44 protein-coding genes, 1 pseudogene and 6 riboswitches (1 of these 51 running past the window's edge) are annotated in these 57671 nt (G+C 28.1%); of the genes and pseudogenes, 7 read left to right on the top strand and 38 right to left on the bottom strand.

Annotated features, from left to right (window positions below; genetic code table 4):
• Positions 1-94, bottom strand: partial view of a TatD family hydrolase gene (locus MTABA_RS00225; protein ID WP_100679220.1) — the 5' portion only. The gene continues 707 nt to the left of window position 1, outside the view; only the first 94 of its 801 coding nucleotides appear in the window; the start codon lies at positions 92-94; its stop codon lies beyond the left edge, outside the window.
• 86 nt (positions 95-180) lie between these two features.
• Here MTABA_RS00225 and MTABA_RS00220 point away from each other — a divergent pair, with 86 nt between their 5' ends.
• Positions 181-780, top strand: a complete 600-nt coding sequence (locus tag MTABA_RS00220) for an FMN-dependent NADH-azoreductase (RefSeq protein WP_100679219.1) — start codon at positions 181-183, stop codon at positions 778-780.
• 27 nt (positions 781-807) lie between these two features.
• On the opposite strand, the gene MTABA_RS00215 is transcribed toward MTABA_RS00220, so the two are convergent.
• The 10 genes from MTABA_RS00215 to metG all read right to left on the bottom strand — a co-directional run bounded on the left by MTABA_RS00215 (position 808) and on the right by metG (position 13163).
• Positions 808-1608 carry a pyrroline-5-carboxylate reductase family protein gene (locus MTABA_RS00215; RefSeq protein WP_100679218.1) on the bottom strand — a complete coding sequence of 267 codons (801 nt, stop codon included), beginning with the start codon at positions 1606-1608 and terminating at the stop codon, positions 808-810.
• A gap of 72 nt (positions 1609-1680) precedes the next feature.
• Positions 1681-2871: an acetate kinase gene (locus MTABA_RS00210; RefSeq protein WP_100679217.1), complete on the bottom strand. Its 1191-nt coding sequence runs from the start codon at positions 2869-2871 to the stop codon at positions 1681-1683.
• A gap of 1 nt (position 2872) precedes the next feature.
• Entirely contained in the window at positions 2873-3841 is a 969-nt protein-coding gene (gene pta / locus MTABA_RS00205; protein ID WP_100679216.1) for a phosphate acetyltransferase, read from the bottom strand.
• A 1-nt stretch (position 3842) separates the two neighbouring features.
• Positions 3843-5651 carry a dihydrolipoyl dehydrogenase gene (lpdA, locus tag MTABA_RS00200; protein WP_100679215.1) on the bottom strand — a complete coding sequence of 603 codons (1809 nt, stop codon included), beginning with the start codon at positions 5649-5651 and terminating at the stop codon, positions 3843-3845.
• Positions 5652-5666: 15 nt separating this feature from the next.
• Positions 5667-6938 carry a dihydrolipoamide acetyltransferase family protein gene (locus tag MTABA_RS00195; protein ID WP_100679214.1) on the bottom strand — a complete coding sequence of 424 codons (1272 nt, stop codon included), beginning with the start codon at positions 6936-6938 and terminating at the stop codon, positions 5667-5669.
• A 20-nt stretch (positions 6939-6958) separates the two neighbouring features.
• Positions 6959-7948, bottom strand: coding sequence for an alpha-ketoacid dehydrogenase subunit beta (locus MTABA_RS00190; protein WP_100679213.1), 990 nt, complete (start codon positions 7946-7948; stop codon positions 6959-6961).
• Positions 7948-9060, bottom strand: coding sequence for a pyruvate dehydrogenase (acetyl-transferring) E1 component subunit alpha (gene pdhA / locus MTABA_RS00185; protein ID WP_100679212.1), 1113 nt, complete (start codon positions 9058-9060; stop codon positions 7948-7950). The genes MTABA_RS00190 and pdhA overlap by 1 nt, the downstream gene beginning before the upstream one ends.
• Before the next feature lie 13 nt (positions 9061-9073).
• Positions 9074-10078, bottom strand: a complete 1005-nt coding sequence (lplA, locus tag MTABA_RS00180) for a lipoate--protein ligase (protein WP_100679211.1) — start codon at positions 10076-10078, stop codon at positions 9074-9076.
• The gene (locus tag MTABA_RS00175) at positions 10079-11437 is read right to left on the bottom strand and encodes an FAD-dependent oxidoreductase (protein WP_100679210.1); all 1359 of its coding nucleotides are present in this window, start codon (positions 11435-11437) and stop codon (positions 10079-10081) included.
• Between the two features lie 196 nt (positions 11438-11633).
• Positions 11634-13163 carry a methionine--tRNA ligase gene (metG, locus tag MTABA_RS00170; RefSeq protein WP_100679209.1) on the bottom strand — a complete coding sequence of 510 codons (1530 nt, stop codon included), beginning with the start codon at positions 13161-13163 and terminating at the stop codon, positions 11634-11636.
• Between the two features lie 100 nt (positions 13164-13263).
• A riboswitch (TPP riboswitch) is annotated at positions 13264-13352 on the top strand.
• A 28-nt stretch (positions 13353-13380) separates the two neighbouring features.
• On the opposite strand from metG, the gene MTABA_RS00165 reads away from it, so the two are divergent.
• A complete protein-coding gene (locus MTABA_RS00165) occupies positions 13381-14049 on the top strand; it encodes an energy-coupled thiamine transporter ThiT (protein ID WP_100679208.1) in 669 nt (222 codons plus the stop codon).
• A gap of 51 nt (positions 14050-14100) precedes the next feature.
• Here MTABA_RS00165 and MTABA_RS00160 read toward each other — a convergent pair whose 3' ends face one another.
• From MTABA_RS00160 to MTABA_RS00075, 18 genes and pseudogenes are all read right to left on the bottom strand, one after another.
• The gene (locus MTABA_RS00160) at positions 14101-15066 is read right to left on the bottom strand and encodes an IS30 family transposase (protein WP_100679207.1); all 966 of its coding nucleotides are present in this window, start codon (positions 15064-15066) and stop codon (positions 14101-14103) included.
• A 129-nt stretch (positions 15067-15195) separates the two neighbouring features.
• Positions 15196-16662 carry an NCS2 family permease gene (locus tag MTABA_RS00155; protein ID WP_100679206.1) on the bottom strand — a complete coding sequence of 489 codons (1467 nt, stop codon included), beginning with the start codon at positions 16660-16662 and terminating at the stop codon, positions 15196-15198.
• A gap of 8 nt (positions 16663-16670) precedes the next feature.
• The gene (locus tag MTABA_RS00150; RefSeq protein ID WP_100679205.1) at positions 16671-17201 is read right to left on the bottom strand and encodes a phosphoribosyltransferase; all 531 of its coding nucleotides are present in this window, start codon (positions 17199-17201) and stop codon (positions 16671-16673) included.
• Between the two features lie 62 nt (positions 17202-17263).
• A riboswitch (purine riboswitch) is annotated at positions 17264-17360 on the bottom strand.
• Between the two features lie 88 nt (positions 17361-17448).
• Positions 17449-18948, bottom strand: a complete 1500-nt coding sequence (lysS, locus tag MTABA_RS00145; protein ID WP_100679204.1) for a lysine--tRNA ligase — start codon at positions 18946-18948, stop codon at positions 17449-17451.
• 1 nt (position 18949) lies between these two features.
• Positions 18950-19927 (bottom strand): tRNA dihydrouridine synthase DusB, encoded by a 978-nt coding sequence (gene dusB, locus MTABA_RS00140; RefSeq protein WP_100679203.1) that lies wholly within the window; start codon positions 19925-19927, stop codon positions 18950-18952.
• A 2-nt stretch (positions 19928-19929) separates the two neighbouring features.
• Entirely contained in the window at positions 19930-20247 is a 318-nt protein-coding gene (locus tag MTABA_RS00135; protein ID WP_100679202.1) for a DUF1904 family protein, read from the bottom strand.
• A 129-nt stretch (positions 20248-20376) separates the two neighbouring features.
• Positions 20377-20439: riboswitch (nucleoside riboswitch) on the bottom strand.
• A gap of 17 nt (positions 20440-20456) precedes the next feature.
• Positions 20457-21566, bottom strand: coding sequence for a ComEC/Rec2 family competence protein (locus tag MTABA_RS00130; protein WP_100679201.1), 1110 nt, complete (start codon positions 21564-21566; stop codon positions 20457-20459).
• Entirely contained in the window at positions 21566-22882 is a 1317-nt protein-coding gene (locus MTABA_RS00125; protein WP_100679200.1) for a carbohydrate ABC transporter permease, read from the bottom strand. The genes MTABA_RS00130 and MTABA_RS00125 overlap by 1 nt, the downstream gene beginning before the upstream one ends.
• An 8-nt stretch (positions 22883-22890) precedes the next feature.
• The gene (locus MTABA_RS00120) at positions 22891-23880 is read right to left on the bottom strand and encodes a carbohydrate ABC transporter permease (RefSeq protein WP_100679199.1); all 990 of its coding nucleotides are present in this window, start codon (positions 23878-23880) and stop codon (positions 22891-22893) included.
• The gene (locus MTABA_RS00115; RefSeq protein ID WP_100679198.1) at positions 23873-26260 is read right to left on the bottom strand and encodes an ATP-binding cassette domain-containing protein; all 2388 of its coding nucleotides are present in this window, start codon (positions 26258-26260) and stop codon (positions 23873-23875) included. The genes MTABA_RS00120 and MTABA_RS00115 overlap by 8 nt, the downstream gene beginning before the upstream one ends.
• Before the next feature lie 33 nt (positions 26261-26293).
• Positions 26294-28417 carry a hypothetical protein gene (locus MTABA_RS00110; RefSeq protein ID WP_100679197.1) on the bottom strand — a complete coding sequence of 708 codons (2124 nt, stop codon included), beginning with the start codon at positions 28415-28417 and terminating at the stop codon, positions 26294-26296.
• A gap of 78 nt (positions 28418-28495) precedes the next feature.
• Positions 28496-28558, bottom strand: a riboswitch (nucleoside riboswitch).
• Between the two features lie 166 nt (positions 28559-28724).
• Positions 28725-29452 (bottom strand): annotated as a pseudogene (locus tag MTABA_RS00105) (IS30 family transposase); the annotation flags it as partial.
• 179 nt (positions 29453-29631) lie between these two features.
• Positions 29632-30429: a lipoprotein gene (locus MTABA_RS00100; protein ID WP_100679195.1), complete on the bottom strand. Its 798-nt coding sequence runs from the start codon at positions 30427-30429 to the stop codon at positions 29632-29634.
• Between the two features lie 88 nt (positions 30430-30517).
• Positions 30518-30580, bottom strand: a riboswitch (nucleoside riboswitch).
• 42 nt (positions 30581-30622) lie between these two features.
• Positions 30623-31147 (bottom strand): lipoprotein, encoded by a 525-nt coding sequence (locus tag MTABA_RS00095; RefSeq protein ID WP_100679194.1) that lies wholly within the window; start codon positions 31145-31147, stop codon positions 30623-30625.
• 59 nt (positions 31148-31206) lie between these two features.
• Positions 31207-31270: riboswitch (nucleoside riboswitch) on the bottom strand.
• Between the two features lie 198 nt (positions 31271-31468).
• Positions 31469-32434 carry an IS30 family transposase gene (locus MTABA_RS00090; protein ID WP_100679193.1) on the bottom strand — a complete coding sequence of 322 codons (966 nt, stop codon included), beginning with the start codon at positions 32432-32434 and terminating at the stop codon, positions 31469-31471.
• Positions 32435-32576: 142 nt separating this feature from the next.
• On the bottom strand, positions 32577-34697 hold the full coding sequence (locus MTABA_RS00085; RefSeq protein WP_100679192.1) for a hypothetical protein: 2121 nt from the start codon (positions 34695-34697) through the stop codon (positions 32577-32579).
• 90 nt (positions 34698-34787) lie between these two features.
• Positions 34788-35654 (bottom strand): ABC transporter ATP-binding protein, encoded by an 867-nt coding sequence (locus MTABA_RS04010; protein WP_425270568.1) that lies wholly within the window; start codon positions 35652-35654, stop codon positions 34788-34790.
• Between the two features lie 915 nt (positions 35655-36569).
• Positions 36570-37433, bottom strand: a complete 864-nt coding sequence (locus MTABA_RS00075; RefSeq protein ID WP_100679190.1) for an Hsp33 family molecular chaperone HslO — start codon at positions 37431-37433, stop codon at positions 36570-36572.
• Positions 37434-37580: 147 nt separating this feature from the next.
• Here MTABA_RS00075 and serS point away from each other — a divergent pair, with 147 nt between their 5' ends.
• The 4 genes from serS (at position 37581) to mnmE (ending at position 43672) form a co-directional block, all read left to right on the top strand.
• Positions 37581-38849, top strand: a complete 1269-nt coding sequence (gene serS / locus MTABA_RS00070) for a serine--tRNA ligase (RefSeq protein WP_100679189.1) — start codon at positions 37581-37583, stop codon at positions 38847-38849.
• Between the two features lie 86 nt (positions 38850-38935).
• Complete coding sequence (locus MTABA_RS00065) at positions 38936-40546, top strand: APC family permease (RefSeq protein WP_100679188.1); 1611 nt, start codon at positions 38936-38938, stop codon at positions 40544-40546.
• Positions 40547-40630: 84 nt separating this feature from the next.
• Positions 40631-42241, top strand: coding sequence for a YfcC family protein (locus MTABA_RS00060; protein ID WP_100679187.1), 1611 nt, complete (start codon positions 40631-40633; stop codon positions 42239-42241).
• A gap of 72 nt (positions 42242-42313) precedes the next feature.
• The gene (gene mnmE / locus MTABA_RS00055) at positions 42314-43672 is read left to right on the top strand and encodes a tRNA uridine-5-carboxymethylaminomethyl(34) synthesis GTPase MnmE (protein ID WP_100679186.1); all 1359 of its coding nucleotides are present in this window, start codon (positions 42314-42316) and stop codon (positions 43670-43672) included.
• 47 nt (positions 43673-43719) lie between these two features.
• Here mnmE and gyrA read toward each other — a convergent pair whose 3' ends face one another.
• The 7 genes from gyrA to rnmV form a co-directional block, all read right to left on the bottom strand.
• Complete coding sequence (gene gyrA, locus MTABA_RS00050) at positions 43720-46197, bottom strand: DNA gyrase subunit A (RefSeq protein WP_100679185.1); 2478 nt, start codon at positions 46195-46197, stop codon at positions 43720-43722.
• 26 nt (positions 46198-46223) lie between these two features.
• Positions 46224-48131 (bottom strand): DNA topoisomerase (ATP-hydrolyzing) subunit B, encoded by a 1908-nt coding sequence (gyrB, locus tag MTABA_RS00045; RefSeq protein ID WP_100679184.1) that lies wholly within the window; start codon positions 48129-48131, stop codon positions 46224-46226.
• A gap of 214 nt (positions 48132-48345) precedes the next feature.
• Positions 48346-49218 (bottom strand): hypothetical protein, encoded by an 873-nt coding sequence (locus tag MTABA_RS00040; protein WP_100679183.1) that lies wholly within the window; start codon positions 49216-49218, stop codon positions 48346-48348.
• Positions 49219-49251: 33 nt separating this feature from the next.
• Positions 49252-49911 (bottom strand): ABC transporter ATP-binding protein, encoded by a 660-nt coding sequence (locus MTABA_RS00035; protein WP_157799979.1) that lies wholly within the window; start codon positions 49909-49911, stop codon positions 49252-49254.
• A 10-nt stretch (positions 49912-49921) separates the two neighbouring features.
• Complete coding sequence (locus MTABA_RS00030; RefSeq protein WP_100679182.1) at positions 49922-52543, bottom strand: endo-beta-N-acetylglucosaminidase; 2622 nt, start codon at positions 52541-52543, stop codon at positions 49922-49924.
• A 48-nt stretch (positions 52544-52591) separates the two neighbouring features.
• Entirely contained in the window at positions 52592-53395 is an 804-nt protein-coding gene (rsmA, locus tag MTABA_RS00025) for a 16S rRNA (adenine(1518)-N(6)/adenine(1519)-N(6))-dimethyltransferase RsmA (RefSeq protein ID WP_100679181.1), read from the bottom strand.
• A gap of 1 nt (position 53396) precedes the next feature.
• Positions 53397-53924, bottom strand: coding sequence for a ribonuclease M5 (gene rnmV / locus MTABA_RS00020; RefSeq protein ID WP_100679180.1), 528 nt, complete (start codon positions 53922-53924; stop codon positions 53397-53399).
• Positions 53925-53992: 68 nt separating this feature from the next.
• Between rnmV and MTABA_RS00015 the strand changes: the two genes are divergently transcribed.
• Positions 53993-54967 carry a rod shape-determining protein gene (locus MTABA_RS00015; protein ID WP_100679179.1) on the top strand — a complete coding sequence of 325 codons (975 nt, stop codon included), beginning with the start codon at positions 53993-53995 and terminating at the stop codon, positions 54965-54967.
• A gap of 23 nt (positions 54968-54990) precedes the next feature.
• Here the strand turns inward: MTABA_RS00015 and MTABA_RS00010 are convergent, their stop codons facing one another.
• Positions 54991-56112, bottom strand: a complete 1122-nt coding sequence (locus MTABA_RS00010) for a DNA polymerase III subunit beta (RefSeq protein ID WP_100679178.1) — start codon at positions 56110-56112, stop codon at positions 54991-54993.
• A 227-nt stretch (positions 56113-56339) separates the two neighbouring features.
• The gene (gene dnaA, locus MTABA_RS00005; protein ID WP_100679177.1) at positions 56340-57671 is read right to left on the bottom strand and encodes a chromosomal replication initiator protein DnaA; all 1332 of its coding nucleotides are present in this window, start codon (positions 57669-57671) and stop codon (positions 56340-56342) included.

Genomic DNA, 57671 nt, shown 5'->3' with positions numbered 1-57671 from the left:
CTTCTTTTATCATAGGATCTATCATTTCTTCTGTATATTTATAATCATCATTAAAATGAATATGTGCATCAAAAATTTTATTGTCTTTTAACATTTTTATGTTACCTCTCAGTGGTTTTGATAATATTGATTATAAACTTTTAGTGATATAATTAAAATAACAAAAAGGAGATTATTTTTATGAGTAAATTATTAGTTATAAATGGTTCTGTTATACCGAGTGATAAATCAAATTCACATGAGATGGCAAGAATATTTTTAGAAGAATATAAAAAAGTTAATCCGAGTGATGAAATTATTGAATTAGATTTAAATAAAATTGTTGTTGGAACAAATGTTTTAACAACTGAAACATTTTCATCATATTGAAGTGAAGAAGAAGGAATGAAATATATTAATCAATTAAAAAACATTGATAAACTATTAGTTATTGCGCCAATGTATAACTTTCATGTTTCTGGAATGTTAAAAAATTATATTGACCACGTAGCATTAGCAAATCAAACTTTTTCTTATAAATATGCAACAAAAGGCGCAAGCATTGGTTTGTTAGATAAATTAAAAGTTCAAATTCTTGCAACTCAAGGCGCACCTAAGGGTTGATACCCATGGGGTGATCACGTAGCTTACTTAAAAGGTACATGAGAATTCATGGGAGCAACAGTTGCTGAACCTATTTTATTAGCTGGAGTTAAGGTTGAACCACTAAGTACTCAATCTCCAAAAGAAATTGTTTCTACAATAACAAAAGATTTAATTGATGCTGCAAAAAAATTTTAAATTAAAACGGTTTAAGCCGTTTTTTTATTAATTTGTCGCTTTTTTGTCTGCTGCAAGAAGTGCTTCTTGAACAATTTGTTCAAAGTTTTTGTTATCTAATATTTTTTGTCCTTCAATAGTTGAACCATTTGGAACACAAATTTGATCAACTACAGTTCTTAATGGGACTTCAGATTTAGAAGCATTCATAGCACTTCCAATTATCACTTGTTCTATTATTCTAAATGCTTGTTCCTTTTCAAAACCACTTTTAATTGCATAATCAGTCATTGCTTTAAAAAAAGAAATAACATATGATGGAGAACATCCTGAAATTGCTGTTAAAGTTCCAAACTTATCTTCACTTACATTTTCAACTAAGCCACAAAGTTGAAACATTTCAGTAACAAATTTCATAACTTCAATAGATGCATTTTTAGATGCTAGTGCTGTTACAGATTTTTGTATCGATGCATTCATATTAGGCATCATTCTAATCACTGCCACATCTTTATTATTTATAAAGCAGTTTTGTATATTATCTATTGTTACGGCATTTGCCATACATATAATGGTTTTTTTATTAATATCTAACTCATCTATTTCTTTACATAAAGGTTCAACATCAATTGGTCTAGTTCCAATAACAATAAAGTCAATATTTTTGTCTTGAATTTCACTAAGTTTTTTTAAGGATTTTAAACCTTCCATATTTTTAATTGCTTTTTGTTGTGTTTCTTTTATTGCATCATATCCAAATATTTCTACATTGTTATTTGAATTTTTCAAAATGCCTTTAATTAATGCTGATCCCATATGACCTAAACCAATAAATAATACTTTTTTCACTTTATACCTCTTAATTATTATTAATTATAATGAAAAGGTTAAAAAAAATAACCTTATCGGTTACTTTTTAATTTATTTTGTTAAGTTGATTGTATCTTTGCAAATCATTAATTCTTCATTAGTTCTAACAGCTAAAACTTTTATTTTTGAATCTGGTAAAGATATATACTTATAATCTTTATAGCTTTCTTCATTTTTTTCAGCATCAATTTCAATATTTAATAAAGGCAATTTTTCTAAAATAAACTGTCTTGTATGAATTGAATTTTCACCAACACCAGCTGTAAAAATAATGCCATCAATACTGTCTCCTAATAAGTTTGCAAATCTAATAATATAATCTGCTGCAACTTGAGTGTATTTATTAAGTGCTCTTGTGTAATCTTCATCACCCTTAAAGTACCCTCCAGTTACATCACGCATATCGCTTGATTTTCCGCTTAAACCTAATAGGCCAGATTCTTTATTTAATATATTTGTTATTTTTGAAACATCCATTTGTAATTCTTTACACATGTATTCAATAATTGATGGATCAATATCACCACTTCTTGTACCCATCATTACACCAGCGAGAGGAGTTAATCCCATTGTTGTATCGAATGATTTACCATTTTTAATACATGTTATACTTGCACCGTTTCCCAAGTGGCAAACGATAAGATTTAGTTGATCTTTAGGTTTATTTAAAACTTCTGCCATTTTTTCAGTTATATATTGATAGCTAATTCCGTGAAATCCATATTTTCTTACACCATGTTCTTTATACCAAGAATATGGAACCGCATATAAATATTGTTCTTCAGCTAAAGTTTGATGATAGGCTGTATCAAAACAAGCAACTAACTTAGCTTTAGGCATAACTTTTTTAATAGCTTCAATTGCTGTAATAGCTCCTGGATTATGTAAAGGTGCTAATTTAACAGCAGCTTTAATAGTATCAAAAACTTTTTTATCAATAACTGAAGATTTACTAATTGTTCCACCGTGAACAACTCTAAATCCCACAGCATTTATGCCATCAACATTGCTAATAATTTTCAATTCAATTAACTTATCTAAAATAAATTTAATTGCCACTTCGTGATTAGGTAATTTAACATCATACTCATATTTTTTACCTTCATGTTTGAATGAAACAACACCATCAACAGTTATTCTTTCTGCTAAGCCATCAAGAATATCAATTGGATTGTTTTTATCTGCATCATTAAATAATCTAAACTTAATTGAACTACTTCCTGCGTTAACTACTAAAATCATATTACGCCTCCAATGCTTGATAAATTGTAATAATAGCTGTATTCATAATATCTGTTAATGTAGCCCCACGACTTAAATCATTAACAGGTTTGTTAAACCCAAGAATAAATGGGCCAATTGCTTCATATCCACCCATTCTTTGAGCAATTTTGTAACCTATATTTCCTGCGTTAATGTCAGGGAATACAAACACGTCAGGTGTTTGTTTAGATAACTTACAATCTTTAAATTTCTTATCTCTAATTTCTTTATCTCATGCTGCATCAAATTGAATTTCTCCAGCATAATTAAAATCAACAGTTTGAGAATCTAATAGTTCAACTGCTTCTTTCACACGAACTACGTCTTCTCCAGCTCCAGAACCTGCTGTTGAATAACTTAATAAAGCAACTTCAGGGTCTTTTACATCAAATGATTGAGCAAACTTAGCTGTCATTTTTGCTATATCTGCTAATTGTTGACTTGTTGGTTTTAAGTTTAATGCACAGTCAGTGAAGAAATAATTTTCTTCGCCTTTGTTCATAATAAACACACTAGCTGCTAATGCAACATTTGGTGATGTTTTTATTATTTGTAATGCTGGTCTAATAGTATCAGCAGTTGTATATGTTATTCCACATAACATACAATCAGCTTTTTCCATTTTAACTAACATAGCACCAATATAGTTTGCTTGCCCCATTAATTTTGTAGCTTGCTCTAAATTAGTTTTATCTTTTCTCAAATCCATAAATTTTTGGATTAAAGGTTCTTTATCCATTTTATCAATTGCAATAACTTCAATTTTTGAATCTAAAGTTGTTGGAATTGATTCGGCTTTTTGAAATAACATAATAACTTTAGAAATGTTTTCTCTAACAAGTGTATTAGCTACTTCTTGAATTTTAGGTTCTTCACCTTCAGGTAATACAATAGTTTTTTTATGATCTGAATCTACTAGAATTTTTTTAATTTGTTCTACTGAATACATATTATAGATTTAATGATTTTCCTGACTCTAATGCTTCAGCTGCTTCACCAATTGCTTCACTCATAGTTGGGTGAGGGTGGATCGCTCTTGCTAATTCTGTAATAGTTCCTTCACATTCAATTAATGTTGTGAATTCTGAGATCATGTCTGTTGCTCTATTTCCAATAATATGTGCACCTAATAAAGTTTTATACTTTGGTTCACAAATAATTTTTACAAATCCTGTTGTATCATCATCAGCTAATGCTTTACCAATTGCAGCAAATGGGAATTTAAAAGTTTTGTATTCAACACCTTCTGCTTTTAATTGTTGTTCTGTTTTTCCAATCATTGCAATTTCTGGGTGTGAATAAATACAACTTGGAATTTTTGAATAATCCATTTTAATATCTTCAGCACCTGGTTTATTTGCTTTTAATGCAATTCTATTTGCTGTAACAATACCTGCATGAGAAGCAACGTGTGCTAACATGATTTTACTTGTTACATCACCAATAGCATAAACACCATCTAAGTTTGTTTCACCATAATCATTTGCAAGAATTGATTTACGTTCTGAAAGTTCTAGACCTATTCCGTCAAATCCTTTTGTAACTGTTTTTCTACCAATTGATTCTAAGCAGTAATCTGATTTAACAGTTTGTTCTTTACCATCAATTTCAAATACAACTGATTTACCTTTAACTTCTTTAACTTTTGCGTTAGTAAATATTTCAATTTTGTATTTTTCTTTTAATGTTTTTGTCATTAGTGCTGTAACATCTTGATCTAACATTGGAAGAATTTTTGGTGCTCCTTCAATAACTGTAACTTTTGTTCCTAAAGCTGCGAATAAACAACCAAATTCAATTCCAATAACCCCTCCACCAATAACAGTTAATGTTTTTGGTATTTTTGGTAATGAAAGAATTTTTGTTGAATCAATTAAGAAACCGCTGTCTCTTCCTTCTGCAAATCCTGGTAATGGTAATTCGTTTGGAACTGATCCACTAGCAATAATTAGATTATCACAGTGATATTTTTTACCATTTACAGAAATTGTATTTTTATCTAATGCTGATGCTTCACCAATAATTTGTTTTACACCATTTTTAGTTAGTAATACTTTAACTCCACCAGTTAATTTGTTAACAACACCATCTTTACGTTCAAGTGCTTTATCTCAATTAATGCTTGGAGTATCTTTTGTTTTCATATCAATTCCTAAGTTTGCTGCTTTATGAACTATATCTTCAAAAACCTTAGCTGTTCTTAGTAATGATTTTGTTGGTATACATCCAACATTTAAACAAACACCACCATAGTATTGTTTTTCAATAATTAAAGTTTTTAATCCTAATTGAGCTGTTTTAATAGCTGAAACATAACCACCAATACCAGCTCCTATAACAATAACATCAAAGCTTTCTTCAATGTCTGTATGTTTTGTTGCAACTGGTGCAGGTGAAGCTTGCGCAGCAACTGATTGAGTTGGTGCTGGTCCTCTACTTGGAATTAAATCATTTGATACAGGTGTTGAACCTACAACACTTGCGTTTTCGTCTTCAGCAGCTGGTGCTGCTTCAAATGTAACACTTCCATCATCAATTTCAATAACTACATCTCCAACCTTAATTTCTTGTCCTTCAGAAATTAAGACTTTAGCAACCTTTCCACCAACAGGTGCTGGAATTTCAGAGTTAACTTTATCTGTTTCAACAAAAAATAAAGCATCTCCTTCTTTTATTTCTTGCCCTAATTTAACAAGAACCTCTGCTACTTTTCCTTCAGTAAGTCCTTCTCCAATATCAGCAAATTTTACTTTAAACATTTTGCTTCTCCTCTTTTACATTAACAGTAATGCTGGATTACTTAAATAATTTTCTATTTTCATTAAGAATCTTCCGGCATCCCCACCATCAATTATTCTATGATCACATGTCATTGAGAATGGCATGATTCAACCCGCTTTAATTTCATCTTTTACAAAAATAGGTGTTTTTGTCATTGTTCCTACTCCTAAAATAGCTGATTCAGGCGAATTAATAATTGGTGTAGCGTAATCTAGACCAACTGATCCAAAGTTTGAAACTGTGAAAGTTGCATCTTTCATTTCATTCATTGCTAATTTACCATCTCTAGCTTTTTTAGCTAACTCACCAATTTTGCTTGCAATTTCAAATATTGATAAATGATTAGCTCCTTTAATAACAGGAACCATTAATCCTTTTTCAGTATCAACAGCAATACCTATATTGATATTGTGTACTTGTAAGATTGCATTATTTTCAGCATCTATACGAACATTAATATTTGGCATTTCTTCTAATACTTTAGCAGCTGCCTTTACGATGAATGCTAAGTAAGTTAGTTTAATTCCTTTTGATTCACATCCATCTTTCAACATTGCACGCATGTCATATGTTGGAGTAATATTAATATTTTTCATTCCTGTAAATGCTGCGTTTTCTGAATGAGATTTAACCATTGCTTTAACAGTTGCTTTTCTGATTCCATTCATTGGAATTGAATCTCATGATAATGGTGCATCTATATCAACAATAGATTTCATAGCTGCTTTAGGAACTGAACTTGTGCTTGAAGCAGCAACAGATGCTGAACCTAAGTCTGATACTAAAATTCTTCCATGTGGGCCTGTTCCTTTAATTGTTGATAAATCAATTTTTTTATCTGCTGCAATTTTTCTTGCTAGTGGTGTTGCTTTAACTCCACTATTTGAAATCACAACTGCATCATTTGTTGTTGCTCTTGATGCAATAACGTCATTTGAAACTGGTGTTGAACCTACAACTGAAGCATTTTCTTCAATTGGTTCACTTTTAGTTTTAACTTCAGCAACAGGTGTTACTTCAGCTAATCCAGATCCATCATCGATTTCAATAACTACGTCTCCGACTTTTATTTCTTGTCCTTCAGAAATTAAAATGTTTGCAATCTTTCCACCAACAGGTGCTGGAATTTCAGAGTTAACTTTATCTGTTTCAACAAAGAATAAAGCATCTCCTTCTTTTATTTCTTGTCCCATTTTAACAAGAACCTCTGCTACTTTTCCTTCAGTAAGTCCTTCTCCAATATCAGCAAATTTTACTTTAAACATATTATTCTAATTCCTCTCTACTAAAATTTGTAGTCAAGCACTTTTTTAATTGCTTCTACAACTTTCTGTGGGTTCACTTGGTGGAATCCTTCCCCTCTGTCATAAGGAATAACAACATCATATCCAGTACATCTTGCTAAAGGTGCTTTTAATGAATCAAAACAATTTTCATTAACTGTTGTAATAATTTCTGCAGGTACACCAAATGATCTAACTGCTTCACTAACTACTAATAATCTCCCTGTTTTTTTAACTGATTCAATAACCATTTTTTTATCTCATGGTTGAATTGAACGTAAATCAATTAATTCAATTGATGCAGATGGATGAGATGATTTAATCATTTCAACAGCTTTCATACAGTCAACTGTTTGTGCTCCATAAGTGACAATTGTTAAATCACTTCCTTCTTGGATTTTGTAAGCTTCACCAATTGGAACTGTATAGTATCCTTCTGGTACTTCTTGTTTGAATGCACGATATAACTTAGTTGGTTCTAAAACAATAACTGGATCTGGTGATTCAATTGCTGCTAGTAATAAACCTTTTGTGTCATAAGGTGTTGAAGGCATAACTGTTTTAATACCCGGGATATGTGCAAAGATAGCTTCTAAAGCTTCTGAGTGATGTTCTAGGGCTCTAATTCCTCCACCCATTGGCATTCTAATAACCATAGGTGCTGTTCATTTACCACGACTTCTATTTCTCATACGTGAAATATTAGCAATAACGTTTTGTAACGCTGGTAATCCTAGTCCTTGGAATTGCAATTCAACAACAGGTTTCATACCATTCATTGCCATCCCTAATCCAACACCAGCAAACATTGCTTCTGAAATTGGAGCATTGAAACTTCTTTCAATTCCGTATTTTTGTTGCAGTCCTTGAGTAGCTCTGAAAACTCCACCTTCTAAACCAACGTCTTCACCGAAAACAACAACGTTTTTATCACGGTCCATTGCAATGTCAAGTGCTTCTGTAACTGCTTTAATATTATTAATAACTGCCATTAGTGGTGTCCTCCGTCTTTAGTTTCTGGGTATTTAGCAAAGAATTCTTTTGCTTCTGCTAATTGATCTTTTAAATCATTTGTTAATTCAGCATATTGGTAATTGAATATATCTTCGACTGGGTAGTTTTTGTTTTGTTCTACTCAAGCAAATTCTGCCGCAATATGTTTATCTTGTTCATCATTTAAGGTTGTTTGTTTTTCTTCACTTCAAATTCCTTTTTGAATCATATAAGCTTTTAATCTTATTAATGGTTCATAAGGAACTCTATCCTCAAATTCACCTTTTGGACGGTAAACATCTGGTGCATCTGATGAAGAGTGGGCTCCAAGTCTATATGTATCAAATTCAATTAATACTGGACCATTTCCACTTCTTGCAAATTCAACTGCTTCTTTTGCTACAGCATAACTTGCTAAGAAATCATTCCCATCAACTTTAATTGATGGAGTCCCTGTTGCAATTGCTTTAACTGCAATATTTAGTGATTTTGTTTGTTGAACAGTTGGAGTTGAAATAGCTCACTTATTATTTTCACAAACGAATACAACTGGTAATTCATGTAACTTAGCAAAGTTCATCGCTTCATAAGTTTCACCTTCACTCATTCCACCATCTCCAGTTGTAGTAACTGCAACACCTTTTTTACCTTGGTATTTTTCTGCAAAAGCAATACCTGTTGCTTGAGAGTATTGTGAACCAATAATGATGTTTGGTGGTAATGAATTAACACCTTCTGGTGCTTTTGCTCCAGCTTCATTTCCAGCTCAATATAACATAATGTTTCTAACTGTTTGGCCCATTGTTAATCAAGCTGCATTATTTCTATATCCTGAAACAAAGAAATCGTTTTTTGGATCAATAACCATTGTATAAGCAACTTCACAAGCTTCTTGTCCTGTTGAACTTAAGAAAGATAACAATCTTCCTTGTCTTTGCATTTTATTTTGGTAATCATCTTGTCTTCTTGAAAGATTCATAATTGAGTATGCTTTAATTAATTCTTCATCAGAAATTGATGGAACTAATTTTGGATTAATGATTTTACCATCTTTGTCCATTACACGAACTATTTCATCTTTTTGAGGATCAAATTTTCCTATATATTTCATATTTATACCTTTCTTAATTGAATATTAAATTCAAAATGTCTTCTGCTTCAAAGTTATCACCAAATATTTCTTTTAAAGCAAATTTATTTAATACATCTTTAACTGAATGATAATCATAATCTACATTTAATAATGCAAATTCTAATGCTTCAGTTCCAATGTAACCTAAAAAGTCACCATAAATTTTAATATTTTTGATTTTTCCTTTATCAACGTTAATTTTAATTTCTGTTAAACCTTTTGATTCTAAATATTTTTTGTTACTAATTTCAAAATCCTCATTCTTCGCAAATGTTCAATCACGAGATTGATATTTTTCTTCAAAGCATTTATGAATAATTGCTTGATCAACATCATTGAATTCAATTCATTTAGTTTCTTCATTTTTAGTGTAGCTATTAATAACATTATTAATAAAATCAATTAGTTCAATAGTTTTATTGATACCTTCTAAAAGTGCTTTTATATTAGCAACTCTTGCTGGTTTTGATTTAACTTTTTGATGTTTAATTTTTTCAGGATCAACATTCAAGTATTTTAAAATTCTTGGTAATTCAACATTAAACAATAGTGTACCATGTTGAAGAATTTTATTTGATGTTTTTAATTGTGCATTTCCTGATATTTTATATCCATCAATTTCAATATCATTTCTTCCTGAGAAATTAGCATTTAAACCTTCACTTCTTAAATATTGAATAATTGGTTGTAGTGCAATTTCAAAGTTAGATTGAGAGTCTTTATCATTATTGACAATTAGTGAATAACATACATTTCCCATATCTTGGAAAACTGTTCCCCCACCTGTATTTCTTCTTATAATTTTTACTTCATCTTTTATTGCTTCAGCAATGTTAATTTCAGCATAAGTATTTTGATTTCTACCAACAACAATTGTATTACTATTTTGTCAAATGAACAAAATAGGATCTTTTGCTTGATAGTGATATGTTAAATACTCTTCAACAGCTAGGTTATAAGCTGGATCATGTGATTTTGAAATAAGTAGATTAATCATTTATTTTTTAAAGTAGTTTAATCCTAAAACTTCTAAACCTGCTAATGTAACAAAGTTATATGGTTTGTTGAAGTGAGGTAAGAAGAATATATCAACTAATGGTAACTCATCAATAGTTAATTCTTTTTGAATTCCTAATGAAAGCATGTACATAATTTCTGTATGATTATTTTCACTAGCTACTTGAGCTCCAATAATTTTTCTTGTTTTTTTGTCTCATACTAATTTAATTCAAGCTTCTTTATAAGTTGACATAAATTCTGGACGATCTGAATCAGATAATAAAATTGCTTCATAATCTAATCCCATTTTTTTAGCACTTGTTTCACTTACACCAGCTGAAGCCATTTTGAAACCAAATACTTCAATACCATTTGCTCCTGTGAAACCTGGTGATGCTAATTTATTTCCATTAACAATATTTGCTGCTGCAAGAATACCAGTTCTAACTGCAGTTGTTGCTAATTGAATTGGCATTTCCATGTTTAATGCTTTGTTGAAAACTGTTGAACAGTCACCAATTGCATAAATATCTGGGTTTGATGATTGACAGTATTCATTTGTTAAAATTGCTTTTCTGTCATTTAAATCAACAACACCTTCTAATTGTTTAGTTTGAGCAACTACTCCAACTGAGAATATTACATAATCAGCTGCAATTTCTTCTTTATCAGTAACAACATGTGTAACTTTTCCATTAACACCTTTGAATTCTTTAACTCCTTGGCTTAAAGCTAATTTAACTCCAGCTTTTTCCATTCTTTCTTCAACGTGTTTTGTAAATTCAGCATCATAGTAAACTGGCATAATTCTGTCAGCAAAGTCAACTAATGTAACTTCTTTTCCGTGAGCCACGAAAGCATCAACTAATTCTACTCCGATATATCCAGCTCCTACAACAGTAACTTTTTTGATTGAATCATCTAAATTAGCTTGTTGAATTTTTTTAGCATGGTCGTAGTTCTTACAAATTTGTACACCTTTTAAATCTAATCCTGGGATTGATGGTAATAAAGGTCATGTACCTGTTGCAACAATAACTTTATCGTAGTTATCTTCAAATGTTTCACCTGTTTCTAAATTTTTAATTAGAACAGTTTTTTTATCAGCATCAATTGAAACTCATTCATGTTTCATTTTCACATTGATTCCTTCTGCTTCTAAAATTTCTGGTGTTGCATAAAATAATCCGTTAGGATCTTTAACTTCACCTTTAACCCATAGTGCAATACCACATCCTAAAAATGAAATAACATCATTTCTATCATAAGTAGTAACTTCAATTTCTGGGTTAAGTCTTTTTAATGTTCTAACAGCAGTTGTACCTGCATGGTTAGTACCTAAAACAATAACTTTCATATTTATAACTCCTTTTATTTGTCTTTTAAAATTGGAATAAATATCCAATATTTAATGTAAATATTTACAATTATGGAAAATTTTTCAAAAATAACATAAAAAAATAAAAAATATTCCTATATTTATTATACTCTAATGATTAAAATAAAAAATAGTTCATTGAACTTTAAGTAATAAAAAAATGACTTTAAAGTCATTAATTTACTCTTTTAAAAATAATTTTTTTATCTCCTAATTTATTAAAACTAATTTCATTTCAGTTAATTATTTTTTCAAATGTTAATTCAACATCTTTTAAACCTATCTGCTCGATCATATCTTGATAGTTCTCAACTAAAATTGGTTTTAATAAATAAGTCATAATTGCAATATTTCTTTGAATCGTTGCAATAACATTTTTTAGTTCTGAAAAATTTTCTTCCTTTGCTAAATTTCATGGTGTTTTCTCTTCAATATATTTATTACATGCGTTCCCTAAGTCTAAAATATTTCTAATTGCATCACTAATTTTATATTCATCCATGTTTTTAATATATTCACTAACTGTTTGAATACCTTTTTCTGTTAGTTCTTTATCATAATGAATATTTGTCATATCCACAAATCCATCAAAATATTTTGTGATCATTTGGTTAGTTCTTGATATTAAATTACCTATATTATTTGCCAAGTGTGCATTAAATGATTCGATAAACAACTCATCAGTAAAGTTACCGTCTTTTTCTGTTGGTAATTCATAACCTATATAAAATCTTAGTGCATCAGCTCCGTAATTATTAATCATTTCAATTGGGTCAATTACATTTCCCAATGATTTGCTCATTTTTGTATCTTTGCTTAAAATTCATCCATGTCCTAGTAAATGTGTTGGTTGACGTAGATTTAAAGATTTTAAAATTATTGGTCAATAGATTGAGTGAAAACGAATAATTTCTTTTCCTGCTAATTGTAAAATTTCAGTGTTTTCATCTTTTCAGAATTTTTTAAAATTAGAATCATCACTTTGTAAATATCCTAAAGCAGTTATATAGTTTGTAAGCGCATCTAGTCAAACATAAACAACATGCTTTGGGTTTTGACTAATTGGGATCCCTCATGAAAATGAAGTTCTTGTTACTGATAGATCTTTAAGTTCTGGTTTAACAAATGAATTTAACATTTCATTTCTTCTGTACGCAGGAATAAGAAATTCACTAGCTAAAACTTCATTTTCCATAAACTTTTGAAATAATGACGTTTTCAAAAAATAAGTTTCTTCTTTAACTAACTCTAATTTTGTATTAGAAATCTTACACATATTATTTTCATCAATTTGATCAGCGTTTAAGAATTCTTCACAACTTACACAATAAAGCCCTTCATAGTTTCCTTCATAAATATATCCTTGATCTAGCAATATAGTAAATATTTTTTGCACAGTCTCTTCATGATATGAATCAGTAGTTCTTATAAATTTTGAATAATCAATTTTTAAAGCTTTTCAAAGTATTTTAAAGCTTTCAACTTTTTCTTCAAGATATTCCATTGGTGAAAGTCCAGCTTCATTAGCTTTTTGTTCTATTTTTTGACCATGTTCATCGCTTCCTGTTAAAAAGAATGTTTCATAACCTTGCATGTCTTTATATCTTTTTAAAATATCTGCAAGTGTTGTAGTGTAGGCATGACCAATGTGCAAGTTACCACTTGGATAATATATTGGTGTTGTTACATAAAATTTTTTAGGCATATATGATACCTCTTTCTATAATCTTAATTAATTATAATTTTACCAAAAACATAGTTAAATAAAATTGCTTTTTATTTTATTTAAATGATACTATTAACTTGTAAGAAGGCAGAGGTAGCGAAAGCTTGAGAAATACTCTTAGAACCTGATCTAGTTAATACTAGCGTAGGAAGTCCTAAAATATTTTTTCTGTCTTTTTATGTAGGAGGTTTTTTACATGAAAAGATATTTTTATTTACGAGTTAAAAGGATAAATACTAAAGACATTGTTGTAATGGGATTAATGTTAGCTTTATATTTAATTTTAAATTTAATGACTGCTTATTCTTTTACTCAGTTTTATTTGTCGCTAAACATAAAATTAATTCCTATATTTGTTTTAGCAGCTTATACTGATTGACTTAGAACATTAATTGTTGCAATACTTGGGGGAATTATTGGTTTTTTTCTTCCAACTAATGCAGATGCTGGTATTCCATTAGCATATGTATTTGATTATTGAATCCCTTTACTTTTAGTAGCAATCTGCAGTATTTTTTTACCAAGAGAGTTTAAAAGCAAAAAAGTTAAAGTTTCTAAAAAAAGCAAATTAATGATGTCTAAAACTGAAAGATTTAATTTATGATTTAAAGAAAAAAATGATTGATTTAAGTGAACGGGTGTTTGAATTCTTATTATTTCAATTTATGCATTGTTAGGATTTTGATCAAAAACTTTTGCAGGAGTTTTATTCTACTCTGCTGGTGCTGTTGAAAAAAATCAAAATGTTTGAATATTTTCAATGAGTGTTAATAGTGTAAATTCAGTTTTTGACTGAGCAATCTATTTAGCAACAATACCTGTTGTTTGTTACACTATTTATCCTGTTGCAAAAAACATTTACTAAAAGCAAAAAATCAGCTGAGCTGTATAAATTAAAATTGGAAGTGCAACACTTCTAACCGAATGTCTCATAAAATTCCTGAGCTGATTTGTAGTTCAGAATTTTACGAGGCATTTTATTTATTTCATTTAATATTTCAATTATATTATCATCTGTTAAATTTGTAAAATTAGTTTTCTTAGGTAAATATCTTCTGATTAATCCATTAAAGTTTTCATTAGTGCCTTTTTCACAAGAAGCATACGTATTACATGTATAAAGTGGCACGCTTAATTCTTGTGTGACTTCATGTAAAAGATTAAATTCCATACCGTTATCTTTAGTGATAGATTTAATATTTAAATTTTCTTTTCCAATTAATTCTTTTAATTTTTCATTTGTATGTTTCATAGTTTTATTTTCTAGTTTAATTGCAAAACCCTTTCGGGTAACTCTTTCGACAAGTGTAATTATTGCTTTTGAAGTGTTACCTGAACCCACAACTAAATCTATTTCAAAATGACCTACTTCTTTTCTTTTATTAATATTTTTAGGTCTATAAGTAATTGGAATAGAGTTCATTTTTGAAATTTCTCATAGATATTTCTTATATTTACTAGACTTTTTTCATCAAAACCTAGGTCTAAGCAAGTCTTTTGATTTTATTTTTATTTGTTTATTTTTAATTCAATTGTAAACAGTTTGAGTTGTTGGGGTTTTGATTCCAAGTTCTTTGGCCTTAAAAACGCAAACATCAATACTAAAGCTTTTTGGATTAAAATTTGCATAAAGAAATCTTAAGAATTCCTTATATTTATTTATTTCATTTTGATGAGATAAGGTGTTATTAATGTCTCTAGTAAATTGCGCATCTTTAGCTTTATAAATTACAGCTGCTTTATTTCTTTTGATTTCTCTGTAAATCGTTGATCTATTTCTATTTAGTTCTTTAGCTATGAAAGAAACTGATTTATTTTGAACATTTAATAGATATTCAATTAATGTTCTTTCTTTTAAAGATATTTGTTTATAATTATTCATGGTAACTCCTTTGGGCTTTAGTCGGTCAAGGGGTTGCTTTTTTGTATCAAAAAAACTGCAATGCCTATGAGATTATTTTCTCATAAGTGTTGCAGTTCCAATTTTAATTCGTACAGCTGAGCTGATTTTTTATTGAATAAATGCAGTTGCAATAAAGTATAGTATGAATAAAACATCTAATGCTCAAATTACAGGTTTTACTTCTTTTGTTTTTCCTACTCCTATAGATGTGACTGTATATGCAATTATTCCAACAGCAATACCATTAGCAATATTGTAAGTTATAACCATAAATAAAATACTAAAAAATGCTGATACTCCAATTTCTGGTTTTTTTCACTCTATTTCTGTAATTGAAGATATCATTATAGTTCCTATAAAAGCAGTTGCTGCCCCAGAAATACAATTTGGCATCATTTTGAATAACGGGAATAAAGGAATGCTTAGTAAGAATAATGACCCAGTTATAATGTTTGCAAAGCCTGATCTTGCACCTTGAGAAATACCTACACAACTTTCACTATAACATGCCATATGAGATACCCCTAAGCCTGATCCTATAATTGTTGCCCCAGCATCAATTATTAAAGCTTTTTGAGGTATTTGTTTGTCTTCTCCAACAGCTTTATTTAATTCAATGTTTATTGAAGTTAAAGTACCTGTTGCATCAAAGAAATTTAAAATTACTAAAACAAAAATTGAAACATACATTGTGGGCTTATTTCAAATTTCTGAATTACCAATTTCTGAAAATGAATTTTTGATATTCGAAGCAAATCCGTTAAATAAATGTCCAAAGTTTCATTCACTATCAGATCATTTAGCATTTCCTAATGAATGTTTTATTGCTTCATTATCAACTGTATTTGCTAAAATCAATGCAACAATAAATCCTCCAATCATCATGACCGCAACTGGAGCAAAGAATTTTTTATAAAATAATATAATTGAACCAAATAAAACAATTGAACCAATTATCATTCCTGGATAGTTTAATTTAAAATTTGATAAATCCGCTATTGGTAAATTAGAATCTGTTTTTGAAACAAAACCTATATTTGATATACCTACATAAGCAATAAAAAACCCAATTGACACACCAATAATCAAGTGTAGTGAATGTGGTAGAGCATTAATCATTAATGCTCTCAATTTTGTTATAGATATAATGCAGAAAATTATTGATGAAATCATTGCTGCAATTAATGCACCTTCATACCCAATTTTTCCTGTTTTAGCTATATTAAACGCAAAAAGCGCATTTAAGCCCATACTTGGTGCTAGTGCAATAGGAACATTTGCGCTCATACCCATAACAATCGTTGCAATAGCTGCAACTAGAGCTGTTGCTAAAAACACACCATTGCTGTCCATTGTGCCATTTCCATTAATGCTTGGTGCACTTCCTAATATTGCTGGCTCTACTGATAAAATGTACATCATTGAAAGGAAAGTACTTATACCACCTATGATTTCTTTTTTGAATGTTGTATTTAAATTACTAAAGTTAAAATATTTAGCAATTACATTTGTTGATTTTAAATAATTAAGTTTTTTATCTTTAACTTTAAAATCATCAGTTCTTGATCTTTTCATTCTAAACCCTATTCTTCCTCTAAAGTATAAATTTCTGGAAGTTGTCTATAAAGGTCATCAATTTCGAAACCATAACCTAAAACATATATATCGGGAACCTCAAATAATGATGTATACTTATATTTAAAATTTTTATGGTTAGATTTTTTTGATGCTAAAGTTAATATTTCTAAAGACTTTGGCTTTAAAGATAAAATATATTCATAAACTTTTTCTAAAGTTAAGCCTGAATCAATAATATCTTCAATAATTAAAACGTGTTGGTTTTCAATAATGGGTTTTGTTATTTTTTTATGAAAAACTAATTCTCTATTTGATTTAGTTCCTGAATAACTTGACGCGGTTATTGTATCCATTTTTATCGGCATTTCTAACATTCTTGCAAAATCGGCAAAAAAGAATACAGAGCCATTCAAAATTGTTACTAAAGAAAGTGTTTTTCCTTTATATTTTTCATTATAAATAGCGCCATATTCTGCAACTTTTTTTGCAATTTCTTCTCTAGAAATTAATAATTTTAAATTGTGTTTAAATTCCATTATAAACCCCTTCGATAAATTTACCTAGGTGTAATTAACAGAATTGGGATTTAAGATCCAAATAAGTTTAAACAGTAACTTATAGAGACTAAATAGGTTTAGTCGTAGAGACACCAATCCATTATATTGGTTTATACAAATACTGTTAATTACATATATAAATTATACATAAAAAATTAATATTAAAAAATAAAAAGTTAAATACAATTATTTTTAAAATGTTTTTTATTTTATAACTTATAGCATACTAATCTCTTGGTTTTAATTGTGGAAATAGCAATACATCTTTGATTGATTCAGAATTTGTTAATAACATAACAAGTCTATCAATTCCAAATCCAATACCCGCAGTTGGAGGCATTGCATGCTCTAATGCTTCAATAAAATCAATATCCATTTCAGTTGCTTCATCGTTTCCAGCAGCAGCTTCTTTGATTTGCTCATTAAATCTTTCATATTGATCAATTGGATCATTTAGTTCGCTAAATGCATTTGCATATTCTCTTCCAACAATAAACAATTCAAAGCGATCTGTAAATCTTGGGTCTTTAGCATTTGATTTTGATAATGGTGATATTTCTTTAGGGTGACCATAGATAAATGTTGGTTCAATTATTGTAGCTTCAACAAATTCTTCATAGAACAAGTTAATAATGTGTCCAACTGTATAATTATGTTTTTCAACATACACATTATGTTTTTTTGCTAATTCTAAAGCTTCATTAACTGACATTTCTTTTCAAAAATCAACTCCAGTTACTTGCTTAATTCCGTCAACCATGTGTAAGCGTTTAAATGGTTTTGATAAGTCTAATTTATGTCCACCATATTCAATAATTGGTGAATCATTAACTGCTGAATTACATTTTCTAAATACTTCTTCTGTTAAATCCATTAAAAAAAACATATCTTCATAGGCAACATACAATTCTAAAGAAGTAAACTCAGGGTTGTGTCTTGTACTCATTCCTTCATTTCTAAAGATTCTTCCAATTTCATAAACTCCATCAAATCCACCAACAATTAATCTTTTTAAATGTAGTTCAGTTGCGATTCTCAAATATACATCGACATCAAGTGCATTATAATGTGTAATAAATGGTTTAGCAGCAGCCCCACCTTTTACGCTATGTAAAATTGGTGTTTCAACTTCCATGTAACCTTTTTCATCAAGAATTTGTTGCATAGTTCTAATAATTTTAGTTCTAGCTTGGAATACTCTTTTTGATTCTGGATTAGTAATTAAGTCAACATATCTTCTTCTGTATTTTTCCTCAATGTCCTGAATCCCAGCATGTTTGTCAGGTAAAGGTCTTAATGCTTTAGATAATAAAGCATATTCTTTCGCTCTTAATGAAAGTTCACCATGGTTTGTTTTCATCATGATTCCTTTAAATCCAACAATATCTCCAAGGTCTAATTCTCTGAAGTTAGCAAATGCTGCATCACCAATTTCGTCTTGCCTTACATAAATTTGAATATCTGAATCTTGATCTTCAATATTTAAAAATGCTGCTTTGTTTCCAGCTTCACGGTAAAGTTTAATTCTTCCTGCAATACTAATTTCTGGTTGTTTTAAAGTTGATAACTCATCTTTTTCATAACTATTGTATAAATCAAGCAATTGTTTCAATGAGTGAGTTCTTACATATTTGCTTACTTCATAAGGATTAGAATTATTTTCAATTAATTTTTTAAGTTTAACTCTACGAACTAATTCTTGTTCACTAAATTTTCTTTCTGACATTTTATACCTCTTTATACTTTTCTATAATTTCTTCTAAATCATTAAATGTATTAATTTTATTTGCTTCTTCTTTTAACTGATTTAAAGTTTCTGTTTTTGGTAATACCGCAAAATATCAAGTTAAGTGCTTTCTAAATTCTCTAATTGCACTACCTTGGTCATGCTTATAATCTATTAACATTTTAGCATGCTTTAATACTGTTTCTTTTCATTCTTCAAAACTTGGCTTAGGTAATTCTTCACCAGTTTCCAAATAATGAGCAATTTCGCTAAATATTCAAGGATTACCTTGGCACCCTCTTGAAATCATAACTCCATCACAACCAGTTAAATCCAGCATTGCTTTCGCACTTGGTCCATCAATAACATCACCATTACCAATAACTGGAATATTTACAGCTTCTTTAACCTCTTTTATTTTTTCTCAATCAGCATGTCCTGAATAAAATTCGCTTCTTGTTCTACCATGAACAGTAATTCCACTAGCCCCTGCTTTTTCAATTAACTTAGACACTTCAACTGCATTAACGCTTTCTTTATCTCAACCTAATCTAATTTTTGCTGTTACTGGTTTTTTTGTATTTTCTACAACAGCCTTTACAATGTCATAAATTAATTCTGGCGTTTTTAATAAACTTGATCCACTTGCTGATCTAACTGCAACCTTCGGTGCTGGACAACCAATATTTAAATCAATAATGTCACAATCAACATTTTCATCAATTCACTTAGTCGCAACGATAAATGATTCAACATCATTACCAAAAATTTGCATGCTCATTGGGTGTTCTTGTTTTTCAACAGTTAACATACTAAAAGTTTTTTTATTATTATGTGTCATTCCTTCAACAGAAACCATTTCTGCACAAACTAGATCAGCACCTTTTAACTTTGATATTAGTCTGAAGGGCGGGTTAGAAACACCCGCCATTGGTCCTTGAACTAATTTTCCTTTTATTTCAATATTTCCTATTTTCATTATTAACCCATTCTATTATTATTTACATATAAATCTTTATTAATTTCTGTAAACTTAGCAGAAACTGTGATTCCTTGCCCACCAAAAAAATCTGTTAAGTGTTTAACTAGTGCTACTCTAGCTTCTTCTGGTCTTGCTAATCAATCAACTTCAACATAAATTCTCTTATTTGTATTTTCAGCTACATAAATATTTTTGTCATTGTTTATCATCAAAATAGCTTCTGGCTTTGCAACAATTAAATCAACAAGCTCATTTATTTTTTTTGAATACTCTTTTATTTGTTCTTCAGATATTCCATTAAATTTTAAGATTGGCATAAAATCACTCTTTTCTTTTATTTATTTTAACAAAATATATTTCTAACAACAAAGATTATTAAACATATTATTACTAAAAGTTTAGAAAGTAAAAGGATTCATTACTATGAATGAATCCTTTGATAATTTTCTTACAATCTTGAAATAGGTCCCAATGCAGGTCAGTAGCCCATTATGCTACCCTGTATAAGTTTATTTAATTTATTATTTTATTTTACTCTAAAGCCATTTGCAATATTTTCTTCATGAACAACAAAATTTCATATACCTTCAGAAAATTTATATTCAAATGTTGATTCAGTATTTTCTTTATCAACATGATCGCCAAATTCATTAAGAACATTATAATTAACTGCTCCCGTAATATGAATATACTCTCTTTTATCTTTTGAATATGTGTTTAATAACATTCCAATAGGTCCTTGAGCATTAGTAATAGCATTACGTTTTGCTGCCCAAGGTTCAAATCCATTTAAATTATCAGTTCCAGAAATGATTACATGTTTAGGCGATTTTTCTTTATTCCCAATTAATGGAATTAAATCAGTTGCACCATTTTGTGATCCATGATGTGGTAACAAAAACACATCTACTTTTTGAGAAGCTGCCGCTTTTCTAAATTTTGAATCTCTAATTACTGCTGTATTATCTTCCATATCACCTGGAAGCATGAATACTTCACCATTTACTTTGAATCGTAAAACCATACTTACAGCATTTGGGTCTGTATTTGTATATAAACTTTTAACAACTTTTTTTGAAGAATAAGCTGTTAAATTTTCAAATGTTCCACCTAAAAAATCATAAGTTTTTGAAAAAATAGTATCAACAATCGTATTACCTGATGGTTTTCATTGTTTTACAGCAGTTTCCAATCCTTTGCTATCAGTAGGAGCAACAATCGTTCCTACCTCAAATGACTCAACTAGATATTTTAAAGTATTATAATGATCAGTATGTTTATGAGAAATAAATATAGCATCAATAACTTTAACATTTGCTGTATTTTTCATAAAATTTATTATATTATCAGCATCAGTTTTATTTGCATAATTGCCTCAATAGCCTGTGTTTAATGCATCAGTTTCAGTTTCTAATGAATCTCCTCCGCTATTTAAACCAGTTCCGCAATCCATAACAACCGCATGGCCGTCTTTTTCTAAAAATGTAAAGTTACCACTACCTATAGATAGAACATAAAATGATACGTTTCCTGTTATCTCTTTAATTTTTGACGCACAAGAAACTGTAATAATTGATAAAAACCCAACTAGAGCTAATATAAGACTTAAAAATACTAAATTTATTTTTTTCTTCATTATCCTTTTGTGCCTCCAACACTTCTTTTTGTTAGACCATTAATAATTCATTTATTGAATACAATAAACACAACAATCATTGGTAAAATTGCTAGAATTGAAGCTGCCATTTTTACGTTAATTGGGTCTGCGATTGGGAATTCTTCAGATGTCATACCACTAACATTCATTAGTGAATAAAGCAACATAGGAATTGTTCTTCATTGACCTGTTTGATTATCGATAACTGTGATTGGTCATAAAACTGAGTTTCATGATTCGATAAATGAAATAATGAATGATGTTAATATTGTTGCACTCACAGCAGGTAAAGCAATTTTCATGAAGTATTGGAAACTTGACAATCCATCTACTTTAGCTGCTCTTTTTAAATCTCTATTTAGTCCATAGAAAGCATTACTCATAAGATATATAGTGAATACATTACCAATAAATGGAACAATTAATGCAAATAAAGTATCTCTTCATTGCATTTGAACTGATATTCAGTATCTACCTAATAACATGGCTTCTCCAGGAACCATCATTATTGAGAACATAATTATCATAAATAGCGAGTTAAATTTTGTTCTTCAGTTATAAATAGCAAAACCACCAATAACTGAAACAGTTAATTGCACTAATGTAGAAATCAATGCAATAAATAGTGAGTTAAAGAAAAATCTTTCGAATGGAATTGAATCTTTGGCACCTGAACTGTTTACATAAGAGAACATGTCTTTATATGCTTGTAAAGTTCAATGCTTAGGTCAAAGAGATTCCATTACACCAGTATCAACTTCTGAGTATGGCTTAAATGATGTTATTAACATTCAATAAAAAGGGAAAATCATAACAATAAGCATAATAATTAATACAGTATAGTTAGAAATATTTGATCCTATTTGTCTATATCAAACATCACCTGCCATTTTAATTGTTTTATCTTTTCTTCTATTTACTGTTCTAATGTAAAAAGCATGTTTAAACTTAAATTGTTTTTTATTTCAAAACATAAATCAAGAAAGACAAATTTTTAATCAAGATCTTTTAAAGAAATTAGACTGAATAACAATTTCAGATTCTCTTCTTGAAATTTCAGTTTCCTGTTTTACTAGATCTTTTTCATATTTTTCTTTTTTTGTTAATTTAATTTCTGCTGTTTGAATTTCAGTATCTGAAATTACAGCAACATTTGTTTTTACTACAGTACTTTCAATAATAGGTTCAGATTGAATTAAGGGTTTTTCTTTAACTGAAATCCTCTTAAAAGAATTAGTTCTGTTTCACTCTTCAGTTCTATTTTTTTTACTTCATTCACTTGTTCTTTTTTCCATGCTGACTCCTATCTATATTTTTTATTTAAGAATTTACTTAATTGTCTATTTGCTAATGTCATTACTAAAATAATAACCATCAATACTATAGAAGCGGCACCACCAGTACTGTATGATGGTAAACTTCCTGATCCAGAGTTTATTCTTGAGAATATAAAGAATACTGCTGTTTGTGCTTGTGATTTAACAGCTTCTTCATAGTTTGCAAATAATCCAAATGGCATAAATTTAAATGAACCAATAATTCCTGTTGTAATCATATAAATGATAACTGGCATAATTTGTGGAACAGATATTTTTCAAAATTGTTGTCATTTTGGAACACCATCAATTGATGCGGCTTGGTACAAGCGTTTATCAACTCTTAAAAATGCTGCTGTAAACATAATAATTTTAAATGGAAGCATTTTTCAAACCCCATAAATAATTAACATAATCATTGCATTTTTAGGTTCCTTTCAGTCAACTCTTGATAATCCTAATTTAGTTAGTAATTGAGTTAAAAGAGATGTATTACTTGTTGAAAATAATATTGAGAATGCCATAGCAACAGCTAAAGCTGATGTTACATATGGTAAGAAAAATGCTGATTGGAAGAAAGCAAATGCTCTCTTACTTAAAACATTACTTAAAGCTTTAGCTGTTCAAAGTGCGATTAATAAAGAAATTGGCACAGATACTAAAACATAAATCAATGTATTTCTTAACGCTATTGGGAATTCATGAGTTGGTTCAGTAAATAAGTTACCAATATTTTTAATACTTAAAATAAAAACTCCATTTGCCCCATTTGCACTTAACCCATATTTAAAAACAATAAATATTGAGAAATATGAGAATATACATACAAAAAATAGACCTGGTAAAACTCAAATCAATTGGTTTATAAGATCAAATCTACCCTTTTCCATGTTTTTGGGCTTTGTCTTTTTACCCTTAGAATTTATAACTCTGTCATCAATTAAGACAAAGCCTTCATCTTTCTTATTTCTACGCATATTTTACCTCTACTAAGTTTGTTTCTGCATCAAATAAGTATAAATCTTCTTTTCTTGCGTATAGCTTTAATGTTGATGAATCTTTTAAATTATTTCATTCATGTGGTTCTAAAATTAAAGTGATTTCTAATTCATTTTCTAAACGAACCTTAATGTGGTTTTGTTTTCCTAATTGTTCAACTAATGAAACTTCGCCTTCACCAATGAATATTTTTCCTTTTGTACCTGAAATACTGATTCTTTCAGGTCTGATACCTAATGTTCACTGTTCTTTTTCTATTTTTTCACCTTTAATAGTTAATTTATCACCTGATGGCAATTCAAATGTTGATTTTTTAACTTTAACATCAATGAAGTTTATGTTTGGCGTACCAATAAAGTTTGCAACAAATTTATTTTTAGGTTTATTATAAATTTCTAGTGGTGTCCCACTTTGTTGTAAAACACCTTTATTCATAACAAAGATTGAATCTGACATACTCATTGCTTCTTCTTGATCATGAGTAACAAATACAGTTGTAATACCAACTTTTTGCTGGAATCTCTTAATTCATTCTCTAGTTGTTAAACGTAATTTTGCATCTAAGTTAGATAAAGGTTCGTCCATTAATAAAATACTTGGTTTTTTAACTACAGCTCTAGCAATAGCTACCCTTTGTTGTTGTCCACCAGATAATTCACTTGGTTTTTTATTTAATTGAGACTCAATTTCAACTTGTTTAGCCGCTTCTAAAACCAATGTTCTAATTTTTCTCTTTTTAGAATAAATATTTTTTCTAATTTCTTGTTCAATTTCTTTAGTATCAATTTTAACTGAATTTTTTTCTAATTCTGTTGCAACCAATAAAGGCAATTTAACAAATGTTTCAGAAATAAAACTTTCAGTTTTTTCTGCATATACTATTAATAAACTTTCAGTTAAAGCTTCTCTTTCATTCATAAAGTTTGCAAAATCGGCATTTTGAATATTTAAAATATCAACTCCGTCAGCATTTTTACCTTCTTGTAGTGAAACGATTTTTTCAATTTCTTTGTTAATTTTTAAAAGTTGTTCACTTGATTCAGAATTATTTAAGTGTTCATTCATATTAACTGAGTAATAATTTGTTAATTGTGTGAATTCACTTTGTTCCGCTGAATTAACAAAATTTTGCATGCTAATGAAAACTAATTCATTTAATTTTCTCTCAATATTGTTAAATTCCATTTTTGAAATATTCATAAAGTATTTTGTTAAATCATTTTGAATATTAATTTCACTTGGAAGTTTCTTTAAAACTTTTTTAACAAACTTTTCATTTAATTTTGCATGTTTGTTTAAATATGCGACTCTGAAAGTTTCAATTTTTTTACTTATTAAAATCACTGCTGCTTCAATTTTACTATTTTCAATAATTGGTGTTTTAGTTTTAATTAAAACTTCTGCAAAATAAACGTCGATTTCTCTTTCAAGCTCTGAAACTTGTAGGTCAATAAAATCATTTGTTATAGCCGTTTTAGTTTGATTATATGTTTCATAACCATTTTGGCTTGATGAACCATTAAAAATATCTAATTCTGAGCTGACTTTTTTTTGTTCTTTTCTAATTTGCTTTTTAGAAGTTTTGCTTGTTTTAATTAATTCAACTAAGTGTTTTTGGTTATCCTTAACATTTTTTTCATTTAATCATGCATAGTACCCAATTGTACCAGCAAAGCGAACATCTAATTTTTGAACTAACAACGCTTTATAATTTCTTAAAATTACTGATTCTAATCTAGCTTTAATTTCATTAAATTTAATTTTTAATTTGTCATATAAATAACTAACTAAATGGTTTTTTAACACTTCCGCATTTTCAAAATCAGCAAACAATTGATCTGTATACTCAACTATTGAATTTTTATGATTTTTTAAAAACTCTGTTTCAAGTAATTTAAATTTATAATTAGTTTCTTTTAAAAATGATTTTAAGTCATTTAAAAAATCATTTTGTTGTTTAATCACTAACTCAAATGCTTTAGTTTGTTTTAAATCATTCAATCTGTTTTTGTATTTAAAATTATCTCTTGCTAATTCTTTTTTAAAATCTTTTGAGTGATATAAAGGGTATGCAATATTTTTAAAAACACTCATATGTGAATAAAGCGCATAACTTTGAAAAACTAATCCTATATTTCTTTGTTGAGGTGTTTTATGTGTCACATCAACACCGTCAAATAGAATTTGCCCTGATGTTGTGTTAATTAAACCTGCTATCGCATTCAATGCTGTTGTTTTTCCACAACCAGAAGGTCCTAAAAGGGAAACTAGTTCCCCTTTATTAATATTTACACTTAGGTCATTTACCGCCAAGAAATTTCCATAGTCAATTGTTATATTTTTTAATTTAATACTCATGTTTTTAAAAACTTTCTATTTTAATTTTTTTCTCTATTTGTTTTGTGTTTTTTTGAAAGTCATGTTAATTTTACTAAACATGTCTGTGTTATTTTTTTTCATTACATATGTATTTAAGTTGTAAACATAGTTTGCTTTATTCAGTAAGTCTGTGAATTTAACTTCTTTTGCTTTGTTTAAATCTGTTATTGTTCCTGTTCCTGTCATAGCTGTTGCTATTCCATCGCGAACTGTTGAACCAATTGGTGCTGGTGTAGATGTAACTAAAATTGTTTTACTTGGTTGAACGTTTGTTCCTAAGTTTAAGTAATTTTCAATAAATCCTGAATTAACCGCATTAGGTGCTGCTTGTGAACTTAATCTATTTTTTGAAGTTGAACGAACTGGTGTAAATGTGTTTTCAACAGTAAATGCAGTTCCATTATTTGTTTCGTTTTTTTCATTAAGTTTTTTAACTACTCCACTTAATATTTGGTTACTTGCATCCCCAACTTTTCCTTTTGTATTATTAAAGTCACCATTTACATAATTTTGGTAAATTAACATTCCTGATTTTGTTGGTGGCATGTAATTTGATTTTAAAGCAAAATCAGCTGCTTGTTTTGGTTGCATCATGTAGTTTAAGAATGCTGTAACTGTTTTTTCTTTATCAGCTGCATTTGAACCTGTTGATTTAAAACCTGCAATTCCTGGACCTTGTGACATGAAAACAGATTTTTTTCCTTGAGCTGTCGAAGTTGATGCTGTTAATACATCAGCATTAGTAACTGGTTGGTATGTTTCATCTTTAGATACTGATCTATCTTTAACAAAATTATAAGCTCCTGCTGTTGATCCACTTGACATAAATGATGACCCAACTAAGAAACTATCACTTGTATAATATTTAGTTGTTCCTTCTTGTCTGCTTAAATTTAATGTTCCATTTCATTGTTCTTTATAAGTTAATTGTTGACTTGCATTATCATTTGATAATGCAATGTCTTTAAAATCTTGTAAAAATTTTGAAGTATCTTGGAAAGAATCAGAAGTTTGATCGAATTCAACGTTTGCAACTCTAGTTGCTTTATCATAAGTTGCATTGTAGAAAAAACCATTATCTTTATTTGTTATATCAATTGATGCTATTCCACTTCTAGCTGCTTGATCCATAAAATATTTATTTGCTAATGAATCAATACCAAATGAGAAATGACTATCTGCTGATTTATTAACATTATGAAGATCTCCTTTTTTATCTGCATATCTTAAATCAAAGTTTGATTTAACTGCATTATAAACTGTTGCCATATCAATGATTGTTTCATTTTTTGAGAATATTTCTCTTATTTTTTCATCAATATTTTGTGCGTTTGCAGTTCCTAATTCATTGAATAAATTAACCAATCTAGCTAGTGATTCCTTAGCATTTTGATTGTTTCCTAAGTTTGCTTCATTAATTACTAAATCATCTTTATAAACTTTAGTTCCTGACAATTTACCTTCACCAGTTAAATTTTTTCTTTCGCTATTATTAAATTCCTCAAAAGCTGTTCTTGCTTTAGTTGCAACAATAGAACCATCGAATGCACTAATTTCATCTGATCCATTTCCTTCAGTTAAAGCACCCGTTTTAATTTTTGAAACAAATTCTAAGAAAAAGTTTACGTTAATAACTGATAATTCAACTGATTTTCCGAAAGGTAAAACTATTTGAGTAGCTTTCTCGCTTCCATCCATTTTGTATTGCCCTTCTTTTAAGAAAGAATCATCAACTATATCACCTGTTAATTTACTGTAACCAGCTTCACCTATTGAAGATTCCATATCTCTAACTTGATCTCCAACTTTTGTATTTGCGTACAGTGAAACTGCATCAGCATAACTTACATATAAGTCAGGTAAGTTATCCCCTGTTAAAATAGCGTCGTTAATTGTTCCTGACTTTGCTCATCTTACTTCAACTGGAACAAATCCAGTTTCGTCTTTATGAATAGCGTTAAATTCTTCAGCCATATCCATATATGCATCTTTTTTGTCAATAGAAGCTGTACCAACCGCTTCACCTGGAAGCATAAATATTACAGATTTTTCTGGTTTCACTCCACATGATACAACACTCATTCCAGCTGTACTAACTAGTGTTACAGATGATAATGTTAATAATAATTTTTTCATTTAAAAATAATCCCCCTAATTTTTTTATACAAATTATTACTTAATAAAGAAACAACTTAATTAAATAAAATATTTTTATCTTATAGTCTTAAGATAGGTCTTAAGGCGGGTCAGTAGCCCATTATGCTACCCTGTATAAGTTAATTTTTATTAAGTTAAAGATATTATAATATAATATTTTATATATATAGATATTAAATATAATGATAAGTGTTATATTTTATGATATTATTAAATATAAATCAAAGAAACAAATAATATAAAAAATAGACTTAAGTTATAAATTGTAAATGGAAGTGCAACACTTCTAACCGAATGCCTTGAATAACTGATTAGCAGTTTTATAGCTAAGCAGTTATTCAAGGCATTTTATTTATTTTTGATAGTAATGAGTTAATCTTATCATCGTTTAAATTAGAAAAGTTTGTTGATTTTGGATATTCTCTTCTCATTAGCCCATTGAAATTTTCATTTGTTCCACGTTCACAAGAAGCATAAGTATTAAACGTATATAATTTGACATTAATTTTATTAGTAATTTCATGTAATAAATTGAATTCCATACCATTATCTTTTGCGATACTTTTTAGCATAATATTTTCTTTATTAATAAGTTTTAAAAATTTTTCATTTGTATGCTTCATTGTTCTATTTTCTAATTTAATCGCAAAAGCTTTTCTAGTTAATCTTTCAACTAAAGTTAAAATATAACCACTGTTTTTTTCACCAACAATTAGATTAATTTCATAGTGATCAAACTCTGAACGATTGTTTATTCATTTAGGTCTAAACGAAATAGGTATTGAATTTAAGTTAGCTCATTTTTCTAAAGAGTTCATTGTATTTACTTGATTTTTCTCATCATAATCTAGGTCTCAACAAATGTTTAGGTTTAATCTTTAACTGATTTATATTGATTCAATTGTAAACAGTTTTTGTTGTTGGCGTGTTTATACCAAGTTGCTTCGCTTTAAAAACACAAATATCAATACTTGAATATTTTTTACTAAAATTGGAGTATAAATATTCAATCAAATATCTATCTTTTTTATTTAGATGTTAATAATTATTCATGTGAATACTCCTTTGTGCTTTGAACGGTTATTGAGGTATTCACTTTTTTTATGCAAAAAAGGAAGTGACTCATGAGAATATTTTCTCACAAGTGTTGCACTTCCAATTACAATTGATAACTTAAGTCTATTTTATTTTTGCTAATTTAAATTTTCAGTTTTTATTGTGAATTCAAATGACTTAAATGAAGCTGCCTTAATTGTTAATTTTTGATCTGCTTGTAAAATCGATTCTTGTTTTAGTTTAAATGTAATTGTTCCTGTTAAACCTGGATATGTTGATATTTTAACTACGGGTTCTTCAAATAAATCTTGACTTAATCCTTCAATATCTATTTTAGAATCTATAGCCTCTCTAGAATTTTTGTTTTCCAAATATAGAGTCAATTCTCTGTTATTTAAAGTTGCTTCAGTAATTTCTTCCTTATTTGAATTTGTAACTAATAAATTTTGCTTTTCTGCTTTGAATTTTAAATCATAATTTTGAGTATATTTTGTATTTCATGACAATGTTCCATCTTCTGATTTATTAGCACCAAAATAGCTTATTTGAACTGCTCATAAATTATGATTTTCTTGAATAAAATCTGTTTGATTTGATTGTGTACCTAATAGTCTAATTCAAATATCATATTCATTATCTGGTTTGCCTGTTGGTAAATCTTTTGAAGAAGCTGAAATCCCTTTAACTCCTTCTAACTTTAATAATTCTGAGGTTTCAGGATTTTTTAAATCAGACATAGCAAAATAAATATCATTTTGATTTTCATATATTTTATTTGAATCCAATTTTATTGATTCAACTATTTTTTCTTGAACTGATTTTAAAACAGTTTCTTGCGTATCTTTATTTTTTTGACCATTTCCACAAGAAACTACTGTTGAAGCTCCAATTGTTGTAAGACCAATTGCTCCTAATACTGCTAATAATTTTTTCATATTTTCCCCTAATTTTGAACACAACCTAAAGAAAAACTTTAGATATTTTAATAAAAAAGGTTTTTTTGGTAACCAAAAAAACCTTTACACTTATAGTCTCAAGATTGGTCTTGAGGCGGGTCAGTAGCCCATTATGCTACCCTGTATAAGTTTTTCATATTAAGTTGTTAATGAAATTATACAATAAAATATATTATTTTTTATATGATACAAAAACATTTTCGTATTTAAAACTTTTTACATTATCAAAAGTTGCGTAAGTTCATTCCCCATCTTTAACTTCTAAATAATCTACTTTTAATGTGTCTTGATTATTTGTGCCAGTGCGTTTTGTAGAGCTTCTAACTGCTACTACATAAATTGAATAATTAAATAATTCATTTGGATTTGGTGCTTTTTTAATTGCTTCATCAACGATATCCTTTTGTTTTTCTCCTAAAGCTAAGTTGTCTGCAAACAAAATGTTTTTTCTTGCTACTTTTGAAAAATTAATTGTTTTAATTTTTTCATTCATATCACTTGAACTCTCAAAAGTTGTTCCAATTTGATCAATAACAAATCCTTGTACTTGTTTTAAGTTATTGTTTCAAGCTGTAACTCCAGAAACATTTGTATAATCTTGATCATTATTTTTTTGCCCTGATCCACAACTTACTAAAGTTGTTCCTGTTGTAGCTGTTAATCCAACAGCAGCTAATATAGTTAATATTTTTTTCATATTATTCCTTTCTTATGTTTTATTATTTTGTTCAACCAAATAAAAAAGTTTTATAAAAGTCCTATAGTCTTCAAATTGGTTTGAAGGCGGGGTCAGTAGCCCATTATGCTACCCTGTATAAGTTTCTTATATATTTAGTTGCTCTATAAATATATAATTTAAAAATTAAAATAAAAACAATAAAAAATATTGAAAAAAAGTTTTTTTGTATCTATATTACTTATTTGCAAATTACTATATTTAACCGAAATTTACATCAGTAAAAATAAAGAATAGTTACTTCTAACTATTCTATAAATTAAAATTGGAAGTGCAACACTTCTAACCGAATGTCTCATAAAATTCCTGAGCTGATTTGTAGTTCAGAATTTTACGAGGCATTTTATTTATTTCATTTAATATTTCAATTATATTATCATCTGTTAAATTTGTAAAATTAGTTTTCTTAGGTAAATATCTTCTGATTAATCCATTAAAGTTTTCATTAGTGCCTTTTTCACAAGAAGCATACGTATTACATGTATAAAGTGGCACGCTTAATTCTTGTGTGACTTCATGTAAAAGATTAAATTCCATACCGTTATCTTTAGTGATAGATTTAATATTTAAATTTTCTTTTCCAATTAATTCTTTTAATTTTTCAGTTGTATGTTTCATAGTTTTATTTTCTAGTTTAATTGCAAAACCCTTTCGGGTAACTCTTTCGACAAGTGTAATTATTGCTTTTGAAGTGTTACCTGCACCCACAACTAAATCTATTTCAAAATGACCTACTTCTTTTCTTTTATTAATATTTTTAGGTCTATAAGTAATTGGAATAGAGTTCATTTTTGAAATTTCTCATAGATATTTCTTATATTTACTAGACTTTCTTCATCAAAACCTAGGTCTAAGCAAGTCTTTTGATTTTATTTTTATTTGTTTATTTTTAATTCAATTGTAAACAGTTTGAGTTGTTGGGGTTTTGATTCCAAGTTCTTTGGCCTTAAAAACGCAAACATCAATACTAAAGCTTTTTGGATTAAAATTTGCATAAAGAAATCTTAAGAATTCCTTATATTTATTTATTTCATTTTGATGAGATAAGGTGTTATTAATGCCTCTAGTAAATTGCGCATCTTTAGCTTTATAAATTACAGCTGCTTTATTTCTTTTGATTTCTCTGTAAATCGTTGATCTATTTCTATTTAGTTCTTTAGCTATGAAAGAAACTGATTTATTTTGAACATTTAATAGATATTCAATTAATGTTCTTTCTTTTAAAGATATTTGTTTATAATTATTCATGGTAACTCCTTTGGGCTTTAGTCGGTCAAGGGGTTGCTTTTTTGTATCAAAAAAACTGCAATGCCTATGAGATTATTTTCTCATAAGTGTTGCAGTTCCAATTTTAATTCGTAGAATAGTTACTTCTAACTATTCTTTATTTTTATGAATATTTTAAATTAATTTCTTTGTAGAAATCGCCTTGTTGTCTACCTAATCAATATGCTAAATAGGCAGAATCAGTTGCATTGCTTGGTGACTTAATTAAATCATAAAAACTCATATTAGGTTTTTTTGCTAAATCCATAATTCCATTTGTTCCTGATATTGAGTTTTTTATTCCACTTCTCACTATATCTGTTACAGGGTGCGCTTTTGATGAAACAAGACTAACTTTGTTTTCTTCAAGATGAACCTCATTTCCAATTTTTGGATTTAAGTAATCATTTATAAAACCTGTATTTACAGGACTAATTCCTGCTTTTCATTCGGGCTTGTTATTTGTTAATATTTGCCCAAAATATTCTGGTATTAATTCTTCAGCTTGGTGCTCAGTGATACTATTTGAATTATATGATGCTTCTATTTCTTGTACTACTTTTATAAGTGCTTTTTTATCTTTTGGATTTCCTTCATTATTATTATAATTACCATTTAAATAATTTTCATAAATAAGCATTCCGGATTTTGTCGCTGGCATATAACTTGTTCTTAGCGCAAATCTAGCAGCTGGTACTGGTTGCATAATGTAATTCAAGAAATTTTTAACACTTTCTTCTTTATACAAAGCGTTGCTTCCATTAGATTTAAATCCAGCTATTCCTCTACCTTGTGACATAAAAACAGCTTTTTCCGGATTTGATTCATTTGTTTTAGAAGTTGTTATAACATCGGCTCTTGTAACTGGTGTATAAGTAACTGTTTCTTTTTGTGTCGGTAAGTTTTGATTATTGTATACATCTAGATTTTTTGTTCATGAGGTTGTAAAATAAAAATCATTTGCAGATGATGCACTTCCCATAAACATAGTCCCTTTTGTAAAGTCTTGTGTTATATATGTTTTAGATTGAGAATTTTGTTCGTATCTTGATGTTGAAAAAACACCATTTCATTGTTCTGAATAATTTATTGGTACAGATTTATCTTTTTCAAAATTACTTAATGCAATTTTCTTCATACCTTGTAGGTATTTTGATGTATCCTTAAAACTTTGAGATTCAGAATTCAATGTGATATTTGCCTTTTTATTTTCATAAGTTGCGTTATATCAAAAATCCTTGTCATTTTGAATATCTATAATCTCATGACCTTCACTTGTTGAAGCGTAGTCCATGTAGTACTTATTATCAAGTGAATCAATACCAAAAGCAAAATTAAATTTTTCATTTGGTTTAACATACTTATTATTATCAATTTTGACAGTTACATCTAAAAGATTTTTTTGTATAATTTGATTCATTGCGATTGTTAATGCTAAAACATTTTTAGTTGACGCAAAAATTGATTTAATCCCATCAATTGAATTATCAACTTTTAAAAATAAGTCTACTAAATAATTGTAAGTTGTACTATCAATAGGAACTTCTAGATCATTTTGTTTTAGATATTGATTATTTTGAACAATTGTTAAACCATTTTTAAATATTCTTGTTCCTGACATTTCAGTATTATTTTCAAGTACATTTTTTCTTTTGGCATTGTATTGTTTATATTTTTCTTCAAGATTTGTTAATTTTGACTTTACACTTTCTTCTTCAAAAAGAGCCATAAATTGAAATAATAAATTTACATTTATAACTGAAATATCAAATGATTTACCAAAAGGGAATACAACTTGAGTTTCTTTATACTTACCTTCTTCAATAAAAGCTGGGGTTATTAAATCATCAGTAAATTTTTTAAAACCATCTTCGCCCATTGATTTTTCCATGTCTCTTACTTGATCAGCCACAGTTGACTCCAAGTAAGTAGAAGCAGCATCAACATATGAAATATATAAGTCTGGTAGATTATCACCTGTTAAAACAGCATTATTAAGATAACTTGACTCTCTTCAAACAACATTAATAGGAACGAAATTTTCTTCGTTTTTGTGTTCTTCATTAAACTCATCAGCCATTTCTTTATAAGCATTAAGTTTTTCTAAATCAGTGTCACTCATTGAATAACCTCCAATAAGAGCAAATATTACTTCTTTCTCTGGGCTAACTCCACAAGAAACAACAGAACCTGCAGCACCAGCAATAATAAATACAGATGATAGTGTTAATAATAGTTTTTTCATTTTATTTCAACAACTTTCTTTTATATGATATTTTAATTATAAAACTTATTATTAATAAAAACAAAAAATGAACCATTATTGGTTCATTTTCTAAGATCACTCGATTGTTTTTGGATCTGCTGGCTTCTTATTTTTCTCTAAACTGTCAATTAATCCATTTTTAATATGAATTACTGTGTTAGCAATTTTCGCGATGTTAGGGTTGTGAGTAACTACAACAACAGTTGTTTTTTGTTCACGGTTAACTTTTACTAAAATTTCTAGAACTTTACGTCCCATTTCTTCATCTAAAGCACCTGTTGGTTCATCAGCAAACAATATTTCTGGATTTTTTGCTAACGCTCTAGCGATAGAAACCCTTTGTTGTTGCCCCCCCGACATTTGGTGAGGATATTTGTTCATTTGTTCCTTCATTCCAATAGTTTCAAAGATTTCTTCAATACTCATTCCTTGCTTATCTTTATTTGCAAGATTTTGCCCAACTTCAGCATTTTCTTTAGAAGTTAAGTTTGTTAATAAGTTATATTGTTGGAAAATAAATCCTACATTTCTTCTTCTAAATTTTGTTAAATGTGAATCTTTTAATAAAGATAAATTTGAACCCAAGATGAATACATCACCTTCAGTTGCTTTATCTAATCCAGAAATAACATTTAAGAAAGTTGTTTTCCCTGATCCTGATGGTCCAAGAATAACAATGAAATCACCTTTATCTAATTTAACATCAATACCTTTTAAAATAGGTGTTTCCAAATCTCCAGTTATATATGATTTTCTAACATTTTTTAGTTCAATAATATGTTCTAAAGTATTTGGGCGACAATTTGCAGTTGTAACAATAGTTCCTTGACTTAAAATATCTTTTGAATATTTATTTGTTAATTGTTTTTGATATTTATTTTTTTGTTTTAAACCTTTTACACCTTTATCAAAATTTGCTTTAGGTTCAAGTTCAATAAATTCACGTTTAGCTTCAGACTCAGCTGTTGTTTGAAAAACTTCAATTTCTTTAACTTCAACAACTTCAACTTTAGTAGCTTTTTTTTGTTTTTTAGCTACTGGTTTTTTTGTTTCAGCTTTTTCTTCTAAAAGTTTTTTTGCTTCTGCTTCTTGTTTCATTTTTAATTCCCTTGCTTGTTTTTCCTTTTCTGCTTTTTCAGCGTCAACTCTTTTAGTTTCAACCAATTCTGTTTCTTTTGCAGCTTTTGCTTTTTCAGCAGCAACTCTTCTAGTTTCTGCTTCCGCTTCTTGTTTCATTTTTAATTCGATTGCTTGTTTTTTAAAAAGAATTCTCTCTTTTTCTTGTTGCATTTGTTCTTTATAAATCAATTTAGCTTGTTTTTTATTTTCTTTTTTGTATTTTTTTTCTTCTGCAAGTTTTTGCTTAATTGATTCTTTTTCATTTAATTTTTCAATCAATTTTTGTTCTCTTTTGCTTAGAGAACCTTCATTTTTTGGCGTTTCTTTAATGTTTTGAACTTTAACTTCTTTAGCCTTAGGTCCCAGTTCTTTTTTAACTGTTTGTTTTACCTCAGCTATTTTTGATTCTTCAGTTTTAGGTTCAGCTATTTTTTTTGAAACTGATTTTTTATTTAATGATTTATTTGTTGAACTTATAGCTTCTTTGTATTTATCAACAATTTCTTTATTGTAGGCAGCTTCATTCTTAACTTGAGCTGCTTTTTGTGCATTAACAGTTTTTGTATTTTCTGCCTTAGACCAAGTGTTGGCACTAGCATTTTTTTTGTTATTAGCCATTATTTGTCCCTATTCTTTCTTAAAAATGTTAAAACAATATCTTTATAATTCTATCATTAATAGAAAAAAACAAAAGGATTTTGGACAAATATATTGCCTCTCCTTTTGCTCTAATTAAATTAATTGCTTAAGCTTTTCATTTTTAACAATGTATTCTTTATTACAAAAATCACAAATAACTTGAACATTTTCATTATTGTTAATTAATTCTTCAATATCATTTTTTCCTAATAATTTAACTGAGTTCAATATTTTTTTATCATTGCATGTACATTCAAAAATAATCTCTTTGCTTTCTAAAATTGTTGCATCTTCAAAAATTTCTTTGATAACTTCATAATAATTTGTTGATTTGATTAAGATTTCACATATAAAGTTAGTATTTCCCAATTTTGATTCCAACAATTCAATATCTTCTTGAGTATGTTCTGGTAATAATTGAATTAATATACCTACAACTTTTTGAATTTTTAGTTCTTTATCAAGTTTTACATCACTTGTTAGTAAAGAACCAACTTGATTACTATCTCTTAAAAAATCCATTCAAATATGATCCATATTAGGTGAATCAGTATTAATTGTTGAAACATAAGGTTCTTTTAGGCCCATATCTCTACTGTTTAAAAGTTGTCCCTGAGTTCCTATTGTTGCATAAACCGGGTTGTTACTTAGTTTTGGTATATATTGTTCAATCTCAAAATCTTTAACTTGTGCATACGCTCTAACTTTATTGTTTTGAAATTCGGCAATCATTTTTTTAACTGCTCCATTATTTGAAATATAATTTGAATTAATTTTTGCAAGTTCTTTATTATCTAGTGAAATTAATGTATTACCTAAAGTAAATTTTGATAAAGCGATGCTTACAAAAGGATTTGTTTGTTGCAAATCACAAATTTGTCTCATACTTTCACTAATATCTACTATTGCTATTTTTGCATTATGTTTATGGCTTATTGCTCTTATTTGTAAATCCATTTTGCTATCTCCTATACATTTTTAAATTTTACCTTATTTCTTTAATAAATAAACAATTATGCTTTCTCTGTCATAAGAATAGATTTTTTACATTTGAATTTGTATTATAATTTTATATAGTAATCACTTAGTGAAGTCGGAGGAAAAATGTTAGATATAAATTTTATTGAAAATAATTTAGTTAAAGTTAAAAAACAACTAAATAAAAGAAATGGAGAATATTCATTAATATTAGATGAAGTTGTAGAATTAAACATTCAAAGAAAATCTATTCTAAAAGAAGTGGAGAATCTTAAAGCAAATAAAAATAATTTATCAAAGCAAGTCGGCGAATTAATGCGTGATAAGCAAATTGATGACGCTAATAAAATTAAAAATGAGGTAACTTTAATTAATTCTTCAATCGATATATTAGATGAAAAGTTAAAAGCAATTCAAGAACAATTAACAATTAAATTGCAGAATATACCTAACATTCCTAATGATAAAATGCCAGTTGGAAATGATGATAATGATAATGTTGAAATAAGAACTTGAGGAAAAGAATTTGTAAAAAACCATGATAAAGCTCATTGAGACATTGCTGATAAATTAAAGCTAGTTGATTTTGAAGCTGGTCCTAAATTGAGTGGTTCAAGATTTGTTGTTTATACTGGATTAGGAGCAAAACTAGTTAGAAGTTTATCTAATATTTTATTAAATTTACACACAAGTAAAGGATACACAGAAATAACTGTTCCTCTTCTTGTCAATTCACAAGCGATGTATGGAACAGGCCAACTACCAAAGTTTAAAGAAGATGCTTATATAACTACAAATGATCAATATTTAATTCCAACAGGTGAAGTTCCTTTAACAAATTTACATGCTGGGGAAATTTTAGATTTAACTCAATTGCCTATTCACTATACAACTTATTCTCAGTGCTTTAGACAAGAAGCTGGTAGCGCTGGTAGAGATACAAAAGGGCTAATAAGACTACACCAATTTAATAAAGTTGAATTAGTTAAAATAACTGATCAAGAGTCAAGTGAAGCAGAATTACAAGCAATGGTTCGTGATGCAGAAGCAGTTCTTCAATTATTTAATTTACCATATCGACTTGTCGAATTATGTACAGGGGATGTTGGTTTTAGTTCAACAAAGACATACGATTTAGAAGTTTGATTTCCTGAACAAAATAAATATCGCGAAATTTCAAGTTGTTCAAATTGTACTGACTTTCAAGCAAGAAATATGCAAACTAGATATCGCGATGCAAATGGGGAAGTAAAACTAGTACATACATTAAATGGTTCTGGAGTTGCTATTGATAGACTATTAGCTGCCATTCTAGAAAACTATTGAGATGGTGAAAAATTAATTTTACCAATTGTTTTAAGACCTTACTTTGACAACACAGAATATATTAAATAAAACACACTAAAGTGTTTTTTATTTTGCTTTACACTTTTAAAATTTTTATATTACAATTATTTCTAAACATATAGAAAGTTAAAAAAATGAACACCAAAAAAACTAAAACTAAAACGTTTGAATTTTTGACTCTTTTTGTAATGGTTATTGGAACTGTAATTGGTTCTGGAATTTATATGAAAAATAGTGAATTATTAAATCAAACAAACAACCCAATAATTGCAATAATTCTTTGATCTTTTGTTGGCATTATTTGTATTATGTCAATGATTGTTTTTATTGAGATTTCTTCTTCAACTAAGCATTTTGGAAATGGTACATTAGGTAACTGAGCTAAAATATTTATAAATAGAAAAACAGCATCTTTCTTTTCAATTATGTATGGATGAGTTTATATTCCAAGTACACAAAGTGTTTTTGTGGCTGGAGCAGTTAATTATTTATTATTAGCAATTGGTGCGCCAATTGCCCCTTACCAACAATTAATAATTTATTTATTAGTTGGCATAAGCATTTTTATAACTTGCACAATTCTATCAATATACAAAAGATTCATTAATAGGAGAATTCAAATAGTAGGTATTTTAATTAAGTTTTTACCTCTACTGATAGCATTTATTGCAGGTTTTATTTTAATCGATAAAACAGGTGGTACTAGTTCTTGATGAAATGGTGGATATGACAAAAATACTTGGGGAACAAATGAATGGTCACCAATATTATTTCTTGGTGGTTTTGGTGGAATACTTTTTGCCTTTGATGGTTATGTTTATATTGCTAACGCACAAAAAACAGCAACACATAAAGATGTAGTTCCAAAAGCTTTATTTGCCGGAATGGTATTTGTTGCAGTATTTTATGTATTAATGGCTTTATCATTATTTATGGGATCTCCAGATGGTTCAATTGTTAAGTTGTTTGAAAAAATGCTAGGTGGCAAAGAAAGTAATGCTGCAAGAATTATTTCAAATTTAATATTAATGAGTATTTGTTTGCTTGGTTCAAATATATTTGTTGATATTGCTATTGTTGATTTAGCTTCTGATGCAAATAACAAAACTATTTATACTAAAAAAAGAAGTATGAGTTATAAAGAAGCTGGGGTTATTCAAATGTTTATTTTTATAGTAGCTTACACTTTCTTAATAGTAATAGGTATTTGTACAAAAAGAGAAGGCTGAGATGGAATATCTTCAGCAGTTGGGTCTGGTGGAAACGTTCAAAATATAGAAGAATTATTAAATAAACCAGCAGATTATATAAATTGGTTTTCTTCTGGAACAAGTGCTTTAGTGTTTATAATGGTATTAGCCGTTATGGTTGCTGGGGTTATTAATAGATTTACTAAAAAAGTTGATGTTGAACAAACAAAATTATTTATGGTTTGTGGCATTATTTCTTCATTCTTTATGACAATCTTTATTTTTTTTGGAATTTTTGCTTTTATCTGAGAACCTAAAAATATTGCAAAAGGTGAATGAGGAATAACTCAGTCAGGAATGTGATTTTTAATTATTTTACTTGTTTCATTACTAATAAATATTTTTGTATTTTTAATTCAAGAATATAGATTTAAGAAAGACCCTTATACAGATGGTTGAGATGGAGAAATTAATTCAAATATAAAAATTGAAGAAAACTTAAGTATTATTGCTGATTTAAAACTAATAAAGAAAAAAATATTAAAGAAAAAGTAATATGTTATTTTAATAGAAAGAAAAAAATTATGTTCTTTTTTTAATATAATCAATTTACTTAACAAATAGATTGGATAAAGTACAGTGAAAAATGATTTTAAAATAAAAAATCCATTTAAAAGAAATAAACAAGTTTCAGGAAAAGCGAATGAAAAGCAATTTAAAATGCTTTCTGCTTTCAGCATTCTTTTACTAATTATTGCATTCATAATTTTTATGAGTTGAATTCTAAAGTGAAGTGGTGCAACAGTGCATATTAAAGCAGGAACTGATATAAATGGAAATGAAATTCCAGCACATGATGAAAAAATTGTTGCATTAGGAATATTTGATCTATTCATGGCTCCAATTAATGGTTTTGTTAATGGAGCTGAAATAATTGTTTTCTTAGTTGCTTTGGGAGGATTTCTAAATATTGTTATTTGTTCTAAAGCACTAGAAGGATTTTCACAGAATATAACATCAGCGCTAAAAGGGAAAGAAATTTGAGCTATTATTCCTTTAATGACTTTCTTTTCTATCGTTGGTAGTGCTGAAGGTCTTGCTGAAGAATCTTTAGGATTTTATATGATATGTATTCCTTTAATGATGGCTGCTGGTTTTGATAAATTAACTGGATTTATGATTGTTTTACTTGGGGCAGGGGTTGGAGTGATGAATTCAACAGTTAACCCGTTTGCTATAGGAGTTGCGGTTGATACTGTTAATAGTTCAGGAATTGACACATCTGTTGGTGATGGATTAGTTTGAAGAATTGCTTCTTGATTTGTTATGACTGCTGCATCTATAATTTTTGTCATGTGATACTCTTGAAAAGTTAAAAGAAATCCTCAAAAGTCTGTTGTTTTTAAAACAATGGAAGAAGACAAAAAGTTTTTTCTAAATGAAGCTGCAGATAAAATTGATATGAATTGAAAAAGAAAATTAACTTTAATATTTTTTGGTTTAACATTTATCTTAATGATTTTTTATATGGTTGGTTGAGATAGCATTTTAGGATTTGAAAATGATCCCAAAATTCATAATTCTTGAGGTCCTTTTTATAAATTTGGAAAATGAATTAACACATATATTCCTTATTTATCTAGTCAAGCTGAGGGATTTGGTAATGGTGATTTTATTGTTGTTTCAGCAATTTTCTTAGTTTCTTCAATTGCGCTTGGTTTAGTTAACGGATTAGGAGAAGAAGGTTTCTTGGATCAATTCATGACTGGTGCAAAAGATTTATTTGGTGTTTGTCTAGTTATTGCCGTTGCTGGGGGAATTGGTTGAGCTCTTGAGAAATCATTTATTCAACATCTGGTTGTATCTGGATTAGCTAGTTCAATTGGGGGAATTAATTCTTCAGTAGGTATTTTAATAATTCTATTTATTTTATTTATTCCACTTTCATTATTTATTCCATCAACATCAGGGTTTGCAAAAGCTGTGTTCCCATTACTTGGGGGTGCTGGTGGAGTTCTTTCAAAAGATCCTGAAGTATTAGCTAGTGGCTCTATAACTGCCTTTTCAATGGCTAACGGGTTTATTAATTTATTTACTCCAACATCAGGGATTATTATGGCTGCTATTGGTATTGCTAAAATTGATTACACAAAATTCTTTAAACTTATGTGACCTATATTAACAATATTATTTGTTCTTTCAATTGTTATGATTTCACTTGGTGGAACAATTGGTGGAAACATTGCTTAATTCAATTAGATTCTTTGGAATCTTTTTTTATTGCTAAAATAGTATAATAATTAATAATGACAGGAGACATACATGAGTAGCATAAATCAAACTATAGTGGCACCAACAACTAATATATCAACACAAGCTATTTCTTTAATTAGAATAAGCGGTGATGAAAGTTTTAACATAATTAATAACCTACTAAAATTAAAAATTAAAAAAGAAAAAAATGTTTGAGTTAGAAAACTATTTGACGGTGAAGAACTGGTTGATGAAGTTGTTATAACATCTTTTGTTTCACCTGCAAGCTTTACTGGTGAAAATGTGGTTGAAATTGCTTGCCATGGTGGTATATTAAACACTCAAAGAATAATCAATCTAATAATAAAGAACGGGGCAAGAATGGCAAATAAAGGCGAATTTAGTCAACGAGCATTCTTAAACAACAAAATAGATTTAATTCAAGCTGAGGGTATTAATGACTTAATTTTTGCTAAAAATGAATTAGCTTTAAAAATTGGAGTTAATAACATGACTGGTGCTCACAACCAAAGCATTACTAATTTAAAAGCAAATCTTTTGGATATTATTTCTAGAATTCAAGTTTCTATTGACTATCCTGATTATGATGATGTTGAAGGAAGTAGTGTTGAAGATTTAACACATGCACTAGAATTAATTACTGATGAAGTGAGCGCACTATTAAAAAGATCAAAAATGGCTGTCAAAAATACTAATGGTATTAAAACAGCAATTGTTGGTAAAACCAATGTTGGTAAATCTTCGTTACTAAATGCATTATTGAATGAAGACAAAGCAATAGTGACAGATATACATGGAACAACAAGAGATATTGTCACAGGAGAAATTAACTTAGAAAATATAAGCTTAAATTTAATTGACACCGCGGGTATTAGAAACACCCAAGATATTGTTGAGGGGCTTGGTATTGAAAAATCATTTAAAATGATAGATGAAGCTGAATTAGTTTTGTTTGTTGTTGATTACAAATCAATCAATGATAAAGAAAATAAATTAATATTTGAAAAAATAAAAAATAAAAAATACATAGTTGTATTTAATAAAAGTGAATTTATAAACGATATGGAAAAAAAAGAAATAGCTAATTCAGAAAAAAATTTTGTTTTTACTAGCGCCATTAATAACGATATAAATCAGCTAATAAACAGAATTGAAGGTATGCATGTTAATGAAGAATTAACAAGAAATGATTCGCTTATTTTAATCAATTTAGAGCAGATTTCTCTTGTTGAACATGTAAAAAATAATTTAGAAAAATCATTAACAGCTATTATTAATGGGTTACCTATTGATATTGTTAATGTTGATTTACATCAAGCATGAAACTACTTAAATGAATTAATTGGTGAGCAATACGACGAAGAAATAATAGACAACATTTTTAAAAAATATTGTCTTGGTAAATAGAGATTAGGATAAAATAAAAGCACCTTTAATGGTGCTTTTATTTTATCCTAATCTTCCTCAAATTCTTGGTTTTCTTCACCGTGTTTACGATATTCTAACATCACTGCCTGAATTTTATTTCCTTCACTTAGACGAATACCTCTAACCCCAGCTGCTGCTCTTCCTAAAACAGGAATGTCAGATGCTTTTGTTTTAATTAAGTTTCCATCTGTTGAAATAATACATACTAAATCAGTTTCTCTAGCTGCAATAATTGATTTAAAGTCACCTGTTTTTTCGTTTAGGTTCATTACTTTAATTCCTTTTCCATTACGACCTGAAATTCTGTATTCATCAATGTTAGTTTTCTTGAAACTTCCTTTTGATGAAATAGTAGTAATATTTTCAATTCCAAATGAACTTACTGCTCCAACCACAACATCTTTTTCATCAAGTTTAATAGCTTTAACCCCTGATGCTGTTCTTGAAAGCGGTCTAACAATGTTTTCTTGGATTCTAATCACTTTTCCAGATTTGTTAGCAACGAAAATTGTATCTTCTCCAGTTGTAGCAAAGACCGTTACTAATTGATCATCTTCTTTTAAGTTAATAGCAATCTTACCATTTTTATTAATGTTATCAAACAATGAAATATCTGTTTTTTTAATCATTCCTTTTTCAGTAATGAAAGTCAAGTAATTCATCTTTTCTTTTACATTTCTTAAAGGTAGGATAGCCGTAATTTTATCTCCACCTGTTAGTCCATTTAAGAAGTTAACAATTGGTAATCCACGTGCTGTACGTGAGTATTGTCTAATGTTGTATGCTTTAGTTCTAAATACTTTTCCTGAATTAGTAAAGAATAATACTCAGTCACGCATTTTACCCATTGTAGCAATTACAATTGGATCTTCATTAGATGAGTTAACACTAACTCCTCTACCTCCACGCTTTTGCACTCTAAACTCTTCTGGATCAACACGACGAATGTATCCTTCTTCACTTAAAAGAATCATTGTTCTAACATCTGGGATTAATTCTTCATCTTCAATGTCCATTAATCCTTCATCAATAGTTTCAGTTCTTCTGTTATCACCAAACTTTTCAGCAATTTCAGATAATTGATTTTTAAGAACATTATTTTGTTCTGTTTCATCAGAAATTAATAATGTTAAATAATCTATTCTTTCTTTGATTTGAGCCATTTCTTGTTGAATTTTTCCACGTTCTAATCCAACTAAACGTTGTAATCTCATATCTAAGATAGCTTTGTTTTGTTCTTCATCAAATCCAAATGCTTCTGTTAATTTCATTTTAGCTTCATTAGATTCTGGTGAGTTTCTTAAAATATTAACAATAGCATCAATATTATCTAATGCTGTGTCTAAAGCTTCTAAGATATGGTAGCGTTTTTCAATTTTATCTTTTTCAAAAATTGAACGCTTAATAATTACATTAATTTGGAAATCAACATAATGTTTAATAATTGATTTTAAATCCAATAACACAGGAATGTTATTGTGCAATGATAATAAATTTAATGAGTATGTTGTTTGTAAATTAGTAAATTTGTATAACTTAGATAAAACAACATCTGGATTTGAATCACGTCTTAATTCAATAACAATTCTAATACCTTCATAGTTAGATTCATCACGAATATCTGAAATTCCTTCTAATTGTTTTGTTTTAACTAATTCAGCAATTCTTTCAATTAATTTAGCTTTATTGGTTTGGTATGGAATTTCAGTAATAATAAATCTTGCATGACGATCATTTTCTTCAAGAGCTACTTTAGCACGAATTGTTACAGCACCTCTACCAGTTTTATATCCTTCACGCATTCTAATTCCATTTGTCATTAATGCACCTGTAGGGAAATCTGGTCCCATAATGTGGTTATCTAAAATTTCATCAATTGTGATTTCTCTATTGTCAATGAAAGCATGAATAGCACTAATTACTTCTCTTAAGTTGTGCGGCGGGATACTTGTTGCCATTCCAACAGCAATACCCATAGCTCCATTTGCTAATAAGTTCGGGAAATAACCTGTTAAATAAGCAGGTTCTCTTTCACTAGCATCATAATTATCAACAAAAGGAACTGTATTCATATCAATATCTTTAATAATGAAGTTTGATACTTTAGCTAATCTAGCCTCAGTATAACGCATAGCAGCAGCTCCATCACCATCGATTGAACCAAAGTTACCATGTCCATCAACTAGTGGGTAACGGTATGAAAAGTCTTGTGCCATTCTTACCATTGAGTCATAAACCGCTGTATCACCATGAGGGTGGTATTTACCAATAACTTCCCCAACAATACGTGCTGATTTTTTGTGTGGTTTATCTGCAGTAATTCCTAAATCATTCATCGCATAAATAATACGACGGTGAACAGGTTTTAAACCATCTTTCAAGTCTGGAAGCGCACGACTAACAATAACAGACATTGAATATTCTAAAAAGTCTTTTCTAACCTCAGCAGCGATATCAATCCCTTTGATAATACCGTGGTTATGTTCTAAGTTTTTTTCACTCATTTTAATTCACCTTTTCTATTCTTTGTCTAAAAGTCAATGTTTTCAACAAACTCTGCATTTTCTTGAATATAATTTCTTCTTAACTCAGGGTCTTCTCCCATTAAGTCTGAAAAAACTTCATTAGCGATTGCAGCATCCTCTAATTTAATTTGCAACATAGTACGTCTTTCAGGATCCATTGTTGTTTCCCATAATTGAATTGGGTCCATTTCTCCAAGTCCTTTATAACGTTGGATTGTAAATCTTGAATCTTTAAAGTCACCTGCTTTTAATTCATCAAGCTCAGCATCACTATATGCATAAGCAACTTTTTTACCAGCTTCAATTTTGTAAAGCGGTGGTTGTGCAATATACACGTGACCATCAACAACTAATTGTTTCATGTATCTATAGAAGAATGTTAGTAATAATGTACGAATATGAGCTCCATCGACATCAGCATCAGTCATAATAACAATTTTTCCATATCTTAATTTTGTTAAATCAATGTCTTCTTTAATACCTGTACCAATTGCTGTAACAATTGATTTAATCTCATTATTTGCAAAAGCTCTAACTTCAGCTACACGCTCAACGTTTAAAACTTTTCCTCTTAAAGGTAATATAGCTTGGAATCTACGGTTACGTCCAGTTTTTGCTGAACCACCAGCTGAATCCCCTTCGACTAAGTAAAGTTCAGCAATTTCTGGATCTTTACTTTCACAATCTGCTAATTTACCAGGAAGTGAGAATGTATCAAGTGCTGATTTTCTTCTAGTTTCTTCTCTAGCTCTTTGTGCTGCTATTCTAGCTTTTTGAGCATTAGCATTTTTATCAATGATTGCTTTTGCATCTTCAGGTGATTTTAATAAGAACTCTTCAAACGCTTCACCAACAACTGCATCAACAGCCTTTTTAGCATCAGGGTTAGCTAACTTAGTTTTAGTTTGTCCTTCATATTGAGGATCTGTATGTCTAATTGAAACTATACATACCATACCTTCTTTAATATCATCTCAAGAGTATTTTGCAGCTGGCTTGTTACCTGTTGCAACTTTTTCAGCATAACGGTTAATAACTCTAACTAAAGATTGTCTTAAACCATCTTCATGAGTTCCACCTTCATGCGTATTAATATTGTTAACAAATGTAATTAAGTTTTCTTGATATTCTGCGTTGTATTGCAATGCAACCTCAACTTCAATATCTTCATGTTTATCATCAACATAGAAAATGCTTGGGTTAATTTTTACTTTTGTTTCATTTTTTTCTTTTACATAATCTAAAATACCGTTTGGGAAATGGTATTCAACATGTTTATCAATTCTTAAATCATTTAATTCAATAACTAAACCTTTGTTTAAATATGAAAGTTGCTTAACTTTATTTCTAATTGTTTCATAATCAAATTCAGTTCCTTCTAAAAAAATCTCTGGATCTGGTTTAAATCTAACAATTGTTCCTGTTTCACTTGTTTCACCAATAATTTCAATTTCAGTTTGTTGAGTTCCCCCACCACTAAAAACTTGATGATGAATTTTTCCTTCACGTTTAACTTGAACATCAACATATAAAGATAAAGCATTAACAACTGAAGCTCCAACCCCATGTAATCCTCCTGAAATTTTATATGAATCTGAGTCAAATTTTCCCCCAGCATGCAACTGAGTAAAAACTAATTCTAAAGCTGATTTCCCTGAGTCAGCTTGTATACCAACAGGAATACCACGCCCATTATCTTGAACGATAATTTCTCCTTCTTTAGTGATAGTTAAAATAATTTTGTTTGCAAATCCTGCCATAGCTTCATCAACTGAGTTATCCATGATTTCTCAAACTAAGTGGTGTAGACCTGCTTTAGAAGTTGATCCAATATACATACCTGGACGTTTTCTAACAGCTTCTAAACCCTTAAGAACTTTAATCGATTCAGCACCATAATTTTGTTCTGCCATATAATTTGTTCACCCGTTTCTTTCTAAGTTTCCTTAATATATATTATATATTAATTTGGCAAAATTTACTCTTAAATTAAGCGATTTAACTTAATCCCCTAAACACCCCTTGTGAAGTGGACTAAATTAACTAAAATGGTGCTAAAATTGCTAAATTTAACTATTTTAATTTTAAAATAATATCAAATAACCAAAAAAACGTGCAAAAACACGCTTATTTACCATCTCATTTAAATACAAAAATTGAAGATGTAGATAATAAAATTGATCAAAGTATTGATGTTAATATTGGAATTCACTCTTTCATTGCAAATGACGTTGTTAATCTTCCCATTGAAGCTCCATTATAAATTCATTTTCCGCTGTTGTCAGCTACTAATAATAATCCTGCTCAAACGTTATGTTTATATGGGAATAAATAACTTATTTTTATCAATGTTGGTTGTATTGCAAAAATTTCTGGTGGCATTATTATATCTGAAAAAGTTATAGCTACAATAACATAAATAGCTGTTATAGTTTGAGAAAGAGCTACACTTTTAATAATTCCTGAAATTATTGTTCCTAGTAGTATCGAAGTTACAATTAGAAAAGCTGCACTTAATAAAATACCAAAAACCTCTTTTGTGGTCATCGTATCTAAAAGTATTTTTCAAAATCCACCATTACTTGTTGTGAAAAAAGAACCAGTTATTAAAAATACATATATTGAGCATAAAACAAATGATACATATCCTAAAATAAAGTTAAATATAAATATCGAAGATAAAAAATTAATTTTTGAAATTCCAGCTGAGTGTATTCTTTTTAAGAAAACTGAGTTTTTCCATTCTGAAATTGTTATATTAACCAAAAATATAATAGTAAAGGGTTGAATTAACAATATTGCTGTAACCGTTGTTGGATTAATTGTTGTCGATGTTGCACTAACTTTATAAAAAATTATAAAAGTTACAACAACTATTGGGAAAATAATAATGTACAAATAAGTTCTCAAGTTTTTAAGCACAGACATACTTAAAATTTTTAGGTTATAGATTAGATTAACAATTCCTACTTGAGAGTTTTTTAAATTAAAATTAAACATTTGATTCTAACCCTCCATCATAATAATTAATCATTAAGTTTCTAACTGATCCAAAATTTTTGATAACTGTTTTAGTTGTTGACTTGTAAAAAATATTTCCTTTTTTAGAATAACTATTTTGTCACAAAGCTTTTCTACTTCTTCAGGGTTATGTGAAATAACAATAATTGTTTTATTTTGTTTTTTTAGTGATTTAAAAAAATCAATTAGTTTCAATTGCATTTTTAAATCTAGTCCTGTAATCATTTCGTCAAGACAAATATAGTTAGGATTGTTTATTACTGACAATAGAGTATTTAATCTTTGCTTTTGACCTCCAGACAAATTATTTAAATCCTTTTTTAAAAATTCTCTGATTTCAAATATATCAATAAGTTTGTTGACTTCAGGGTCCTTTAAAATTTTAGTCTTTTTTAAAAAATAACTAATGATCAATTTTGATGTTACTCCTTTGGGTCATGCACCTTCTTGGAATTGTATCCCTATTTCCTTAAATGTTTCTTTTTTGCCCTCTATTAAAACAGATCCTGTTGTTGGTTTAATTTGACCTATTAATATCTCAAGTAAAGTTGTTTTACCACTACCATTAGATCCAAGTAAAGCTAATGATTCACCTTTTTTAATTGTTAAATTTATGTTTGAAAGAACTAAGTTTTTTCCAAACTTTTTGGATATGTTTTTTATTTCTATCATAAATGCCCTTCTATAATTCAAAATTAAATCATTTTTCTTGATTTTTATAATTTGTTTGTTTAATGTAAAATTTTTTATATTTACTTTCTATTTGTTTAATATAAAATTCTGGACTGTTATTTTCAGTTAATCTTATTAATTTATTATTTTCATCTTCTAAGTATATTTCATAGTATGAATAAATGTCATCACTCAAAGTGTCTTGTGTTAAATTAAAACGAATATTATTTTTTCCATTTCTTTGGACCACAGATTCAACAATAACACCTACATTAGATTGATCATATTGATTGACTTTATTATTTTCTTTATCTACAACTATTTCACCGCAAGTTATTTTAAATAGTAATTCTTCATCAAGTAAATCAAGATCTTTTGTTGAAAAACTTAAACCTATTTTTCCAATTGGTTGAGTATAGGTATTTTCTAGCCTTATTCAAGTATAGTCTTCTGATCCTGAATCTTTTATATGAGTTATTTCTGTTTTATTTCTTTGAGTTATTCTTTCATTCGCTTTTCCTGAAACACTTATATCTATTTTATCTTCCAAGTATTTTGGTACTTTAACAACTATAGAAACTTTTTTTGATTCATTTTCTTTTGTATAATTTGCACCCATTATGTTTCATTCATATTCTTTGTTTGTTTCTCATTTTACAGGCAAAATTTCTCCATTTTTATTAAATCCTGAACCTAATGATATTGAATTTCCTTTTAGATACGGGTCATAAAAATCATAATAACCTGATATTTTTTCATCTTCGTTATTTTTAATTTGTTCGTTAGAGTTATTTTTTACTTTTTTTATATCTCATTTATAAGTTGGCTGAATATCTGCTATATTTGTGTTGCTTCATGGATAATTTTCAATAATCTTTCGGTTGCCTTTTATAAATGTTGCCATTTTACTTCCTTGACCTGTTGAAAAATTTGTTTTGAAATAATTATTAGAATCTATTAAAATTGTTTTTTCTTGTACTAAATTACCTACACCATAACTTTTATCTTTAAAAATTGAATTAGAATTACCTTCACCACCAGGATAAATAGCTACACCCTTGTCATCATTACTTAGCGCCTTATTTTTACCCGTATACATTTGATCATCGTAGTTATTAGCTGAAACTAATCCATATGTATCAAGAGCAACACTTTTATCTTTACTTATTTTATCCATATCTTGAGACGCTAAATCGTAAGGTACATGTGATGCAAATAAAGCTATAGAATTTTTAGCACCACCATTTTCTTTATCTTGTTTTTCGGTTTTAAACGTTCATTTTCCTTTTTTGTAATCTTCTATCATTCTAGTGTACTCTGATTGAAAATTTAAATTATATGGTTTTTGCTCAGAGTCAAAAGGTATGTGATTTAATTCTCTAAAATCTCTTGAGCCTATTTTATCTTTATCAAATCAAATCTTCCCACCAACTCATGCCCCAGCATTAAACATACTATAAATTTCAAATTGTTCATCTTTTGATAAATTATTTTTTTCAACATATCTATTTACTTCATTAGCAAATACATAAAAATCGTTTAAGAAAAGACTAGTATTTTGATAAATTTTTTCAGATTCATAGTCTGAAACATTACCTTGCGGGTCAATAGTTAGCTGACCTTGATTTTTATAACCAAAAACTATCAATTCTTTGACTTTTGGATCATTTGATTTTTTAATAGTTTCTTGCATTTGATTCATTATTTCAAACATTATTTCATTGTCAACAACAAAACCATTTGGATTTGAGCCATTAGGTTCGTTATTTCAAAATCATCCATCAAAATTTAATTTAACAGCTAAATCAATTAATTTTTCAACGATCAAATAATTACCTTTTTTATCCTTTTCAAGAAAACCTTTTAACGCTTGTTTATTTAATCCATGATATCCATCAAGAAAAATCGTACCTAAAATTTTAGTACCATTTAAGTGTGCTTTTTCGACTTGATTTTTTGCTGGTGGAACTATTATACCCTCATCGATTGAACCAGCTCATGAAACAAGAATATCATTATATTGATAATTGTTAAATGATCTTTCGTATACTCTTTTATTACCTACTATAGTATTTGAGTTAGAAGTACTCTCTATTATTGTAGACATATTCATTTCTTTTGTTTCTGGATCTTGACTATCAACTCATTTATTCATAGTTTTTTGAGATTCCTGCAATTTAATTTTAGATTTATTATACTTAGCATCTAAATCTGAATCAAAATTTCATTCATTTACTTTATTTATCTGATCATAATATTCAGTTCTGTCAATCAACTTAAAGTCTGAAACAAGGTTACCATTTGGTAGAAATTTTGAATTAAGAGGTGCAGCGGTTGCCACTTGTTTAGTTATTTCACTTTCTGTTTTAAAAGACGTGCTTTGTTTATTTAGATCTAAAAATTTTTCGTACTCAAAAGAATTTTGAATTTTAATTGGTGCTGTTTGTAAATCATCTATATCAAATTTCAAAATATTTTTGTAAGAGTCAAAGTATGGTTCTTCTTTTAATCAAGAATAATTACCTATTTTTGAAATATCTCTACCATATACTTTTTGAGTACATGATATTAAAGTTAAAGATGATGCAGAGGTTAAACAAACTATTATCATCAAACTTAGTAATTTTTTCATAAAATTTCTCCAAATTTTCTAAAAGATTTATTTTTATTATAAATCTTTCTAAAATAATTCTAAGAATATTTTAATAAAATCTTCTAAACCAATAACTTCTGGTCTTAATGATTTATCAATGCCAACATTATCAAGAATTTCATTGGCTTTTGCTTTGTCATTTGTTACATTCGATAAATTATTTAAAATAGTTTTTCTTCTATTATTAAAGATTTTTCTTAAAAACACTAAAAATTTTTCTTTATTTTCTATTTGATTTGTATATTTATTATTAAATGATAACGAAATGATAGCTGAATCTACTTTAGGCAGTGGATAAAACTTATGTTTTGGTACTGTAAATTCATATTTTTTGTCTGCATAAAATTCACAAGCAACTGAAAGATTATTATAATTATTTTCACCTTTATATGAACAAACTCTTACTGCAACTTCTTTTTGCATCATAAATACAGCTTTTGTCAATTTATCACTTACATTTAATGTTCTAAAAAGAATTTCACTTGTTATATAATAAGGCATATTTGAAATTATTGAAACTTTTTGATTTTCATGTTGTTTTTTTTCATTAATCAATTTCTCAAAATCAACTAATAAAACATCTGAAAGAAATAACTCAAAGTTTTTATTCGGAATTTCTCTTTTTAAAATTACTTCCATGTCTGTGTCTATTTCTATTGCTACAACTTTATTATATTTTTGAGCAAGCAATTTAGTTAAAGCACCAGTCCCAGGTCCAATTTCAATAATTAATTGGTCTTTATCATCTCCCAATATTGAAACTATCTTGTTAATTAAGTTTTGATCACTAATAAAGTTTTGTCCGAATTTTTTCTTTGCTTCAATTTTCATTTTATTCACCTACTATATTTTCTATTTCTTCAACATTTAAATTCATTCAGTTTAACCATTTGAATAAACTTTTTGAACTCATTTCATTATTCAAACCAAAATGTTTTGTTATTTTGTTTCTATTTTCTTTTACATAAAAATCATTTTGAACATAATTATTTCATGAAATTGAGTTGTTATTTTTATTATATGTTATTAAATTATTAAGCGCTTTTTTTATAGCTTCTTCATTAGCTTCAGCAATTCCTATTTTTTTGGATTCTTTATTAATATCTTGTTTTAAAATAAAAGCATTAAAAACATCAACATCTAAAAACTCAATTAATGTTTCTCTTATTTTTTTGCCTGGTCCATCAGGATCTGTAAATATAATTATTTTATTTTTTTTGCTTAATTCTTTTATTAAATTTAATTTCTTGTCATCAAATCCTAATCCATTTGTTTCAATTGTTATTAAATTTTGCCCATATATTTGCTTTAATTTTTGTGAATCTGATTTACCTTCAACAATAATTATTTCATTTACCATTAATTCACCTATATCTAACATTAAGTTTATTATATACTATAATTAATGTGAGAAAAGTGAGGAATATTATGAGTAATAAAAAAATAGGAATTGTTTTTGGTGAAGAATTTACAAGAATAATTTCATCTGAAAAGGGTAAAATATATGACGACTTTAGTTTAGTTTGTTGAAACATTTTAACAACTGAAATTGTTTTATACGGTCGTGATGTTAAAAATACAATTGGTAGATTAGATGATCCTTTAAAAGTTGTTAATATTCTTGATAAATTTGTAATTCAAGATTTAGAAATTTTTAAACATTATGTTGCTATTCTTGTTGAAAGATTTAAAGATGAATATGATGGAGCTAATATTGTTATCTCATGTCCAAATTCTGACAATGATTTTATTCAAGAATTTTTTCAAAAATTATTCAATGAAAATACAAACTTCACTTCATTAACTTTTGCTCCAAGAATTATACTTTCTGCTTTGGGAGCTAACGCAGATATTATAGACGAATATGGTGTACTAATTTTAGATATCAATCAGGCATATGCTAAAGTAGCTTTAATTGTGGAAGGTAAAATTGTTAATGAAAAGGAAACAATTTATGCTGAAAAATACTTAGATGATTCTTTAAATCAATTTATTAAAGAAGAATATTCTATTTCAGTTGATAATGATATGATTGAAAAAATTAAGTGATCTTTAGGAACAATTATTAAGTTAAGAGATGAACTAGAATTAAGTATCGTTGGGAAAGACATCATCACTAATGAAAGAAGAACTGTAGTTTGTGTAAGTGAAGAATTTAAAAAGATTTTTATTAAATCTTTTACAAACTATAAATCACTGATAACTTCTGTTTTAGAGAATTCTTCTGTTTTAGTTAGAAGTGGTGTTGTTAAAAACGGATTATACGTAACCGGAGAATTATCTGGCATAAGTGGGGTTAAAGACTTTTTTGAAGATTTCTTTAACTTTCCTGTAACTATTTCTAAAAAACGTGGTTATTCAGATATTGAGGGAACTTTGAAGTTTTTAAACTTGAAAAAATAAAATCAGGATTGCTCCTGATTTTTTTATGCATATGTTGGTAAAACAACTTGTTTTAAATCACGTTTTTGAGCACCTGTTATTAGTACAGGTTTATTTTGTGAATTAAATGTTAAATGTATTAACTGATCATCAAAAGTTCTTATAGCTTCTATTAAATATTTAGTGTTAAAATTTATATTTAAAGTTATTGTTCCTTCATATTTGTATTCAGTAAATTTTTCTTCGTACTTTGCTGTTTCTGCAATAGTTGTTTTTAAAATAATATCATTTTGTCCAATTTCTAAATTTACAACAGATGTAATGTTTTGATCATTTGTTAATTCAAATCTACTTAACACTTTTAAAAATGTCTTAGCTTTTAGCTCAAGTTTAATTTCATGTGTTGTAGGAAATGCTGAATGAACATTAGGATATCTTCCATCAATTAATGTTGATTGCAATAAATCATTATCTAATTTAAATGTGGCATTAGTATCATGAATAATTATTTTGAATTCTTTTACATTTTCTAATAAATTTCTTAATTCAATTAATGTTTTATACGGAATTATAATATCTACTTCTTCATTTGCATTTTCTGCAAGAATAATTTCTTTTAAACTAACTCTAAATAAATCAGTTGTAACAAATGATAACTTATTATCTTTTATTTTAAGATTCATACCTGCTAAAACAACTTTCTGATTATATTCATTGATTGAACTAATTGTTTGTGACAGTGTAGTTTTAAATTCTTGAGAGTCTATTGAAAGCTCTAAACCATTTTCAACAAAACCGATTAATGGGAATTCTTCAACATTTAGTATAGAAACTTTAAGATTTGATTTATCTGTTATTATTTCTAATTCATTTTCTGCAAAAGTAGAAAGAGTTACAAATTCACTATCTAATTTTCTTAGTAATTCAATAATAAACTTTGGTTTAACTAAAATACGACCTGGTTGTTCAATAATAAGATCTGAATTTTCATTATTTAAGTCAGCTTTAAAAGAAGTAGAAGTATTTGATGAAATGATAACAAGTTTATCAAAACTAACTTCCATATAAACGCCTTGTAAAGCAGGGTTTACATTTTTAACTTCAATCAATTTACTAGCTTTTGTTAGTTCATTTAAAAGAACTGATTTATTTATACTTAATCTCATATAACACCTCTTTATTTACAATAAATTATCTCATATTTTAATATTAAAATCATAGAAAATTATATCCTCATTTTATATATTTTATTATTATTTACATAAGTGATATTAATAATAGAGTTGAAATGTGGAAAACCTAAAAAAAGACATATGCAATAAGAACGTTTATTACAAAATTTTTAACACGTTTAAAATCTTTTCCACATAAAAAAATAGATCATATTAATAATCTATTTTCCAATTATTTCATTTTTTAAACTTTCAACTATTTTTTTGAATTCTTTTTCCTTATAAATAAGCTTTTCAATACGTGAAATAGCACTTAAAACAGTACTATGATCTCTTCCACCAAATTCTGCCCCAATTTGAGTTGATGTATGATTCAAAATAATTTTTGCAAAGTACATTGAAAGATGTCGTGCATTTTTAATGGCTGTAGTTCTAGCTTTTCCATCTATTGCTTTTAATGTAACATCATATTTTTTAGCAACAACTTCCTTAATTTTCTTAACATTTAGTAAACCTAAATTTGCAGAAGGTGTGTCCTTAAATAAATCAATAACATCTTCTAAATCAATAACATGACCTAAATCATTCTGAATTCCAAAAAATAATAATCGATTAACTAAACCTTTTATTTTTCTTACATCATCACTAAAATTTTGCGCTAAATAAACAACAGCATCTTCTTTAACTTTCTGCTTTAAACCTTGTTTTTTTATTTCTCATTCAATTATCAATTTAGCTGTAGGTATATCAAGTGAATTAATAGGTGTTGAAAGACCAGAATTAAATCTAGTTATCATTCTTTTGTCAAAACCGTTTAATAATTCAGGTGTTTTGTCACTTGAAAATACTAATTGTTTTCCGTTGTCAGTAAAATTATTTATTATGTTAAAGAAAAACTCATTAGTTTTATCTTTTTTACTTAAAAATTGAACGTCATCTAAAATAAAGAATTCGTTTGAATTTATTTCCATTTTTAACTCTTCAATTTCGCTTAGATCACCTTTATTTAAAGCATTTACAACTTTTTTTGTAAATTCTTCAGAAGTTAAGTACAAGACCTTTTTATCATTTAAACTTGCTTGATTTTTTATAGCTTGCAAAAGATGTGTTTTTCCTAAACCAGAGTCACCATAAATAAATAAGGGATTAAACGAAGATCCAGGATTTGCTATAACGCTTTTGGCAGCTAAATTAGCTTGCTTATTACTTGAACCAACAATAAAATTGTCAAATGTTAAGGCACCAGCAGGTAAAGTAAGCGAATTATTCTCTTTTTTTTCTTCTTTTTTATGATTCTTATCAAAAACCTCTTTTGTTGAAAATTCAACTGAAACATAATCATTTAAAATTTTCTTAAATTCATAAATGAAAACATCTTTAAACTCATTTAAAATAGTAACACCAAGATTTGATCTAACAAGTACAACAAATTCCTTATCAGATAATTTATGTAGTTCAGAAGTAGCTACATATTCTTCGATAATGTCTTGATCTATTAATTTTTCTTTCGTCAGTTTAAAAACTAATTGGTCTCATATTTTTTTTGTTTCCAT

The organism is Mesoplasma tabanidae (assembly GCF_002804025.1).
GTDB lineage: Bacteria > Bacillota_I > Bacilli_A > Mycoplasmatales > Mycoplasmataceae > Mesoplasma > Mesoplasma tabanidae.
The sequence above is the reverse complement of the archived record's forward strand: the minus strand, read 5'-3'. Positions and strand labels throughout refer to the sequence as shown.